This is a genomic window from Mameliella sp. LZ-28, assembly GCF_012274245.1.
In the GTDB taxonomy this organism is placed as follows: domain Bacteria; phylum Pseudomonadota; class Alphaproteobacteria; order Rhodobacterales; family Rhodobacteraceae; genus Antarctobacter; species Antarctobacter albus.
This window is the reverse complement of the sequence record NZ_JAANYX010000007.1, coordinates 1-56,907: the sequence shown is the minus strand read 5'-3', so window position 1 is coordinate 56,907 and position 56,907 is coordinate 1. Positions and strand designations below refer to the sequence as shown.

Here is a 56,907-nt window from a genome sequence, read left to right as displayed (position 1 = left end):
GACACAGCCCATGTGTTCCATCATGCAGCCCAGCTGGCCGGGTTTCTCTGCGCTGGCCTTGTACTCGTAGAACTCGTTTTTCGGGCAGGCGTGGTGGACGAGGTGTTCCGCGTAGAACAGCGGCCGCCCCAGCTCGTCCAGCGCCGCCTTGTTCATCTCTCCGCCCGCGATCAGCAGCAGGGTTTCCGTCACCCAGTCGGGATGCGTCGGGCAGCCCGCGACGTTGATGACCGGCATTCCCGAGCGGGCGCGGAAATCGGCGGGCAGGGCGCCGCCGGGATAGCTGCCGTCATATTGCAGGCCGATGGCGCCGGCGGGATTGCCGCCGGCCGAGGTCATGCCGCCATAGGTCGCGCAGGTGCCCACCGCGACGACCTGTTCGGCCAGCGGCGCCAGCGATCTGACCCAATCCAGCATCGACCGCCCGGTGCCGGACAGCATCTGGAACCGGCCCGTGCCCTTGGGGCCGGTCAGGATCGACCCCTCGACACAGAGGATGTCCAGCGTCTGGCTGCAGTCCTCGATCCCGGCCAGCAGGGCGCGCACCTCGGCACCGGTCTGTTCGGACAGTGCCGGATGCCAGAGGAAGGACAGCCCGGCGTCGCCCAGAAGGTCCAGTACACCGGGGGACTCCGCGCAGAGCAGCGACATGGTACAGCCGCCGCAGCCTGCGGATTGCAGCCACAAAATGTTCATGCGTGTCCCTCTGTCGGCAGGGCCAGTTCAAAGCAGCTGCCCTCGGGGCCGGTATAGGCCAGCGTCAGCGCCCCGCCATGTTCTTCGGCGATCTTGTGCGAGATGGACAGGCCCAGCCCGGTGCCTTTGCCGACCTGCTTGGTGGTGAAGAACGGATCAAAGATCGACCCGGCAATCGCCTCGGGGATGCCCGGTCCATTGTCGGTCACGCGCAACAGCACCTGTTCGTCCCGGTCCAGGACATGCAGGTGCAGTGTCGGCGTGCCGGTTTCCGACATGGCGTCGATGGCGTTTTGCACCAGGTTCATGACGATCTGCTGGACGTGGCCAGGATTGCCCCAGGCCAGGCGTGTCGCATCGTCCGCAAAGGTGATCTGGACGGCGGTCCGCGAGGTGCGCACGACCCAGTCGGCGGCGATCCGGGTGGTGGCCATCATGTCGAAGGCCGACCGTTCGCCTGTGCCATCGGCGCTGAGCCGGCGCAGGTCGTCGACAATGTCGCGGACCCGTTCGGCCCCGTCCTTGGCGCCGTCGATCGCGGTGCGCAGGTTGCGCACGGTCTTTTCAAGTTTCAGCTCGTCGCGCAGAGCAACCAGCTCCGGGCGGCTCTTGCCGGCCTGGACCGCCTCGAAATAAGTCTCGAACCGTTTGGTGTATTTCTCCAGCCCGTGGGTGTTGGCATAGACAAAGCTGATCGGGTTGTTCAGCTCATGCGCCACCCCGGCGACGAGGCGACCCAGAGAGGCCAGCTTTTCGTTGCGGACAAGCTGTGTCTGCGCCTGTTGCAGCGCCTCGTGGCTGGCTTCCAGTTCCATGTAGGCATTGCGCAACTCGCCCAGCGGCCGCCCCACCAGGACAACGCCGCGGCTGCGTCCGCGCTGGTCGAGCCGGGGGCTGACGCTGATTTCCAGAGGGGTGGGGCCGTCCCCGGTCAGGAAGCGGGCCTCGACGGTGGTGGGCTCTCGGCCCAGCATGACCTTGTCGACCGCGGCCAGCAGGTCGTCGCTGTCCCCATCCTCCAGCAAGGCGCCGAGGGGCGTTCCGCTGCGGGCCACGGTGGCGCCCAGGATCTGATCGATGGCGCCGCCGGTGCGTTCGATGATGCGGTTCTTGTCCACGACGATCAGCAGGTCCGACATCGACGACAGCACCGAAGCCATGAACTGGCGCATCTCGTCCAGCTCGCGGTTCTGCTTTTCCAGCAACTCCTGGTAGTCGACGAGTTCCGAATAGGTGCGGTCCATCGCGGCGATGACGTCCCGCCAGGTGTCTTCGCTGAGGGAATGCATCGGATCGTCTGCGGGCGAGGGTGTCATTCTGGCCTCCTTGGCGGGCAGAGTAATACGCGGACCGGAATACGCAAGGAGAGGCGGCGTACCGGGCGGTTGCAGCATGACGGCGGTCCCGTGCCGGAGGGAGAGGGGACGGGGCTGCAAGCGCTTTGGGAAACCTGCCAAAAACGGTCCCGGAGGTGGTGGTGGAGAGGCGCAAATTCCAGCCTTTCGCTGCTGTGAAATGCTGCGGCGCAGAGCGTGGTGATCGGGCGCGGCTGATCTGCCTTGTCCGGTCGAAATGCCTAATTTTCGAGCAATATTAAGGGGCTGCTTCCTGGTGTGCCGCCTGGACAATCGACGCCGCGGTGGAAAAATCGCTAGAACTGGGGTAGGTCATGGAAAACGACCGATAAGAATCAAAGCGCATTGGGAGGTGCGAAATGCCCGTCAAATCACCAAACACTTTATCCCGTCTTTTGACGACTGCGGCGCTAGGTATCGTGCTGTGCGCCGGCCCTGCAGCCGCCGATATTCGGTTCTGGACAACCGAGGAACAGCCAGAGCGACTGGCCAAGCAGAAGGAAATGGCAGAGGCTTTCGAGGCTGAAACGGGCATCGGTGTCGAGGTGATCCCCGTCTCCGAATCCGACCTGGGCACACGCGCCACGGCGGCCTTTGCCGCGGGCGACCTGCCGGATGTGATCTACCATACGTTGCAATACGCCTTGCCCTGGGTCGAGGCGGGCATCCTCGATGCCGAGGCGGCGACCGAGGTGATCGACGAATTGGGCACAGGCACATTTGCCCCCGGCGCGCTGGACATGGCCAAGACCGACGACGGATGGGCCAGCGTCCCGGTGGACGGCTGGACGCAGATGATCGTTTACCGCAAGGACCTCTTCGACGAGGCGGGATTGGCGCCGCCCACCACCTTTGCCGCCGTCACCGCCGCCATCGAGGCGCTGCACAACCCGCCCGAGATGTTCGGGTTCGTCGCCGCCACCAAGGTGGACGAGAACTTCATGAGCCAGGTTCTGGAACATGTCTTCCTCGCCAATGGCGCGACACCCGTGGGGCCGGACGGGTTCATGGGCTTCGACGAGAAGAAGACGGTCGAGGTGCTGGAATTCTACAAGGTGCTGGCGGATGCCTCGCCCGAGGGTGAGCTGTACTGGGACCAGTCGCGCAGCCTCTACTTTGCGGGGGATGCGGCGATGATCATCTGGTCGCCCTTCATCCTGGACGAACTGGCCGGCCTGCGTGACAGCGCCCCGCCGACCATCAACGAGGACCCGACCTCTGCGGCGCTGGCCTCGATGACCGGGATCGTGACCAATTTCGCCGGTCCGTCCAACCCCGACGGCGCGGCCTGGGGCGACATCCGCTATTTCGGGATCACCGCCGACGCGGATTTCGACGAGGCGCAGGAGTTCATCAAGTACTCGATGGACACGGGCTATACGCAGACGCTGTCCATCGCGCCCGAGGGCAAGTTCCCGGTGCGGCGCGGCACCCAGGACGACCCAACCGCCTTTGTCGATGCCTGGTCCAAACTGGACGTGGGCGTTGACCGCAAGGCGCCGCTGAGTGAGCTCTACGCGGCCTCGATGATCGACGAGATCGTCGGCGGGCTGGACGTGGCACAGCGCTGGGGCGTCAAGGACGGGCAACTGGCGCTGGCCTCCAAGATCATCAACAGCCAGGCAATCAACCGTGTCGTGCGGGAATACATCGACGGCGACATCTCTGGTCCCGATGCGGTCAAGAAGATGAACGAGGAACTGGCCGGCATCGAGTGATGCCGGACCTTCGGGCGACCGGCCCTGCGCCTGTCGCCCGCGCGGACGTGGCCCCTGGTCCGCGTCCGGAAGGGGGGACCGCGACATGAGCGACAGCACCGGACCGGCCTCGGGGCCGCCAAGGGGCACTGGCCCCCTGCTGAAACGCGAGGCGCGGCTGGCCTGGGGGCTGTTGTTTCCCACGCTGGCCATTGTCTCGGCGGTGGTTGTCCTGCCACTGCTGGCGATCTTCTGGATCAGCTTCAAGCCCATCGGCCTTGCGGACCTGCGCCCCCCGGCGCCGGTAGTCCGCGAAAGCCTGCGCGGATCGGGCGACGATCTCCGCCTGCAATACCGCGTCCGCAATTCCTCGCAGTCGGAACCGATCACAGGCGTTACCCTGTCGGACAGCCTGCCCGAGAGCCTGACGGTCCTGACAGCCGACCCGCGCTGTACCTTCGACGGTGCCGACTTCACCTGCGACCTGGGCGACCTCGACGGCGGCGGGCGCGACGAGGTCGAGATCTTCGTGGCCCTGCAAGGGGACGAGGACGCCGCCGAAGAGGCCGCCGAGGGCAGCGATCCGCGCATGACGGGGCGCAGCAACAACATCCTGACGAACTTCGACTTCACGCTGGAGAACTTCGACCGGATCTTCAGCGGGGACGAGTTCTGGGGCGTGCTGGGGGTGACGCTCTTTTACACCGTCTTCGGTACACTGGGCGCGCTGATCTTCGGTCTCTTCGCGGCGATGCTGCTGAACAAGGAGTTTCGCGGCCAGGGCATCCTGCGCGGGCTGTACCTGTTTCCCTATGTCGCCCCGGTGATCGCCGTGGCCTTTGCCTGGATCATCCTGTTCGATCCCTTCTCGGGCTCGGCCAACGCGCTCCTGATCCAGATGGGGGTAACCAGTTCCAGCATCAATTTCTTTGGCGAGAGGCCACTGGCGCTGATCATGGTCACCGTCTTCGAGATCTGGCGCTATTTCCCGCTGTCCTTCCTGTTCATCCTGGCCCGGATGCAGTCGATCGACACCGACATGTACGAGGCCGCCGACATGGACGGCGCGTCGCCCTTTCAGAAGTTCTGGTATCTCAGCCTGCCGCAACTTCTGGGCATTCTCAGCGTGCTGTTCCTGCTACGCTTCATCTGGACCTTCAACAAGTTCGACGACATCTTTCTGCTGACCGGCGGCAACGCGGGTACGCGGACCCTGACGGTAAATGTCTACGAACAGGCCTTTGCCATCTCGAACATCGGGGCCGGGGCGGCGGTCGCGGTGGTGGTCTTCTGCTGTCTCGTGCTCTTCTCGGTCTTCTTCTTCCGCTATGTCAGCCAGGAGGAAGGCCTATGAGCACGCTTCGTTTCGGCTATGTCACCGGCCCCGTTCTGGGCGCGCTCTGGCTGTTTGTGCTGGCAACGACGCTGGCGGTGCTGATGTCCTTTGCCACCGGCGATCCGTTCCGGCCGGCGGGCCTGTGGTCCCTGCTCTGGGGGGCGGCGCTGGGGCTGGGCCTTGTTGCGCTGCGCCCGGACAAAGGGATCGCGTCGCTGGCGACCGCGGCGGCATTCGTCCTGCTGGCGGTGATCGGCATCGGCCCCGTCGCGTCGGGAGAGACGGCCTCGACGCTGTGGAAACTGGTCGGCAGCGGGGCGCTGGGGCTGGCGACCGGCTGGTCGCTGCATGTGATCCTGGGGCATCTGCCCGGCATGGGCGCGCTGACCCGGCACGAGTTCGAAGAGGCGGTGATCCGGTTCCTGACCGGCTTTGGTTACATCTTCTTCACCGCCATCGTCGCCATTCCCTTTTACGTCATGGTGATGACAAGCCTGAAAAACCAGTCGGAACTGATCCAGAATCCGCTGGATTTCACCGTCGACCTGTCGCAGGGCTGGGGCCTGTTCCGCAGCTATGTCGAGCTTTTCGCCGACTTCAATTTCGGCAGCTACCTCTGGACCTCCTTCTATGTCTCGGTGCTGACGGTCCTGCTGACGCTGGCCTTCTCAATCCCCGGCGCCTACGCGGTGGCGCGGCTGCGGTTTCGGGGGCGGGCGGCATTTTCGCGCTCGATCCTGTTGATCTACATGGTGCCGATGATCGTTCTGGCCTTGCCGATCTACATCGCCTTTTCGATGACGGGGCTGCGCAACACGATCTTTGGCATCGTCCTGATCTACCCGGTCACAACGATCCCCGTCGCGCTCTACATGCTGCAGGGCTATTTCCGGGGCCTGCCGGCGGAGGTCGAGGAAGCGGGGCTGATGGACGGGCTGTCGCGCCTCGCGGTGATCTGGAAGATCACGCTGCCGCTGTCGCTGCCGGCACTGGCCAGCGTCTCGCTCTATGTCTTCATGATCGCATGGAATGAATTCCTGCTGGCCTTCATGCTGCTGGACGATCCGTCGAAATTCACGCTGACCCGGGGCATCGCCTCGCTCAACTCGTCCGAGATCCCGCGCCAGCACCTGATGGCCGGGGCCGTGGTGGCGACGGTGCCGATCATGGCGCTTTTCCTGGGGCTGGAACGGTTCATGACCAAGGGGCTGACAGCCGGGAGTGTCAAGGGATGACAACACGAGACGCAGAGGCCCGCGCCATCCTCAAAGGGAATGACCGGGGTGGATACACCGTGCCGACCGCGGGGCTGTATCCTTACCAGTGGAACTGGGACAGCGTCTTTGCCGCCATCGGGTTCGCGGAACATGACATGGACCGGGCCTGGACCGAGATCGAGACGCTGATGAGCGGGCAGTGGCCCAACGGCATGGTCCCGCATATCCTGTTCCACAAGGTCGACCCCAGTTACTTCCCCGGCCCGGACATCTGGCGCGGGGTCGGGCCGATCCCGTCCTCCGGCATCTCGCAGCCGCCCATTGCGGCCACCTTTGCCCGCTGGCTGCTGGAGATGGATGGCACGTTCGAGGATCGCGCCCGCGCATTGGTGCCGGGACTGATCGACTGGCACCGCTGGTTCATGACCTGGCGCAACGAGGGTGGCGCCATCGTCGTCACCCATCCCTGGGAGACGGGCCGCGACAACTGTCCCGACTGGGACGGGCCCTTTGCCGCCATCGAGCCCGAGGGGATCGAGGATTACTATCGCCGGGACACCACCCATGTGGTCGAGGAAGAGCGCCCGCGCCGCTGGGACTATGACCGCTATCTCTACCTGGTCAAGCTGGGGGCGGAATGCGGCTGGGACGAGGCGCACCTGCGCGAGATCACACCGTTTCGCGTGGCCGACCCCACGATGACCTTTACCTTGCTCCGGTCCACCCGCGACCTGAGGCTGCTGGCGGACCGGATGGATCTGCCCACGGATGACCTCGATGACTGGATCACAGAGATGGAGGGCGGGAGCGAGCGGCTCTGGAATGCCGAACTTGGCACCTATGACTGTCTCGACATCCGGTCCGGGCAACATACGGGCGTCGTTTCGAACGCCTCCTTCCTGGCATGGTACGCCGGGGTGGGCGGGGATCGGATGCAGGGGCATTTCGACCGGATTGCCGGGACTACCCGCTACTACGTCCCCTCCACCGATCCGGCGCATCCGTCCTATGAACCGAAACGCTACTGGCGCGGGCCGGTCTGGGCGATGATGAACATGCTGATCGCCACCGGCCTGCATGAGGCGGGCCATGAAGACCGGGCCGAGGCGCTGCGTGTCAACACCCGCGACATGATCGCGGAAAACGGCTTTGCCGAGTATTTCGACCCGCGCGACGGCGCAGCGGCGGGCGGGCGCAATTTCACCTGGACGGCGGCAATCTGGCTGGCCTGGGCGTCGGACAGCGCAAGGAGGGCGTGATGGGGGCGATAACTCTGGACAAGGTCGAGAAGTGGTACGGCGACCTGCAGGTGATCAAGGGCATCGACCTGACCATCGCGGACGGCGAATTCGTCGTTTTCGTCGGGCCGTCCGGCTGCGGCAAGTCCACGCTCTTGCGGATGATCGGGGGCCTTGAGGAAATCAGCCGTGGCAAGCTGCTGATCGACGGGCAGGACAAGACCGCCGATCCGCCCTCCAAGCGCGGGCTGACGATGGTCTTCCAGTCCTACGCGCTGTACCCGCATATGTCCGTGGGCGAGAACATGGGCTTTTCGCTCAAGACCGCCGGTGCGCCCAAGGCCGAGATCAAGGAAAAGGTGGACGAGGCGGCGAGGGTGCTGAAGTTGGAGCCCTACCTTGACCGGCGCCCCAAGGCGCTGTCGGGCGGTCAGCGGCAGCGCGTGGCCATCGGGCGGTCGATCGTGCGCGATCCAACGGCTTTCCTCTTCGACGAACCCCTGTCCAACCTCGATGCCGCGCTGCGGGTCGAGATGCGCTATGAAATCGCCAAGCTGCACAAGACGCTGGCCCGCACGATGATCTACGTCACCCATGACCAGGTCGAGGCGATGACGCTGGCCGACCGGATCGTGGTGCTGGAATTCGGCGTGATCGCCCAGGTCGGCAGCCCCCGAGAGCTGTATGAACGGCCCGCCAACCTCTTCGTGGCGCAATTCATCGGCTCCCCCAAGATGAACGTGCTGGACTGCACCACCGGCAGCGGCCGTTTCACGCTGGAGGGCGCGCGGGGCGGGGCCTACGACGGCGACCATCCGGCGGTGAAGGTGGGCATCCGGCCCGAACACATCCGGATCGGCGCCGAGGGCGAAGGGATGATGGACGGCACCGTCGACGTGCTGGAATACCTTGGGGCCGATACCTTCCTGATCGTGGATTGCGGGCCGCTGGGCCAGGTCACGGTGCGCACCGATGGTGACACTTCTGTCACCGAAGGCGACAGGATCGGCCTGGTCGCACCGCCGGAACGGCTGCATTTCTTTGACGCGGACGACAAGGCCGTCTGAGGGGAACGCCCTGCGTTGCGCCGGGCCGGTTTCCGTCCGATAGTGCCGGGAGCGATTGGTTCTCAAACGGATGGACCCGGTTGGATCTGCGGCACCTGGAAGTTTTCGACGCGATCATGCGCTCCGGCTCCGTCTCGGCGGCGGCGCGGGAACTGGGCATCACCCAGTCCGCGGTCAGCCGTATCCTGGGCCGGTTCGAAACCCGCCTGGGCTTTGACCTCTTCACGCGGGCCAACGGGCGATTGACGCCGACCCGACAGGCCAATGCCGTGCTGGCGCAGGCGCGCGGCATCCTCGAGGCGGTCTCACGGCTGGAGGTCATGTCGACCCGTGCCGCCGCACCCAGCCCCGAACTGGTCTTTGTCACCGTGCCCTCGCTGTCCTACGGGTTGGTGCCTTCGGTTCTGGGCGCGTTTTCCGCGCGCAAGCCGGATGTGCGCTTTGGTTTCGATGTCCGCACGACAGAGGCGGCCATCGACGTCATGGTGCGGCGTGAGGCCGAGTTTGCCGTGGTCGCCCTGCCGGTGTCGCACCCGACGCTGCAGGTGACGCCGCTGTTTCGCACGGTCAGCTGCGCCGTCATGCGGCACGATCATCCTCTGGCGAAGACATCGCTGGTTCGGCCAGCGGACCTGGCCGGTGAAAAGATGATCTTTCTGCTGCGGCGGCAGCCGACCCGCCAGTTGATCGAAGACGCCTTTTCGCGCGAACGCCTGACCCCGGACATCCGGATCGAGACCTCGAATGTCGCCACAGCCTGTCGTTGCGCGGCAGAGGGGCTGGGCGTGGCTGTCGTGAACGGGATGATGGCGGGCTACACCGCCACCTCCGAGCTGGCGATCCGCCCGTTCGAACCGCGCGTTCATCACACCGTCGCCCTGGTCGAGCAGGCCGGACGCGACCGCAGCCCGGACACCCAGACCTTTGTCGACTGTCTCCTGTCCGAGGTCCGTGCCAAGTTCGAGACGCTGGGCCTGCCGCTGGAGATACTCGCGGACAATGCCCATTCCGATCCGGAATACCCTTTTACCGTACCTTCATAAGATTGCGCGGCCGAATTGCTTGCCTTCTCCTTGGCGCATTCCAAGGGGAGTTCTCTGACAATGAAAAAAACGACTTTGACAGCCACCGCGTTGTCCTTTGGCGTCCTGGCGCTGGGCACGGTGGCCCAGCCCGCCGCCGCACAGACGCTGACCGCCGGATTCGCCTCTGAACCCAGTTCCGTCGATCCGCTGTATCACAACCTCGGGCCCAACAACGCCACGCGAAAGCACATGTTCGAGGCCCTGGTGGGCGAGGATGCCAACCTGGGTATCGTGCCCGAGCTGGCGGAAAGCTGGGAAACCTCGGACGACGGGCTGACCTGGACCTTCCACCTGCGCGAAGGGGTCAAGTTCCACGATGGCGGCGATTTCACCGCCCGCGATTTCCTCTATACCGCCTGCCGGATTCCCAACGTGCCGAACTCGCCCTCGTCGATGGCGGGGTTCATCAAGTCGGCAGAGACGATCACCGCGCCGGATGATATGACCATCGAGGTCACGACCGCCGTTCCCTATCCGCTGCTGCTGACCGACTTCGCCAGTTTCGGTGTCGTCTCGGCCTCTGCCAACGGGCATGACGGGCCGGTCGAATACACCAAGGACGGCTGCCCAGGCATCGACAGCTACCTGGATTCCAACGCCTACAACGATGGCACCGCCACCATCGGCACCGGGCCGTACAAGTTCGTCTCCTTCACGCCGGGCGAAAGCATCGTCGTGGCGCGCAACGATGACTACTGGGGGGACGCCCCCTACTGGGAACAGATCACCATCCGCCCGATCACCAACGCAGGCGCGCGTGTCGCCGCGTTGCTGGCAGGCGACGTGGACGTGATCGAGAAACCCCCGGTGCAGGATCTCGAACGCCTGCGCAACGATCCCAAGGTGAACGTGGTACAGGGCGCCTCCAGCCGGGTGATCTACCTGCACTTCGACCATGTCGGCGAGCCAAGCCCCGGTATCGAGGGCACAGACGGCAAGAACCCGATGAAGGACCTGCGCGTGCGCAAGGCGATCTCGCTGGCGATCAACCGCCCGCTGATCGTGGACCGCATCATGGGCGGCCTGGCTGTGCCCGCGCGTCAGCTGGTCCCCGATTTCATGCGCGGCACCGACCCCGAGATCGCTCTGGAAGAGCCGGACCTCGAAGAGGCCAAGCGCCTGCTGGCCGAGGCCGGCTATCCGGACGGCTTCAAGCTGGTGATTGGCACGCCGAACGACCGCTACATCAACGACAGCAAGATCGCGCAGGCCGTGGCCCAGATGCTGACCCGCGCGGGCATCCAGACCGAGGTCGACGCCATGACGGCCTCTGTCTTCTTCTCGCGCCGCAACAGCTACGAGTTCTCGCTCTACCTTGCGGGCTGGGGTGCCTCGGGCGCGGGCATGGCCTCGCCGCTGCGCGCGCTGGTCGCTTCGCAGGACAAGGACAAGGGCCTGGGTGGCACCAATCGCGGCCGCTACTCGAACCCGGACCTGGACGCGATCATCGAAGAGGCGCTGTCGACGGTGGAAACCGCCAAGCATGACGAGTTGCTGCGCCAGGCCTCGCGGATCGTGGTCGACGACATGGCCATCCTGCCGCTGCACTTCGAGGTGACGCCCTGGGCGCTGCGCGCCGGGCTGACGATGGACCCGCGTGCGGACCAGCACACGGTCCTGACCACCGTCCGTCCCGAGTGATCTGAAAACCGGGGTGGCGCCGGACAACGGCGCCACCCCCCCGATGTTCGGAAATCCACCCGCATGCTTGCCTATCTCATCCGTCGCTTGGGTCAGGCCTTTCTGGTCATGGCCGTCATGGCGACCATCGTCTTCTTCGGCCTCTTCGCCGTCGGCAACCCGGTCGATCTGCTGATCAACCCAGAGGCAGACCTGGCCGAACAGGAAGAAACGATCCGCCGTCTTGGGCTCGACAAGCCGGTGCACGTCCAATTCGGCTATTTCCTGGCCGGGCTGGCGCAGGGGGACCTGGGAACCTCGTTTGTTCACAATCGCCCGGCGCTGGAACTGATCCTGTCGCGGCTGCCCGCGACGCTGGAACTGGCCTTTCTGGGCATCCTGATCGCCGTGGTCCTGGGCATCCCGCTGGGCATGATTGCCGGACTGAAACCAGAGGCGCCCTACAGCAAGGTCATCATGGCCGGGTCGGTGGTGGGTTTCTCGACTCCGAATTTCTGGCAAGGGCTCATGCTGATCATGCTGTTTGCCGTCTTCCTGGGCTGGCTGCCCGCCGGGGGGCGTGGCGATACGGTGGATGTGCTGGGCATTCCCGTCAGCTTCCTGACCTGGGACGGCCTGAGCCACCTGATCCTGCCCGCGCTGAACGTGGCCATCTACAAGATGTCGCTGGTGATCCGCCTGACCCGCGCGGGCACCGCCGAGGTGGCGCTGCAGGACTACGTCAAATACGCCCGCGCGCGCGGCCTGTCGCCGGTGCGCGTGGTGGGGGTGCATATCCTCAAGAACATCCTCATTCCCGTCGTCACCGTGCTGGGGCTGGAAACCGGCAACGTGATCGCCTTTGCCGTGGTGACGGAAACGGTCTTTTCCTGGCCCGGCATCGGCAAGCTGCTGATCGACAGCATCGGCCTGCTGGATCGGCCCGTTGTCGTTGCCTACCTGATGCTGACGGTCTTCCTTTTCGTGATGATCAACCTGGTGGTGGACATCGGCTACTCGCTGCTGGATCCGCGCGTGCGGGTGAAAGGAGGCCGGTCATGACCGCCGATACGCCCCTGCGCCGGTTCGTGGCCGATTTCCTCGCCAGCCCCTTGGCGGTGATCGCGGGCCTTGGCCTGTTGGCCATCGCGCTGACCGCGCTCTTTGCCGGGATCATCGCGCCGCAGAACCCCTATGACCTTGCCCAGATCGACATCCTGGACGGATCGCTGACGCCGGGAACCGAGGGGTTCGGCGGGTTCACCTACTGGCTGGGCAGCGACGAACAGGGCCGCGACATGCTCTCGGCCATGATCTACGGGCTGCGCATCTCTTTGATGGTCAGTTTCATCGCCGTCACCTCGGCCGTGGCCGTGGGCATGGTGCTGGGCCTGCTGGCCGCCGCTCGCGGCGGCTGGGTCGAGACGCTGATCATGCGCATCGTGGACATCCAGCTCAGCTTTCCCGCGCTGCTGGTGGCGCTCCTGCTGCTGGCCTCGCTGGGCAAGGGGGTGGACAAGGTCATCATCGCGCTGATCCTGGTGCAATGGGCCTATTTCGCCCGGACGGTGCGGGCCGCGGCCCTGGTCGAGATCCGCAAGGACTATGTCACCGCCGCCCGCGCCGCCGCCCTGCCGCAATGGCGCATCCTGTTCGGTCATGTGCTGCCCAACGTGATGCCGCCGGTGCTGGTCATCGCGACGGTGCAGATCGCCAATGCCATCGCCATCGAGGCTTCGCTGTCCTTTCTGGGGGTCGGCGTGCCGATCACCGAACCCTCGCTGGGCCTGCTTATCGCCAACGGGTTCGACTACCTGCTGTCGGGCCGCTACTGGATCAGTTTCTACCCGGGGGTGGCGCTGCTGGTCACGCTGGTCTGCATCAATGTCGTCGGCGACCACGTCCGCGACATCCTGAACCCGAGGATGCAGCGATGAATGCGCCTGTTCTATCCGTTCGCAATCTTGTCACCCAGTTCGACACCCGCGCCGGGACGATCACCGCCGTTGACGGTGTCTCGCTGGAGGTGGGGCCGGGCGAGGTGCTGGGGATCGTCGGCGAAAGCGGATCCGGCAAGACGATCACCGGGTTTTCCATCATGGGCCTGATCGACAAGCCGGGCCGCATCGCCGGTGGCGAGGTCCTGCTGAACGGGCAGGACCTGCGCAAGCTATCCGACCGGGCGATGGCGCGGTTGCGCGGTGACCGGATCGCGATGATCTTTCAGGACCCGATGATGACCCTGAACCCGGTCCTGCGCATCGACACCCAGATGATCGAGACCATCCGTGCGCATCGCGACGTGTCCAGATCCCGCGCGCGAGACATGGCGGCCGAGGCGCTGGCGCTGGTGGGCATCCCGTCGCCTGTGGAACGGCTGCGGACCTACCCGCACGAGATGTCGGGCGGCATGCGTCAGCGCGTGGTGATCGCCATCGCGCTGATGCTGGAACCGGACCTGATCATCGCGGACGAACCGACCACAGCGCTGGATGTCACCATCCAGTCGCAGATCCTGTCCGAAATGCAGAAACTGATGGCCCAGCGAAACACCGCGCTGATCTGGATCACCCATGACCTGACGGTGGTTGCCGGGCTCGCTCACCGGGTTGCGGTCATGTACGCGGGCCGGATCGTCGAGACCGGGCCAGTGGACGCCCTGCTGGATCATCCGAAACATCCCTATACCCGCGGGTTGATCTCCTCGATCCCCTCGTCGGTGCCGCGCGGAGAGCGGCTGGTGCCGATCAAGGGCATGACGCCCAGCCTGATGAACCTTCCCGAAGGCTGTGCCTTTGCCCCGCGCTGCCCACGGGCCAGCGAGACCTGCCGCAAGGCCCGCCCGGACCGGCAGGACCTGGCTACTGGCCGCAGCCTGCGCTGTTTCCACCCGCTGGAGGAGGCATCATGACCGCGCTCCTGTCATTGCAAAACATCTCGCAGACCTATGTGTCCTCGCCGGATCTTGCGGAACGCATCGCCAACCTGGCCGGTGCCAACTACCAAGAGACCCGCGTGCGCGCGGTCAACGGTGTCAGCCTCGAGGTGGCCGAGGGCGAGGTCCTGGGCCTCGTCGGGGAGTCCGGCTGCGGCAAGTCCACGCTTGGGCGCATGGTGGTCGGGGTCGAAACGCCCTCGGGCGGCACGCTCTCCTGGCGCGGCGTCGCGCTGGAGCAGATGACCACCCAGCAGCGCCGCGCCTGGGAACTGGAAGTGCAGATGATCTTTCAGGATCCCTTCGCCTCGCTCAACCCGCGGATGCGGGTCGAACAGATCGTGGGTGAGGCGGCGGTGATCCACGGGCTGATCCGCCGGTCCGAACGGCGTGATTATGTCGCCGACCTGCTGACGCGGGTCGGGCTGAACGCCGATGTCATGTCGCGCTATCCGCACCAGTTCTCAGGCGGCCAGCGGCAGCGGGTGGGGATCGCCCGGGCGCTGGCCCTGAAACCGCGGTTGATCGTCTGCGACGAGGCGATTTCGGCGCTGGATGTTTCCATCCAGGCGCAGGTGCTCAACCTGTTCGAGGACCTTCGGCAAGAGTTCGGCTTTGCCTATCTCTTCATCAGTCACGACCTGGGCGCGGTCGAACATATCGCCGACCGGGTGGCGATCATGTACCTGGGCCGGCTGGTGGAAATCGGCACCGCCGACGAGGTTTTCGAGAACCCGCGCCACCCCTACACCCGCGCCCTGCTGGCCGAGGCGCCGCGTCTCGACCGGCGCGGTCACAGCTTTACCCCGATCAAGGGAGAGATCCCCTCGCCGCTGAACCCGCCGCCGGGCTGCGCCTTTCACCCGCGCTGCCCATTGGCTACCGCCGCTTGCAAGGCCAGGGTGCCGGACCTGCGCAAGGGCAGGGACGGTCGCCGAACCGCCTGTATCCTGGAACAGGAGGAAGTCGCGTGACGATGCCCGAGTTGTTGGCGGATGCGGTCGCTGGACCGGGCGGGCGGGAAAATTGGTTGTCCGAAGGCGCGCCCGGGATCGAACGGGCGGCCCTGATGCAGGGCCGTTCCGCCGAGGCTGTCGGCGCGCTGGGCGCCGTGGCCAGCGGGTCGCCCCATGCGACCCGGGTCGGCATGGGAATCCTGCGGCAGGGCGGAACGGCGGCGGATGCCGCCGTCGCGGCGGCGCTGGCGACGATGGTTGCCGATCCCCCCAATGCCTCGCCCGCGGGGCGCGGGCATATCCTCTGGGCTCCGGCCGGAGAGACGCCACGCGCCATCGACGGGGCGACGCGTGCACCAGCTCACTTGTCCGAGGGTGTCCGGCGGTTGCCGGATCGGCAGGCCTTGCCCTTGCCCGGGATCGTGCGCGCATTGCTGCGGCTGCATGCCGAGGGCGGCAGCCTGCCGCTGGCGCGGGTTGTGGCGCCCGCGCGAGACCTTGCCCGCGACGGATTCACCGTGCCGCGCGAACTGGCCGCCGTCTGGGCCTGGCGGGCGCCGGATCTTGTCGATCCGGATGCACGCGCGCACTACCTGCCCGATGGGCGGCCCGTGCCCGAAGGCGCGGTGTTCCGCAATCCCGGACTGGCGGGTTTCCTGGATCGCCTGATCTCGACGGGGCAGGACCCTTTCGCGGACCCGGTCTTTGCCGGGCCCTTCTGCGAACGGCTGGCGGCCAAGGGCGGGTTCTGGACGGTCGGGGATCTGCGCGCCGCGGTGCCGCTGGTCGGGGAAACGGTCGAGCTGCGGGAAAAGGGCTGGCGCCTGACCAGCATCGGGCGACAGGGCTGGGGGCACACGCTGTTGCGGATCGTCGCGCTGGTGAACTCGGCGGTGCCGGGGCCGATCCTGGACATCGAGATCGCGCATCTTCTTGCGATCCTGCGCGCCTTCGAGGAACGCCCCGAGGAGCTGCGCTCGCTCAAACCCAAGAGTGACCCGTTGCCCTGGGACGCATTGAGCGCGCGCCTGGCCGAGGGCCTGCCAGAGGGGTGGGCCGATAGCGCGGTGCTGGCCGCCGCGCTGGACCGGGCCCGCACGCCCGCGCCGTCGGATGACCGGGACACGACGCATCTGTCGGTGGTCGATGCGGACGGGATGCGCGTCGCCCTGACACAGTCCATCGGCCCGCATTTCGGCGCCCGTGTCGCCGATCCGGTGACCGGAATCCTGCTGGCCCATTCCTATCGGATGGCGGAGGATCCGGTGCCCGGCGCGCGGGACGTGACCGAACAATGCCCCTGCCTGCTGGACATCGGCGGCGCCTGCTACGCGCTGGGCGGTGCGGGCAGCGAACGGATCCCCGGCGCGGTGGCGGGCGTGATCCGGCACCTGCTGAACGGCTCGTCTCTGGCCAATGCACTGGCCGCGCCGCGCGCCAACTGGGTCGGGGCCACCGCCCGCCTGCACCTGGATGTGCCGGAGGGGTTGGAAACACGGCTGGCCGAGGCAGGGGCCGAGGTCAGCTTTACCGGGCGCGGCCCGGTCGATCATCTGGGAATCGTACAGGCCGTCGGACGGCGGGCGGACGGGACGGTCATGGCCGCCGCCGACCCGGCCTATGCCGGCAGCGCCGACGCAGCTTGAGAAAGGGAAGACAGAATGCAGAACACAGACCCGATCTGGGATCACGTCGACCAGCACAAAGAGGCCTTCGTCGGACTGTCCGACCGCGTCTTCGACACGCCCGAAACGCTCTATGCCGAATTCCGCTCTGTCGCGGAACACAAGAAGATGCTGGAAGAACAAGGCTTTCGCGTGACCGAGAACGCCGCGGGCATTCCCACCGCCGTGATTGGCGAGGCGGGGGACGAGGGTCCGGTGATCGCGATCCTGGGCGAGTTCGACGCGCTGCCCGCGCTCAGCCAGGCCCCCGGCGTGGCAGAACATCTGCCGCTGGAACAGGGCGGCAACGGGCATGGCTGCGGTCACAACCTGCTGGGGGCGGCGGCGCTGCTGGCGGCGACGGCGGTCAAGGACTGGCTGGCGGCGCAGGGCATCAAGGCGCGCGTGCGCTACTATGGCTGCCCCGCAGAAGAGGGCGGCGCGGCCAAGACCTACATGGTGCGCGAAGGGCTGTTCGACGACGTGGACGCGGCAATCTCCTGGCATCCGGCGACCTTTACGGCGGTCAACGAGGCGGTTTCGCTGGCCAATACGCGGATCGATTTCACCTTTCACGGCAAGGCGGCCCATGCGGCCGGGGCGCCGGAACTGGGCCGCTCGGCGCTGGACGCGGTCGAACTGATGAACATCGGCGTCAACTATATGCGCGAGCACATGCCCGACAGTGCGCGCGTGCACTATGCCTATCTCGATGCCGGCGGTGTGGCACCCAACGTCGTGCAGGCCCGTGCCACGGTACGCCAGCTGATCCGCGCCAGCAGCCTGCCGGACCTGCGCGACCTTGTAGCCCGTGTGCGCAAGATTGCCGACGGGGCGGCGCTGATGACGGAAACGCGGGTCGAGACCAAGGTGTTTTCCGGCGTGTCGAACCTGCTGGGCAACCGCCCGCTGGAAGAGGCCATGCAGGCGGAACTGGACCGGCTGGGGCCGGTGCCCTTCGATGCCGAGGACGAGGTTTTCGCGCGCGAGATCCAGAAGACCCTGACAGAGGCGGACATTGCCGCGACCTTCCGCCGGATCGGGCGCACACCGGACCCCGACTTGGCGCTGTGCGACTTCGTGGCGCCGCTGGACCGTCAGCGCGAAGGCGGAGAGGGGTCGACCGACGTGGGCGATGTCAGCTGGGCGGTGCCGACGGTCCAGGCGCGGGTTGCGACCTGCGCCATCGGCACGCCGTTCCACACCTGGCAGACCGTGGCCCAGGGCAAGACCCCGGCGGCGCACAAGGGCATGATCCATGCCGCCAAGATCATGGCGGCGACCGCCTGCCGGCTGGTGGAAAATCCCGACCTGGTGGAGCAGGCCAAGGCGCGGCACCGCGAGCAGCTGGCGCGCACGCCCTATGTCTGCCCGATCCCGGACGACGTGGTGCCGCCGCTGGTACGCCAATGATGAAAGGCGGACCGGGCTACCCCGGTCCGCCGCTTCGTCAGCTCAGGTGGTGGACGTCCTGCAACCCGTAGACGGGTGTCGGGATGCCTTCCATCCGGGCCTTGATCTGCAGCGCAAGGTACTGCGAGTAGTGGCGCGACTGGTGCAGGTTGCCGCCGTGCATCCACAGCCCCTCGACCTGCGTCGGCTTCCACATGTTGCGCTGTTCGCCTTCCCAGGGGCCCGGGTCCTTGGTCGTGTCCGACCCGAGGCCCCAGCACTTGCCCAGCTGATCGGCCTTGTCCTGGCCCATCAGGTCGGCCACCCAGCCGTTCATCGAGTTGTAGCCCGTGGCGTAGACGACCAGGTCGGCGTCCAGGTGCGTGCCGTCATCCAGGACCACGCCGGTCTCGTCCAGTTCGACGACCTGACCGCGCTTCAGCTTGATTTCTCCGTCGATGATCAGCTGGCTGGCGCCGATGTCGATGTAATAGCCCGAGCCGCGCCGAAGGTACTTCATGAACAGGCCCGATCCGTCATCGCCCCAGTCCAGCCAGAAACCCGCCTTTTCAAGACCTTCGTAAAAGTCGGCGTCGCGTTTCTTCATCTCTTCGTAGGCCGGGATCTGGAATTCATGCATGATCCGGTAGGGCAGCGAGGCAAAGATCAGGTCCGCCTTTTCGGTGGTCATGCCATTGGCCACGGCCTCTTCCGAGTAGAGCGCGCCAAGACCCACGTCCATCAGCGTGTCGGACTTCACGATATGGGTCGAGGATCGCTGCACCATCGTCACGTCGGCGTCATGCTCCCAGAGCGCGGCGCAGATGTCATGGGCCGAGTTGTTCGATCCCACCACGACGACCTTTTTGCCGGTCCACTGGTCCGGGCCCTCATGTTCCGAGGAATGCTGCTGCACGCCCTTGAACCTGTCCATGCCGGGAAACTCGGGCATCCGCTTCTTGCCCGACATGCCGGTGGCCATGATCAGCTGTTTCGGCTTCAGCACCACTTCCTCGCCATCGCGGTCCACGGTGACGGTCCATTCCTTGGCCTCGTCGTCCCAGGTGGCCGATTTGGCGGTGGTGCGGGTCCAGTAGTTCAGCTCCATCACCTTGGTGTAGAACTCCAGCCAGTCACCGATCTTGTCCTTGGGGCTGAAGACGGGCCAATTGTCCGGGAACTTGATGTAGGGCAGGTGATCGTACCAGACCGGGTCATGCAGGCAGAGCGACTTGTACCGCTTGCGCCAGCTGTCGCCGGGCCGGTCGTTGCGTTCCACGATGATTGTCGGAACGCCCAGCTGGCGCAGGCGTGCGCCCATCGCGATGCCACCCTGTCCGCCGCCGATGATCAGGCAATAGGGTTGGGTTGTATATCCCAGTTCCGCCTCTTCCTTCTCGCGTTCTTCCTTCCAGGTGGTGCGGTTCTTGCCGGCGCCGTGCTTGGCGCCCATCGGACGCTGAAAGCCTTTCGGTTCCTCGTGCCCCTTCAGCTCGGCCATCGTTGTCAGCAGGGTCCAGATCTTGCCGTCCTTGAGCCGCAGCAGGCCATAGCCCCGCGCCACCTCGGTCTCGAACTCGATCCAGGCCGTTGTGATGCCACCCTCTTCGGTCGGCAGCTCCCCCTCTGCCAGTTTCCAGCCCGAAGGCTTGGTCGTCGCCAGTTGGTGACGCAGCATGTCGGCCACGCCGTCTTTGCCTTCAACGGTCTTGAGGTTCCAGGTAAAGCTGACCAGGTCGCGCCAGTAGCAGTCATCCTGGAACAGCGCCGTCGCGGCCTCGATATCGCCATTTGCCAGCGCGGCGCCGAACGTGTCCAGGAACGCCTGCGTCTGGTCCGTCAGTGTCGTGTCGAGCATGATTTCCTCCCATTGCCCAAACTTGGATGGCGGCAGTCTGGGCGAGAGAGGCCGTTCCGATCCAGCGCCGGGACGGTGTTTCGGGCGCCACGGGTGATATTTCGGCCCGGCTCGTTGCGCGCGCAACGCCGCGCAACGGCGCCGTTGCAACGGGCCGTCATGCCGGCGGGGTCAATCCCGACTTTCGCACACGACGCAGGACGGTCGAGCGGTTCACGCCCAAGCGCCGCGCCGCCCGCGCCATGTTCCAGCCGCAGGCATCCAGAATCGCCTCCAGGTCATCCTCGGGCGTGGGGGACGTGATCCGGGCGGGCAGATCCGGCAGGTCCACGACCCGCCCGTCACAAAGCGAGACAGCCGTATCCAGCGTCGATTGCAGCTCGCGGATGTTGCCGGGCCAGTCGCGCCCGGCCAGTTCGGCGCGGGCCGCCGGGGACAGCTGCAGCTCTCCTGCCGTGCGCCGCCGCAAGAGCCGCTCGATCAGCCAGTCCACGTCGCTGCGCAGCCGCAGGGGGGGCAGATCCAGCACCGCGCCAACGGCACGGAAATGCAGATCTTCGCGTAGCCCGGTCGCGCCGGGGACAGTCACCTGACGCTCGCGGGCCGAGGCGATCACCCGCAGGTCTTCGCGCCGATCCAGCAGCTTCAGCAGCGCCCCCTGCGCGGCCTCGTCCAGGTCCTCGACGCCTTTCAGGAACAGGGTCCCCGCCTTGGCCTCTTCCAGCGCGGCAACGGTTTCCGGACGCAGCCCGGCGCAGCGCAGGGCGTGGAACCCGCGCGGCGGCCCGCCGGCGACATGGATGGCGCGCGCCAGCGTTTCCTTGCCCGTGCCGGTTTCGCCCAAGAGCAGCACCGGCATCTTGCCCGCTGCCAGCCGGGCGGCCTTTTGCAGAAGCCCCTGCATCGCCGGGTCCTGTCCGGCCAGACCGGCAAAACATTCCGGCGTCTGCGGAGGCGCGCTGCGCATCGGGCGGCGCACCGTCTGCGGGGCGATGGCGTGACCGAACAGCCCGCGCCCGTCGCGCAGGTGCAGCACGCGGTCTTCGGTCGGGCGCCCGCGCATCAGGTCGGGCAGGTCGTCGACGCCCAGGTGCAGCAGGCTGTCGATGCGCTGGCCGATCAGGCTGTCCGAACTCTCGGGCGACAGGCAGGCCTGCGCGCCATGCGTCAAACCGACGATGCGCCCCGATCCGTCCAGCGCCACGGCGGCCTCGGGGTCGACCTCGAGGAATTCCGGCGAGGTGGAAAACCGCAGTACCCAGTCGCTGCGCGTCATGGCCATCAGGTTCGCCATCTCGATCCGCCGGGCAGAGGCCCGGACCAGGTTCATGGCAAGGTTCTGGCTGGATTTCGGGCTGGGCGAACGTAGCAGGGAAATGTCCAGCACCGCGGTCAGTTGCCCGCAGGTGTCGTAGATCGGCGCCGAGGTGCAGGACAGCGGCGTATGGGCCAGGCCAAAGTGATCGCCCTGGTGGATGGTCACCGCCTCGCCGGTCACGATGCACGACCCAACGCCACAGGTGCCGGCCAGATCCTCGGACCAGTCCGACCCCAGCGTCAGCCCGGCCTGCCGCAGGTCGTCTTCGAACCGGGGGTCACCGAAGAAATCGACGCAGACGCCCTTGGCGTCGGCGAGCAGCAGAACGTAGTTCTGCCCGGCCACCTGCCGGAACAGGGCCCGCAGACCTGACCGCGCCGTGGCCACCAGCCGTTCGGCCTGTTCGCGGTGTTCGCGCAGTTGCGAGGCGGGCACGATATGGGCCGGGTCGGGCCGGGTCGGGTCCATGCCGTAGGTTTCGATGCAGCGGCGCCAGCTGTCGGCCACCAGCGTGTCGCGGCCCGTTTCCTGGCCGCGCAAGACACGGTCGATTTCCGTCACATGCTCCAGATCGCTCATGGTTCTCCTCCCCAGGATTGCCGGGTAGTCTAGCAATGCGGGGCCTTGGGATCACCCGTTTTCCCGGCCTTACGGACTGCCGGGCCTCCGACCAAAGTCGCAGGGCATTGACATCCGGGGCCGGTTCTAGAGGTGTGTGAACCTAGACGGGTGTGGCCTCGGCAGGGGCGTGGGCGCCGCGAAAGAGGGATGGACGATGACACGACATGGCGGACAATTGCTGGTGGACAGCCTGGTGGCGCTGGGCGCGACACGGGCTTTTGGCGTGCCGGGCGAAAGCTACCTTGCGGTGCTGGACGGGCTGCATGACACGGCGGGCAGGCTGGACTTCGTCAATTGCCGAAACGAGGGCGGCGCCGCCTTCATGGCCGCCGCCTGGGGCAAGCTGACGGGGCAGCCGGGGATCTGCATGGTCACACGCGGACCGGGGGCCACCAATGCATCGATCGGGGTGCACACCGCGATGCAGGACAGTTCGCCGATGATCATGTTCGTGGGCCAGATCGGCACCGACATGCGCGGGCGCGAGGCCTTCCAGGAGGTCGATTACCGCGCGGTCTATGGCACGATGGTCAAATGGGCGGTCGAAATCGACAATGTCGACCGCATTCCGGAAATCCTCGCCCGTGCCTGGAAAACCGCCACCACAGGGCGGCCCGGCCCCGTGGTCATCGCGCTGCCCGAGGACATGCTGAGCAGCCGGACAGAGACCGCGCCGCTGGCCGGTCCCGCCGAGTATCCCGAACCGATGCCCGCGCCGCAGACGGTGCAAAAGGCGCGGGCGATCCTGGCCGAGGCAAAGCGGCCGCTGATCCTCTATGGAGGCTGCAACTGGACGCGCTCGGGCTCGGAGGCACTGCAGCGTTTTGCGGAAAACTCGGACATTCCAGTGGTCTCGGTCTTCCGCTACCAGGACATGTTCGACAATTTCTCGCCCTGTTTCTGCGGTGAGGCCGGGGTGGGCATGACGCCGGGCGTGCGCAAGCTGATCACCGAGGCGGACGTGATCCTGGCGGTGAACAACAGGTTCGGCGAGAACTCCACCGATGCCTGGACCCTGCTGGAGGTGCCGGTGCCGCATCAGCGGCTGATCCATGTGCACGGGTCCGACCTGGAATTGGGCAAGGTCTATCAACCCGAACTGGGCATCCATTCCGGCCCCAACGCTTTTGTCGAGGCGCTGGCAGAGGTGCCGGTCAGCGGCGATTGGGCCGACTGGCGGAGCGATGCGCGTGCCACGTGGGAGGCCGGTTTCGAGCTGGGCGACCTGCCCAGCCCGGTGGACATGGGCAAGGTCAGCGCGCATCTGCGCGACCTGCTGCCCGGGGACGTGATCCTGACCAACGGTGCGGGCAATTTCGCGGTCTGGCCCAACAAGTTCTACAAGTTCGGCCCCGATGCGCGCCTCCTGGCGCCGCAATCGGGCGCGATGGGCTATGGCGTTCCGGCGGCCATCGCCGCCAAGTTGAACGATCCCGCGCGCACCGTCGTCTGTTTCGCGGGCGACGGCGATTTCCAGATGACCTGCCAGGAACTGGCCACCGCGTCGCAGTACAATGCGCAGCCGATCATCCTGATCCTGAACAACGGCATCTACGGCACCATCCGCGCCCACCAGGAACGTCACTATCCCACCCGCGTGTCGGGGACGGACATGGTGGTGAACCCGGATTTCAGCGCACTTGCGCGGGCCTATGGCTTTCACGGCGAACGGGTGGAGCGGACAGAGGATTTCGCCGCCGCCTTCGACCGGGCGCTGGCCTCTCAGACGGGCGCGGTTCTGGACCTGAACATCTCGCCAGAGGCGCTGACCCCGCGGGTCAGCCTGAGCCAGATGCGCGAGGCGGCGCTGAAGGCGGGCAAGGGCTGATCCCCTGCACAGAGCTGGTGCGCCGGTGGAGGGTTTGAAACCGGCGTCTCTTGCCCCATTCTTGGAACGAGCGGGGCCGCAACGGCGGCCCCGATGGTCCACGGCGGGGAGGGAACATGAGCCAGCCAGACGAGATCCGCAAGATCCAGACGCAGGGCGTCCATCACATCACCCTGACGGGCGCCGACCGGCAGACCTCGATCGATTTCTGGGAGGGGGTGCTGGGCATGCCCTTCATCTTTGATCAGCCGAATTTGGACAACCCGGACGAAGGGCATCTGTATTTCGATCCGGGCGACGGGCGGTTGATCACCATCTTCACCAATGAGACCCGTACCCCCGATCCGGCCCGCACGCCGACCGATCCGGGCTGCGTGCATCACCTGGCCTTCAACGTCAGCCAGGCGAGCTTTTGGCAGGCGGCCAAGCGGCTGGAAGCGCGGGGGATCAAGCATTCCGGTCCCAAGGATCGCGGGTTCATGGACTCGATCTATTTCACCGACCCGATGGGCCTGCTGATCGAACTGGCCAGCTACCGGTTCGAGCCGCCCGAAGGCTGCCGCCATGCGGACGTGATGATCGAGGCGCATCGCATCCGCGTCGCACGAGGCGACCATCACATCGACCGCGAGCACCTTGCGGATGCCATCGAACTACTGGTCGAACGGCGTCACCAATCCCTGTCCGGGGATCGCGGGGCGAAGAACCCTTACTGAGGCGCGCGCTGCCGGGCCAAGGGGAGGGCGTCAGCCCTTCTTGTCCTCCGGTAGCACGCTGTCGAGATTGACACCGATCCGGTCGCCGATCTTCTGCATGGCGGGCAGCGCCACGGCCATGTCGAGGATCGACTCGATGGTCTGACCCACGGGCGACGCGGGCCCTTTGCCGGACCGATCCAGCCCCGAGATGTGGTTGATGCTGATGCCGCTGATCTTCTCGGCGGGCTTCACCAGTTCGCCCAGGATCGCGGGCAGGCGGTCCAGCCGGATCCGCTCGGCCTCCAGCGCCATCGCCGCCTCGGACCGCCCGTTCTCGGCCTCGATCCGTGCCGCCTGCGCCTCGGCCTCGGCCAGTTGGTAGACCTTCATCGAAGCGGCTTCCTCGCGCCGGATCACGCCCTTGACCTTCGCGACCTCCTGGTCGGCCTCGGCGGTGATGCGGGCGCGGGTGGCATGGGCCTCGGCGTCCTGCTGCGCCGCAAGCAGGGCCAGTTGCTTGCGCCGCTCTGCCTCGGCCAGCTGGCGCAGGGTTTCTATGTCTTCCTCGGCGCGGACAAAGGCGCCGCGCGCGGCGGTGGCCTCGGCCCGGGCCCGGCTTTCCTCCTTGCTCTTGGCGGACACCTGGATGGTCTTGTCCTGCTCGGCCATCTCGATCGCCCGCAACTGGGCGATTTCAGCCTCTCGCACGGACAATTCGCGCTGGATCGAGGCGGACTGGATGTCCTGTTCCATGCGGATGCGGGCCTGCGCGGCCTCGCGCTCGGCCTCGGCCTTGCGGCGGGCGACCTCGGTCAGTTGTGCGGCCAGCAGGGTCTCGATCTCCTGGCCCTGGGCGATCTCGGCGCGGCGCTCCTCCAGTTCGATCTCCATCCGGCGACGGCTGGCCTCGACCTCGGCCCGGCGTACGGCGACGGCGGTTTCGCCCTCGATCTCGGCCCGCTCGCGCTTGGACGTGGCGATGACCTCGGCCAGCTTGCGCATCCCCACCGCGTTGAAGGCGTTGTTTTCATCCAGCGATGAAAACGGCGTCTGGTCCAGCGCCGTCAGGGACACGCTGTCCAGTTGCAGCCCGTAGCGCGCCAGCGTGTCGGTCAGCGCCTCGCGCACCTCGCGGACGAATTCGCTGCGGTTCTCGTGCAACTCGTCCATCGTCATCTGCGCTGCGACCGCGCGCAGGGCGTCCACCATCATGCCATCGATCAGCGATTTCAGCTGGTCGGGCTGAAAGGTCCGCTTGCCCAGCGTCTGAGAGGCGCGCACCACCGCCGCCTCTTCGGGCATGACAGAGGCGTAGAATTCGGCGCCCACGTCGATGCGCATCCGGTCCTTGGTGATCAACGCGGACTCGGCGCCGCGGGCGACATGCATCCGTATGGTCTGCATGTTGACGCGGCTGATCTCGTGGAAAAAGGGCAGGGCAAGCGTGCCGCCGTCGATCACCACCTTGCGCCCGCCGATGCCGGTGCGCACAAGCGCGACCTCGTTGGTGGCGCGTTCGTAGAACCAGGCCGCCAGCGCGATCAGCACCGCGGCAAGAACGGCGATCAGGATGATCCAGCCAAGCAATGTCATGTCAAATCCTCCCCAGGGCGCCGCTCAGAAGACCGGCGGATAGTGGCGCCCGCCGCGTTCCAGCGTGATCCAGCGCAATTCGGTAAAGGCATCCAGCGACCAGCGCCCGCCGTAGCGGCCCACGCCGCTGGCCTTGACGCCGCCGAAGGGCACCTGCGGCTCGTCGTTGATGTTCTGGTCGTTGATGTGGACCATGCCGGTTTCCAGCCTCTCGGCCATGCGCAGGGCGCGCGCCTCGTCGGCGGTCCAGATCGCGGCGGTCAGCCCGTATTCCGTGTCGTTGTTCAGCGCGACGGCCTCCTCCTCGGTGCGGAAGGGGCAGACCATGACCACGGGGCCAAAGGTCTCGTCGTGCCAGATGTCCATCTCGGTCGAGATGTTGGACAGCACCGTGGGTTCGACGAAGTTGTCCCAGGCCTTGCCGCCCAGATCGACCCGCGCGCCGCGCGCCACCGCGTCGTCGATCAGCGCCTTGACCCGCAGCGCCTGCCGGGTGTTGACCATCGGGCCGATGGTGTTGGCCTTGTCGTTGACGTGCCCGGTGCGCAGCTTGCCCGCGCGGGCAAGGAATTTCTGCATGAAGGTGTCGTAGACGCTTTCGTGGACCAGCAGTTTCTCGGTCGACATGCAGACCTGGCCCTGGTGCATGAAGCAGCCGAAGTTCGCGGCCTCGGCGGCGCGGTCCAGATCTGCGTCCTCGAGCACGATCATGGAGTCCTTTCCACCCAGTTCGACGCAGCACTTCTTGAGATGGGCGCCGCATTTGGCGGCGATGTGGCGGCCCACGGCGGTCGAGCCGGTGAATGAGACGCCCTTGACCAAGGGGTGTTCGATCAGCGTGTCGCCTACCTCGGCCACGCTGTCGCGCGAACAGGTCACGACGTTGAAGACGCCCGGCGGGATGCCCGCCTCTTCGAGGATCTCGGCGTGGTAGAACCCGCCGGAATAAGGCGTGTCCTCAGAGGGTTTGAGCACCACGCAATTCCCGGCGGCCAGCGCGGCGGCATAGCCGCGCGAGGTCAGGATGCCGGGCATGTTCCAGGGGCTGATGACGCCGACCACGCCCAGCGGCCATCGCGTCGCCATGCTGACCTTGCCATGTTCCGAGGGCAGCACCTCGCCTACGGATTGATAGCAAAGCGAGGCAGAGGTGCGAAAGATCTCGGCCACGAAGCCCGCCTCGAAGACGCCCTTGCCGTACCATCCACCGCCCTCGTACATCACCGCGTTGATGAAGTCGTCCTTGCGGCGTTCCCAGACCTCGGCGACCTTGAGAAGCGCCTTGGCGCGGTCCTTGAAGGACCTGTTCGACCACTCTGGAAAGGCGGTCTGCGCGGCCTCGATGGCGCGTTCCATGTCCTGTGCGGACCCGTCCGGAACGCGGGCGTACAGCGAATTGTCCGACGGGTTGAGGTCGTCGAAGGTGCGGGCCGCCGGGGCCCATTGGCCGCCGATGTACATGCCCCGGATGGTGGGGGAGACGTTGGGTGCGTCGAGCATTCATTCTCTCCTTGTCGGGCCGGGCCGATAGGTTTCGGCGCGGCGCGCGGCGGTTTCGATTTCGTCCAGCATGGCGCGCAGTCGGTCGGTCGAAGGGCCGAGATCGGGCATGGGGGGCCGTGGCGTGGCTGGTGCAGGTGCCGGCTGGGCGGGATTTGTCGCGGGCCGGGTCGGCAGATGGCCGTTGGTCCGGCGCGAGGCCATCGCGCTGGCCCGGGCGACCAGCGCGCCCACGTCCGGCGCCCCGGTTGGGGCCTGTTTCGGAGGCGCCTGCGGGATCGGCTGCGAGGCCGGGGGCGCGGGCTGTGCAGGGGCCGTGGCGGGTTCGGGCCGGGAAGGTCGCGGTGGAGCGCTGACGCGTCCGATCGCGGCGGCGGCGATCTCGCTGGGCGAGGGACCGGACCTGGACCTTGGCGCCGAGGGTTTGGACGGGCTGGTGGGGGCCGGGTGCGGTGCGGCCTGTCCGCCCCCACCGCCAAGGTAGGCCTTTTGCACCGCCGGGTCACGTGCCAGCGCCGGGGCGCTGTCCTCGTGCACGATGCTACCGTTTTCCAGCAGGTATCCCCGGTCGGCGATCCGCAGGCTCTGCCGCGCGTTCTGTTCGACCAGCAGCACACCCACGCCCGTTTCGCGCACCGCCTTGAGGCTGTTGAACAACTCCTTGCATAAGAGCGGTGACAGCCCCAGCGAGGGTTCGTCCAGCGCCAGCACTTGTGGGCTGGACATCATTGCCCGCCCGATGGCGACCATCTGCTGTTCGCCCCCCGACATCGTGCGCACCACCTGCCGGCGGCGTTCCCCCAGCTTGGGGAACAGGCCAAGCACCCGGTCGAGGTTGGCCGCCTCGTCGTCGCGGGCGCGTCTGGCATAGGCGCCCAAAAGCAGGTTTTCCTGCACCGTCAGGTCGCCAAAGACGCCGCGCCCCTCGGGGACCAGCGCAAGGCCCGCCTCGACGATGCGGTCGGGGCGCTGACCGATCAGCTCTTCGCCGTCCAGCGTCACCGATCCCGTCGCTCGGCCCTCGCAGATGCCCGAGAGCGCCTTGAGAAGGGTGGACTTGCCCGCGCCATTGGCGCCCAGGATCACCACGATCTCGCCCTTGCCCACGCGCAGGCTGGCGTCCTCCAGCGCGCGGTGCTGGCCATAGCTGGCCGACAGGTTGCGGACCTCAAGCATCCTCGTCATCCCCCAGGTAGGCGCGAATGACCTCTGGATCGGACAGGACCTCCTCCGGCGTGCCCTCGGCGATCCGGGCGCCCGAGGACATGACCACGCATCGGTCGCAGAGCGAGCGGATGGCGTCCATCACATGTTCGACGAGGATGATCGTGCGCCCCTCGTCGCGCAACCGGCGGATCAGGGCGATCCCTTCTTCCAGCTCGGTTGGGTTCAGCCCTGCCAGCCATTCGTCCAGCAGCAGCACCTTGGGGTCCGAGGCCAGCACGCGGGCCAGTTCCACGCGCTTGGTGTCGATATAGGTCAGCTCGCCCACATGGGCCTGCGCGCGCCGCTGCAACCCCACGGTTTCCAGCATCCGCATTGCGTGCGCCTCTGCCTCGTGCCCCCAGCGGCGGCGATGGCCGAAGACGGCGCCTGCGCGCACGTTGTCGAGGACGGTCATCGAGGGCAGCAGGCGCACCAGCTGAAAGGTCCGCGCCACGCCGCGCCGGGCGATGGCCTGGGCCGACAGCGCCGTGATCGGCGTGCCGCGCAGCGTGATCGTCCCCGAGGTGACGGGCAGGGCGCCCGAGATCAGGTTCAGCGTCGTCGATTTGCCCGAACCGTTGGGGCCGATCAGCCCCATGACCTCGTGTTCGGTCACGTCGAAATCGAGATCGTTGACCGCGACAAGGCCGCCGAACCGCTTGGTTGCGCCGCGCAGGGAGAGGACGGTGGGCGCGCTCATGCATAGGCCTCCCTTTGCAGGACGCGCCGCCGCAGTCCTTCCAGCAGGCCGACGAACCCGCGCGGCAGCAGGTAGACGATCACGAGGAAACTGAAGCCCAGCAAAAGCGTCGTCTGGTTGGGGAAACTGGCCGAGATCGCCTCCCACAGCAGGGTGAAGGGGATCACGCCCACGATCGGCCCCCAGAGCCGCCCGACCCCGCCCAGCAGCGCCATGATGACCACGAGAAAGGACAGCATCGGCGTGAAGGCGGTCGAGGGTTCGATGTAGATGTAGCGCGGGGCCAGCATCCCCCCGACAACCGATGCCGTCGCGCCCGAGATCATGAACAGCAGTACCTTGGCGCGGGCGGTGTTGATGCCGGAGTGCCGGGCAACTTCCTCGTCGTCGCCGATGATGCGCAGGGCAAAGCCCAGCCGCGACCGGCCGATGGCCCAGCCCGCAAGGTAGACCAGCGCGCCCAGGCCCAGAAGCTGCCAGTAGATATGCGCCTCGGTGATGTCGGTCAGCACATAAAGCCCCTTCTGGCCGGAGACATTCTGTGCCCATGTCACGATCTGGCGGACCAGTTCCGACAGGCCCAGCGTGAAGATCACGAAATAGACCCCCGACAGGCGCAACGTCGCGATCCCGACCAGCCCGGCCACAAGAGCCCCGAGAACCGCCGCGATGGGCAGCGTCATCCAGTAGGCCAGCCCGTTCTCGATCCCCAGCGCCGTGCAATAGGTGCCCAGGCCGAAAAAGGCCGCCGTGGCGAGCGAGATGTAATGCGTCGGCCCGGAAAACAGCGCCCAGCTGGTGGCCAGCACCGTATACATGGCGATGGTCACGCCGATGGTCAGGTAATAGTCGTCCCCCAGGAGCGGCAGGCAGGCGGCGAGCGCCAGCAGAACGGCAGAGAGGGACAGGGTTTGCCAGTCACGCGCTCTCATGCGGTCTTTCTCCCGAACAGGCCCTGCGGGCGGAACAGCAGGATCAGCACGAACAGCAGGTAGGCGGCGGCCAGCGTCAGGCCGGGGTCGATCACCGTGGCCACGAAGGTTTCCAGCAGGCCCAGCATCAGCGCCGCGACGATGGTGCCGCGCACGTCGCCGACGCCGCCCATGATGACGATGACCAGCGCCTTGAGCGTGAAGAGAACGCCGGTCGAGGCATCCAGCGTCAGGAAGGTCGAGATGAGCGCGCCGCCCACCGCCGTCACCGCGCCGCCAAGCGCAAAGGCCAGCGCCGAGAGGCGCGGCACGTCGATCCCCACCAGCCGCGCGCTGTCGGGCGCGACGGCAATGGCCCGGATCGACATGCCCGCGCGCGACCGGTTGAGCCAGAGCCACAGCCCGCCGCAGATCAGCACGGCGGCGATGGCCGCGCTGAGCCGGTTCAGCGCAAAGGTATCGCCAAGGATCTGCACCGGGCGGGCGAGGTAGGAATAGCTGAAATAGTCGCCGCCAAAGACTGCCAGCATGAGCCCGACCGCGACAAAGGACAGCCCGAAGGTGGTCAGGATCGCGTCCACCTCCAGCTGGCCGCGCGATTTGGCGCGCCGCACCAGCGGGCGCAGCATGACCACGTAGATCAGCCAGTTGAGCGCAAAGGCCAGCGGCGCCACGATGAAGATCGTCAGCAGCGGGCTGACCTGCCCCGCGGTGTAGAACCAGAAGGCCGCAAAGCCGCCCGCGACCAGGAACTCGCCGTTGGCGAGGTTCATGATCCGCGCGATGCCGTATTGCAGGTTCAGTCCCATGGCGATCAGCGCATAGGTGCCGCCCAGAAGAAGCCCGGTAATCAGGATGTCCATGTCGTGTCCGTGCCGCTCCGGCCCCGGGGTGTGCCCGGGGCCGGGACTGGCTTACTCCCAGCCTGTCTTGGGCATGGCCGCCACGGCGCCGTCACGGCCCGTCGAGGCGACGCCCTTGAACACGCCGCCCTGCCACTGGCCCACGGTCCAGTATTTCGCATTGGCGTTGTTCTCGTCCCACTCGATGGGGCCGATGATCGTGTCAAAGCTGTTGGACGCGATGTATTCGGCCACCTTCTCGCGGTCCGTGGTGCCGGCGCCCTCGATCGCCATCTGCAGGATCTGGAACGAGGCATAGGTGGGGGCCGAGGCCCAGAAGTCCGGCGCCTGGCCGGTCACTTCCATGTGGCGCGCGGCATATTCCTTGAAGGCGTCGCCATCCGCATGGATGCCGCCCGCGCCCAGCACGCCCTCTGCCGATGCGCCAAAGCGCCCCGCGTAGGCCGGAAAGGCGGTGGCGACGGCGGTGTAGAAGGCCTTGGGCGCAAGGCCCGCGATCTTGGCCTGTTCGGTCAGGCCGAAGGTGTCGGGCGGATAGGAAAAGGCGACAAAGGCATCCGGTTCGGCCGCCTTGGCGCCCTTGATGACCGGCGACAGGTCCTGCGTGCCCAGCGGGTAGGAATTGTCATAGACGATCTCGAACCCGGCTTCGGCCATCCTGGGCCGCGCCGCCTCGGCCAGTTCGATCCCAAAGGCGTCGGCGACGTTGACCATGGCCACGGTGCTGCCGATCTCGCCCGCCTCGCGCATGTCGCTCAGCACCTCGACCACGCCGCTCGCGAGGCCCGTGGCGCCGCCCAGCAGGAAGTACATGTCGGGAAACTTGTTCGACAGATCCTCGATCTGGTCCGAGATCGCGGTATGCGTGATCATCGGGTAGCCGTAGCGCTGAAAGATCGGCGCCGAAGCGATGTTGAGACCTGTGGAATAGGGGGCAAGGACGAAATCCGCCTTGTCCTGGGTGGCCAGGCGCTGCACCGCCTTGATGGTCTCGCCCGGGTTGGTCTGGTCGTCGTACTCGATGATTTCGACCATGTACTTGGTGCCGCCCACGTCGATCCCGCCGGCGGCGTTCACGTCATGCGCCCAAAGCTGGACGTTCGGCCAGAAGCTGACCTCTGCGCCGCCGGCCAGCGGCCCGGTCTTGGGACCGACCGCGCCGATTTTCAGCGTGTCCTGCGCCAGCGCGGTGCCGGCCAACCCGGTGGCCAGCGTCAGCGCCGCCACGGTTCCCAGTATCGTTCTGCGATTCATCTTGGTCTCCTCCCGGTTATGTTTTTCCGCCGCCGTTCACGGCGATCCATTGGCATTCCGTGAATTCGCGCAGCGCCTCGGTGCCGCCGAACCGGCCATAGCCCGAGGCCTTGACCCCGCCAAAGGGCATGGTCGGATCGTCGTGTACGGTCGACCCGTTGACCTGGCCGATGCCGACCTCGATCCGCGCCAGCATGTCCAGTGCGGCGCCGGTGTCGGCGGTAAAGACCGAGGCGACGAGGCCGAAGTCCGTGTCGTTGGCCAGCGCCAGCGCCTCGTCCCGGTCGCCGACGCGGACCACGCCCGCCACTGGGCCAAAGGCCTCTTCGGAATAGAGGCGCATCCCCGGCGCCACGTGATCCAGGATCGTCGGCTGGATGCTGCCCGCCGAAAGTTCGCCGCCCGTGACCAGAGTGGCGCCCTTTGCCTGGGCATCCTCGACCAGCGCACCGATGCGCACTGCGGCGGCGGGATTGATGAGCGTGCCCAGTGGCGTTTTGCCGGGGTGAAAGCGCAGGGTCTCGGCCTCGGTCCGGAAGCGTTCGACAAAGGCATCGGCCACGCTGTCCTCGACCAGGATCCGTTCGGTCGACATGCAGATCTGGCCCTGGTTGAAGAAACTGCCATGCGCTGCGGCGCGTGCGGCGGCCTTCAGGTCGGCATCGGCCAACACGATCATCGTCCCCTTGCCCGACAGTTCCAGCAGGCAGGGTTTGAGATGGCGCGCGGCGGCCACGGCGATCTCGCGTCCGACACGGGTGGAGCCGGTAAAGTTGATGCGCCGCACGGCGGGATGGGCGATCAGCGTCTCGACGACCTCCTCGGCATGGTCGGGCGCATTGGTGATGTAATTCAGGACACCGTCGGGCAGCCCGGCCAGGTTGATGACCTCGGCCACCCATTCATGCGTTTTTGGGCACAGTTCCGACCCCTTGAGAACCACGGTATTGCCACAGGCCAGCGGCGCGGCCAGCGCGCGGACGGCCAGCGCCACCGCCGCGTTCCAGGGCGCGATCCCCAGCACGACACCGGCAGGACGGCGGCGCAGGATGTTGTCGCCCTCGCGTTGCGGGCCGCTGTCCAGCGCCTTGGCCAGGTCGCGCGTCTGGCGCAGCATCGAGGCCGCGATCCCGGCGTTGAACCGCACCCAGTCGGGCGATGAACCGACCTCGTTGCAGGCAATTGCCACGACCTCGTCGGCGCGGGCCTCCAGCAGGTCGGCGGCACGGGTCAGGATTGCGACGCGGTCTGCGGCGGGGGTGGCGGCCCATCCGGCAAAGGCGCCGGCGGCGGCGGCCGCCGCCTCGCGGGCCTCTGCCGCGCGTCCGGCCGCGGCGCGGGTGATCACCGCGTCCGAGACGGGGCCGCGCCGTTCAAAGGCCGCTCCGGCGCCCGGTGCCACGGATCGCCCGTTGATTATGAACTGCGCTTCGTACAGCTGCACCTCCCCTTGCAAGCCGGACGTTTCGGGCCAGTAACTGCCCGCTTGCTCAGGAAATCGCCTTTCGATGCTTGGAGTAAATGACGGTTTGCGGCAAACTGCTATCGTTTCGTGGGAAAAGATATGCGTTCTGACCCTCATTCCACCGCCGGATCGGTGCGCGCTGGGACGTTCAGCGGATCGTTGCAGCCGCGCGTGGTGGGCCTGGCCGAGAGCCTGACAGGGCCGTCCTGGCTGGCCTTCCTGCTGGAGGCGGGCAGCGCGCGCCTGTCCGGCGAAGAGCCGGCCATCTCCGCCCCGGCGCTGGTCTGGCGGCCCTGGACGCGCGAGGCGCGGGCGGTCTTTCAGGCGGGCGCGGCCGGCACCTACGTTTTGTTGGGGCCGACGGCGCTGGCCAATGCGGTCGGACACATGCCGGAAACCCGGGAGTTGCGCGAGATGGCGGATCGTCCGGTCACGGCCCCGCTGCCGCGCGAGGGCGCTTCGTTCGAGGCCATGCGCGCCGCCTTTCGCGGTCTCAGCCGGGATCTTGGGTCGGGGGCGGCGGCGGCCCATGCGGTTGTCGGCGCCTACCTTCGGGTGATCCTGATCGAGGTCTACCGGGCGGGCCGATCCCAGCAGCCGGGCCGGGGCGGTGGCTCGCCCGGGCACCGGGTCTTTGCCGACTACGGCGCCTTGGTCGAGGCGCATTTCCGCGACCGCTGGACGGTCGAGGACTATGCCGCCGCCCTGGGCGTATCGCGGGACAGGCTGGGCGACATCTGCCGCCGGGTGCGGGGCATCGGCCCGAAGGCGCTGATCGACCGGCGCGTGGCGCTGGAGGCGCGGTTGCAGCTGGAAAACTCGTCGAATTCGATCCAGCAGGTTGCGGGCCTGTTGGGCTTTGCCTCGGCGGCGCAGTTCAACCGCTTTTTCTGCCGGATGGTGGGGCGCCCGCCGGGCGCCTACCGCGCGGCCTATCGGGCCGGGGCGCAGGCTGGCGTCTCGCAGGGCGGGCGGCCTTTCGAATGGCCATGACGGGCACCCATCAGGACGAAGGCAGGAGCCGGTCCGCCATCGCCTCTGTCAGGGCCGCAAGCCCGCGTTCCAGCGCGGCGCGGTCCTCTGTGGACATGGCGCGCAGGATCTCGTCCGAGCGTGCCTCGACCTGGGGCAGCACCTCGTCGAACAGGGCGCGGCCCTTGTCGGTGCAGGCATAAAGACGCAGCCGCCGGTCGTCCGGCGCGATGGCGCGGGTGATCAGCCCCTTGTCTTCCAGCCGTTGCGAGGCGCGGCTGACCTGGACCTTGTCCAGCGTCGACCGGCGGCCAAGCTCCAGCGATGTCACCTCGTCCTCGCCGACGAGCAGGTACAAGAGCCGCCATTCCTCGCGGCTGAGACCGAACCGGCGCCCGTAGACCTCGACCAGGTTGCGAGAGAACCCTTCGGCGGCGACCGCGAGGCGATAGGGGAAAAAGCCCTCCAACTCGGTTCCCGGGACGGGCGCGGCGTTGGCCGCCGCGCTCTGCCGGTCTGCCGCCGCGCCTGTCACGCCGCGGCCCCCTCCGGGGCCTTTGCTGCGGCTTGCAGGGCAGCTGTCAGGGTCTCGGTATTCCCGACCTGGTTGGCCAGGATCAGGATCAGGCGCGCGTTCAGCGCCGCACTTTCGTCATCCGACAACCCGTCATGCGCGGCGATCAGCGCGGCATAGAAATCGTCGGGACGGTCGAGGTTGGGGGTCAGGATCAGGTCGGCCATGTCTCACTCCAGTCCGATGGCGCGGCGCAGGGCGGCGCGGGTGGCGGTTTCGTCAAAGCTGTCCCAGCGCGCGGCGACATGCTGGTCGGGGCGGATCAGGTAGACGCCGGACCCGGCCTCTCCCAGGTAACGCTCTGCCAGCGCGCCGCTGGCGTCGTCGCCAGCCGAAAGGGCGAGGCGCGTGATGGGCACGCCAGCCTCTTCCAGCGTCTCGGGCGCTTCGGCGTCGATGGTCAGCAGGGTGAACACCCCGCCGAGGCGGTCCAGCAGGAAGCCGTCCTTAAGCGGTGCATCGGGGCAGGGGCTGCCCACCCGCGTGCGTGCGGGGCCACCGGGCAGGGCATCGGGGCCGTTCAGCGGCCCACCATCGTAGACGCAGGGCACCGAGAGCCGGCCCGAGTTCACCAGAGGACGGGCGAATTCATATTGCTCGGCCAGGTCCAGAACCGCGTTGCGGAACATGTGGCTGACCTTGGACTTGGGCGTGATGAAATCGGTGGAGCGGGTGGAGTTCAGGATGTTCTCGTCCGCGCCGTGCACGCGTTCCACGTCATAGCTGTCCAGCAGGCTTTCGGGCGCCTTGCCCCCGATGACCATTCCCAGTTTCCAGCCCAGGTTGTCGACGTCCTGCATGCCGCTGTTCGCCCCGCGCGCGCCGAAGGGAGAAACCTGGTGCGCTGCGTCGCCGGCAAACAGAACCCGGCCGTGGCGGAATTTCTTCATCCGGCGGCACTGGAAGGTATAGATCGAGGTCCAGACGATCTCGTATTCGACATCGCCCAACATGGCGTCTAGTCGGGCGCGCACGTTTTCCTCTTGCAGCTCTTTCTTGCGATCCACGTCCCAGCCGATCTGAAAGTCGACCCGCCAGACCCCGTCGGGCTGCTTGTGCAAGAGGGTCGAGGCGCCGGACTTGAAGTAGGGTTCGAACCAGAACCATCGCTCGGTCGGGAAATCGTCGTTCACCATCTTGATGTCGGCGATCAGGAAACTGTCCTCGAACACGCGGCCTTCGAAATCCAGACCCATCATGCCGCGCAGCGGAGAGGAGGCGCCGTCGCAGCCGATCAGCCAGTCGGCCTCGATGGTATAGGGGCCGTCGGGGGTCGTGATCTCCAACGTGACGTGATCGTCATGCACGGTGACGTTGTCGACCCGGTTCTTGCCGCGCAACTCGATCGGGGCACCCGCCGCCTGCGCCTCGCGGACGCGTTCGACGATGAAGCGTTCGAAATAGGGCTGTTGCAGGTTGATGAAGGCCGGAAACTTGTGGCCTTCCTCGGGCAGGAGGTTGAACTCGAACACCTTGCGGTCGTCGTGGAACACCTTGCCCAGATTCCAGACCACGCCCTTGTCCAGCATCGGCTGGCCGCATCCATAGCGGTCGGCGATTTCCAGGCAGCGCTTGGCGAAACAGATCGCGCGGCTTCCCATGCCGATGCCCTCGTGATCGTCCAGAACGACGACCGGGATGCCCTGCAGGCCAAGGTCCAGCGCCGTGGCGACCCCGATGGGACCGCCGCCCATGACGACCACCGGATGACGGACGGGCGTTTCGGCATCTTGGTCGGCGGAGCGTTCGTAGGGGTAGAGCTTGAAGGCGAGTTGATAGCGGTCATGGATCATGTCGGTTCCTCCTTGTCCGACGGCGATGGGTCAATGACCCATCCTACGCATGTGGGGCGAGAGGGCGCGCGAGGCGCGCCCGTTGCCGTTCAGCCTTGCAGGCTTGCCCACATTTCCTTGTCCCGCTGCGCCGTCCAGACGCGGGGCGTGTCGATGCCGCGGGCCTCGTCATAGGCGCGGGCGACGTTGAACGGCAGGCAGTGTTCGTAGATCGCGTAGTCCTTGAACTTGGGGTCGCATTCGGCGCGCACCGCGTCCCATGCCTCTTTCAACGTGCCGCCACGGCCCACGACCTTTTCCACCGGCTTGTAGGTCGAACGGACGAAATCCTCGGTCGCGGCGATGGCCTTGGCGACCATCTCCGGCCCGACCAGCGCGTCGCCCCGGCCCGGGGCAATCGCCTGCGGCTCAAACGCGGCGATATTGGCCAGGGTCTCGCCCCAGTCGTTGAAATGGCCATCGCCGCAGTAGCAGGCCGAGTGGTATTCGACGATGTCGCCGGTGAACATGACCTCTTGATCCGGCACCCAGATCACCGCGTCACCGGCGGTATGGGCGCGGCCCAGGTGCATGATGTCGACGCGGCGGTTGCCCAGGTAGACGGTCATCGAGTCCGAGAAAGTGGTGGTGGGCCAGGTCAGGCCGGGGATTTCCTCATGTCCCTGGAAGAGGCGCGGGAAGCGGTCGAACTCGCTGTCCCAGTCTTCCTGCCCACGTTCGGCCACCATCGCGCGGGCCACGTCGGACATGATGATTTCCCGCGCGCCATAGGCCGAGGCGCCCAGCACGCGGACCGCGTGGTAGTGGGTCAGCACGAGGTGGGAAATCGGCTTGTCGGTGACTTCGCGGACGTGGTCGATCACCTTGCGGGCCAGGCGCGGGGTGGCCTGCGCCTCGACGATCATCACGCTGTCGTCGCCGATGATGACGCCGGTGTTGGGATCGCCCTCGGCGGTGAAGGCATAGAGCCCGTCGCCGACCTGCGTGAACGAGGTCTTTTTCTCTTCCATGTCTCCGGCGGATGCAAAGGCCTTGGTCATTGGTTCCCTCTCATGTCTCTGGACGCCCTCGCGTCTTTGTGATTCCATCGCGGGTCATGAGCAACGCCCAGCGACCCGTCCTGATTTTCCTGATCGTGACCGCCCTTATGGCGGTCACGCTGTTCCTGATGGGGCGCGATCCGATCTGCCCCTGCGGCTACGTCTCTTTCTGGACCGGGCCGGGTGCCCCGCCGCGCGAGGGCAGCCAGCACCTCTTCGATCTCTATTCGCCCAGCCACCTGATCCACGGTCTGGTCTTCTACGGTGTCCTGGCGCTGGTCGCCCGGCGCCTCAGCGTGAACCTGCGGCTGGGGATCGCGCTGGTGGTCGAGGCAGGCTGGGAGATCCTCGAGAACACGCCGATGGTGATCGAACGCTATCGCGCGGTAACGGTGTCCTTCGACTACAACGGCGACAGCATCATCAACTCCGTCTTCGACGTGATCGCGATGGTCGTGGGGTTCTACCTTGCGCGCTGGATCCCGATCTGGGCCAGCGTTGCCGTGGCCCTGGGGTTCGAGGCGCTGACCATCGCGCTGATCCGCGATGGCCTGGCCCTGAACATCCTCATGCTGTTCTGGCCCACCGAGGCGGTGCTCCAGTGGCAGCAGGGCGGGTGACATCAGCCCCGGCCCCCGTAAGGATCGTCGAGCGCCGGCAGCACCTTGCCGGTGCACTCCCCGAACCCGATGCGATAACCGTCCCCCTGGGCGGCGCCGCGCAGGGTCAGCGTATCGCCATCTTCCAGGAAGCTGCGGGTTTCGCCGGTATCCAGTGTGACCGGCTCCTTGCCGCCCCAGGCCAGTTCCAGCAGTGCGCCGCGCGCGCCCTTGTCCGGGCCGGAAATCGTGCCGGAGCCCAGCAGGTCCCCCACGGACATGGGGCAGCCCGACGTCGTGTGATGGGCCAGTTGCTGTGCCGACGAATAGTACATCTCGCGATAGTTGGTCCGGGCGATGACCGTTTCGGGTTTGCCCTCGGGGGCAAGGCCCACCTCCAGCTGGATGTCATAAAGCATCGGGCCGGGTTCGCGCAGGTAGGGCAGCAATTCGCGCTCGCGTTCCGGCGTCGTGGTGCGGAAGGGTTCCAGCGCCGCCTTGGGCACGATCCAGGGGCTGATGGTGGTGGCCGTGGCCTTGGCCTGGAAGGGGCCAAGCGGCTGGTATTCCCAGGCCTGGATGTCGCGCGCCGACCAGTCATTGAGCAGCACGTAGCCAAAGATCATCTCGTCGGCTTCGCCCACCGTCACCGGTCCTTCGGAATCCTGGCCCACGATGGCGCCCATTTCCAGTTCCAGGTCGAACCGTTTGCAGGGGGCAAAGACCGGCAGCTCGGCGTCCGGCGCCTTGAGCTGGCCCCAGGGACGGCGCACGTCGGTGCCCGACACCACGACCGAAGAGGCGCGACCGTTGTAGCCGATGGGGATCGACAGCCAGTTCGGCGGCAGCGCGTTTTCCGCGCCCCGAAACATGGTGCCCACGTTGGTGGCATGGTTCTTCGAGGCATAGAAATCGGTATATTCGCTGACCGCGAAGGGCATTAGCATTTTCGCGTCCGCCTGTGGGACAAGGTAGGCGGCCAGCCCCTCGGCATCCGGGGCGCCTTCGGCCAGCATCTCGGTCACGGTTTCGCGGAACGCGGCCCAGGCGGCGGGGCCAAGGGCCATGAATTCCGTCCAGTCACCGAAGAAAAAGACCTCCTCTTCGGCATCGAGCGAGAGCAGGCCCTCGGCCTCGAGCGCGGTGATGTCGAGGATCATCTCGCCGATGGCGATTCCGCAATGGGCCTCGCCGTCCGCGGCGCGGAAGCTGCCGCAGGGCAGGTTGTTGAGAGGGAAATCCGTGTCGGGGGAGTTGGCTGACTCCACCCAGGAGCGTTTCAGGGGCATGTGTCGTCCTGTCTTTCAGTGCGTCTTTCAGCGATGTTTCTTGTGTCCAGAAGAAGACGTGGGGCGCATCGTGTGGAATTGTCCGCCGGGACTATCCGCAGTCCACGCCACCACAGTCAGCCCCGGTGTCATGTCTTGTGGCGATGGCCGGGGCAGCGACGTTTGCACCGCTGATCGTGGTGTCCTTGCTCCGACCTCGGCGGCGGTCTTCTCGATGCCCGGCCCACCCGACCAGCAGCAGCAGGCAGAAAAAGGGACCGAAGACCAAAAAGAACACGATTTCGCCGGTCGTCATGGGGACTCCAGTTCGAGCTCGAAACGCAGGTGAGCGCGCGTAAAGCAAGCTTACTTCTTACCCGGCGTGCCGTCGAATTTCTTTTCCAGGCTGTCCCAGCAGTCGATGTAATCGTCCTGCAGCGGCGCCTCTTTCCCGGCGAACTGGGTGAGGTGCTGCGGGAAGCGGGTCTCGAACATGAAGGACATGGTGTTGTCCAGCTTCTCGGGCCCGAGGTTGGAATTCGACGCGCCCTCAAAGGCGTTCCGGTCCGGTCCGTGCGGCAGCATCATGTTGTGCAGGCTCATGCCGCCGGGGACAAAGCCCTGCGGCTTGGCGTCGTACTGGCCGTAGATGTTGCCCATCAGCTCGGACATGATGTTCTTGTGGTACCAGGGCGGGCGGAAGGTGTTTTCCGCTACCATCCAGCGTTCGCGGAACAGCACGAAGTCGATGTTGGCCGTCCCCGGCACGCCCGAGGGCGCGGTCAGCACGGTAAAGATTGACGGGTCCGGGTGGTCGAAGAGGATCGCGCCCACCGGGCAATAGGTCCGCAGGTCGTACTTGTAGGGGGCGTAGTTGCCATGCCAGGCGACCACGTCCAGCGGGCTTTGCGGGATCTTGGTTTCGTGGAACTGGCCACACCATTTCACGGTCAGGGTCGAGGGCACCTCGCGGTCTTCAAAGGCGGCCACGGGCGCCTTGAAATCGCGCGGGTTGGCCATGCAGTTCGCGCCGATCGGTCCACGGCCGGGCAGCTCGAACTTCTGGCCGTAGTTCTCGCAGACGAAGCCGCGACAGGGCCCTTCGAGCACCTCGACGCGATAGACCAGCCCGCGCGGGATGATGGCGATTTCCTTTGGCTCGATGTCAATGATGCCCAGCTCGGTGGCAAAGCGCAGCTTGCCTTCCTGCGGGACAACCAGCAACTCGCTGTCGGCGGAGAAGAAATAGGCGTCCTGCATCGACTCTGTGACCAGGTAGATGTGGCTGGCCATGCCGACCTGCGTGTTCACGTCGCCGGCGGTGGTCATGGTGCGCATGCCGGTCAGCCAGGTCAGGCCGTCCTGCGTCGGCACCGGGTCCCAACGGTACTGGCCCAGGCTGATGACGTCCGGATCGACGTTCGGCGCGCTCTTCCAGTAGGGCAGATCGATCTTGGTGTAGCGGGCCGAATGCTTGACCGAGGGGCGGATACGATAAGTCCATGTCCGCTCGGGCGGGTTGGCGGTAAAGGCGGTGCCGGAGAGCTGTTCGCCGTAAAGGCCGTAGTTGCATTTCTGCGGGCTGTTCATGCCCTGCGGCAGCGCGTCGGGCAGCGCCTCTGTCTCGAAGTCGTTGGCCCAGCCGGGCATGTAGCCTTCGTGCGTGCCGGTCGTGCCGGTGGCGCGGATCATGCCTTGCGGCAGTTCGTGACGGGTCATGTCGTACCTCCCTGGTGCGGTGAGAGCCGGATTCGGTCTTGCCGCCAATATTTGTTGCAACTGCAATGATGTCAAGTTAATCGTTGCGAATGATACCAATCTGGCGGAGCCTTGTCGCGGTTCCTGATCCCTTGAGGGAGATTTTCCATGATCCGACTGTTCGATTACTGGCGTTCGACGGCCAGCTACCGGGTGCGTATCGCGCTGGGCCTTGCCGGGCTGGAGTGGGAGAGCGTGCCGGTCAACCTTGTCGACGGGGCGCAGCGCGGGGATGAGCACCTTGAGCGGAACCCGCAGGGCCTGGTGCCTGTGCTGGAAATCGACGGGCTGCGGTTGACGCAATCGCTTGCCATCGTGGAATACTTGGACGAGACGCGGGGATTGGGTCTCTTGCCCGAAGACGCGGCAGGTCGTGCCCGTGTGCGGGGGCTGGCACAGGCGATCGCGATGGAGATCCACGCAGTCTGCAACTTGCGCGTTGCGAAACATGCGGTGGCCCATTCCGATGGCGGGATCACGATGGAAAGCTGGATGCAGGCTTTCATCGGGCCGGGTCTGGCAGCGGTGGAAGAGATGCTGGACGGAGGCGATACCTGTTTTGGCAAGGAAGTCACGCTGGCCGACGTCTGCCTGATCCCGCAACTTTACAATGCCCACCGCTGGGGCGTGGCCCTGGATGGCTTGTCAAAGATACGGCGGGTGGAGGCGGCGCTGGCTGACCACCCCGCCTTTGCCGCCGCTCATCCGGACCGCGTGGCGCAATAGGGGGCGCAGGGGCGCCCCCGTCGCAAGTCACCCCTGCGCTGACAGGCCCGCATCCAGGGCCGAGAGGATCGTGTTCACATGCGCCTCGGTCAGGACCAGCGGGGGCGACAGGATGATGTTCGGCCCCGAGACGCGCAGCATGGCACCGTTTTCATAGGCGACGCGGTGCACTGCGCCGATGGTCTTCTTGTCGATGGGGGCCTTGGTGGACCGGTTTGAGACCAGTTCCACCGCGCACATCAACCCGTGTCCGCCGCGTACGTCACCCACCAGCGCGTGTTTCTCCTGCAGCGCCTTGAGGCCCTCCCAGAGCTGCGCACCGCGGGCGGCGGCGTTGTCCTTGACTTGCAGCCGCTCGGTTTCCTTCAGGCAGGCGATGGCCGCCGCCGCGCCGACCGGATGCCCGGAGTAGGTATAGCCAGATCCGATGGCCGCCTTGCCGCTAGTGTCGTTTTCAAAGACCTCGGCCACGGCGCCGGAGATCATGACGGCGCCGAAGGGGAAATAGCCGTTGGTGATCGCCTTGGCGGTGCACATCATGTCCGGCTGCACGCCCCAATGGCGCGAGCCTGACCAGCTTCCGGTTCGGCCAAAGGCGGTGATGACCTCGTCCGCGATCAGCAGGATGCCGTGTTTCGAACAGATCTCGCGCACGCCGGGCATGAAGCTTTCATGTGGCGGAATCACCCCGCCGGCGCCAAGGATCGGCTCCATGATCATGGCGGCGATGGTTTCGGCGCCCTGGAAGGCGATTTCGTCCTCCAGCGCCGACAGGCAGAGCTGCGCCAGCTTTTCCGGATCGGTCTCGCCGAACGGATTGCGATAGGGGTAGGGCGCCGGGATGTGATAACAGCCGGGCATCAGCGGTTCGTACTGGGTGCGGAAGTTGGCGTTGCCATTGACGCTGGCGCCCAGGGTATGTGTGCCGTGATAGCCCTTTTTCAACGAGAGGTATTTCACCCGCCCGCCCTCGCCACGCACCTTGTGGTATTGCCGCGCCAGACGCAGGGCGATTTCCACGCTGTCCGACCCGCCCGAGGTGAAAAAGGCGCGTGTCAGCCCGTCCGGCTCGAAGAAATCGCGCAACATCAGGCTCAGTTCGATCACCGCGTCGTTCGTGGTGCCGCGAAAGATCGAGTAATAGGGCAGGCGGTCCAGCTGCTCGGCGATGGCCTTTTTGACCGGTTCGCAGGAATAGCCCAGGTTGACGTTCCAGAGGCCGCCGACGGCATCCACCATGCGGTGTCCGTCCACATCCGTGATCTCGACCCCGTCGCCGCCGGTGATGATGTCCGGCGGATTGGCCAGGCTGTCGGCAGGATGCGCCATCGGGTGCCAGAGGTGGCGGGCGTTGTTCTCGGTCAGGAAGTTCGAATCCTTCATGTCAGTCCTCGTTGGTCTGTGAGTGTCGGGGCGGGGGCATTGGCCCAGAGCGCCGCGGTCTCGCGCGGCAGGGTGCCCCCGGTGGAAACGGTTGCCTGTCGGATCGCGCCGCGCAGGGCGGTGCGGATCTCGTCGATCTTGGCCCGCTTGGCGCGGACGGCGGGCACCGCGACGGACATGGCGCCGATGGGGATGCCCTCGGGGCCGAACAGTGGACCTCCGACCGAACAGACCTCGCTGTCGAAGGCCTGGTCGAGGTTGCACAGCCCGTCCTGCCGCACGTCCGCCAGGACAGAGCGCAGGAAGGACGGGTCCGTCAGGGTCAGATCCGTATAGGCCGGCAGCGGACGGCCCAGCACATGTTCTGCCAGTGCGGGCGGCGAGAAGGCCAGCAGGGCCAGCCCGGATGAGGTCGCGTGCAGCGGCAGCATCTCGGCCTCGTCGAAATGCACCTGCGTGCCGTGGATCATCGGGTCGGCGTGGTAGACCGGGGACAGCATGTCGCCCTGCAAGAGCGAACAGTGGCAGAGCTCGCCGACCTCCTGCGCCAACGTGTCGACAATGGGGCGCAGGATGCGGCGCACCGGGTGCGTCGCTTCGCGTACGGCGGTCAGGCGCAGGATCGCGGGGCCAAGCCGGTAGGCGCGAGACTGTGGATGCTGTTCGACGAATCCGTTTTCCTCCAGTTCGGTCAGGTGCCGATGCACTGTCGCCTTGTCGCGTCCCGACAGGCGCGCGAATTCCATCAGCCCGATCTCGGGCTTCGTGCGCGAGAAAAGGTTCAGAAGTTCAAGGGCTTTGGTGATCGTTCCCATCGCTTTTCGGCGGCCTTTCGAAACGGGGTCACGGTGTCGATGAAAGAAATGTTGACAGAGTTTCATTGCAATGGCAACAATAAATGCACCAGTGGTTCGAATAATGAACCAACCCACAGGAGGATGGTATGAAAACGTTTCTCAAGGCAGGTGTCGCCGCGCTGGCGCTTGCCCTCCCGCTGGCCGCGCAGGCCGAGTATCCCGAAAAGCCCGTCGAATTCGTTGTGCCCTGGCCGCCGGGCGATCTTGAGGATGTGCTGACCCGGATGATCGCTGAGCAGTTCCAGGAGACCTACGGCGTGCCCGCGGCGGTGGTGAACAAGCCCGGCGGCGGCGGCGGTCCCTTCCCCGGCGCGGCAGAGGTGGCCGGCGCCGATCCGGACGGCTACACCGTCGGCTCCTTCGTCATCGGCGTGCCGCTGGTGGGACCGGAAACCGGCATCCCGGCGCTGAACCCCAACCCGTTCGAGCCGGTGGGCATCTTCCTGACCTATCCCTTCGTCATCGCGGCCTCGGGCGACGCGCCTTATTCCACGATGGAGGAACTGGCCGACTACGCGCAGGACAATGACGTGGCGCTGGGCCACTTCGGGTCTTTCCTGATCCCGACGCAGGTGACCTTTGCCCTGTCGCAGGAAATGGGGTTCGACTACGCCGCCGAAGCGGCCTTCGACGCGCTGGACTGCAACACCCTGGCCTCGGGCGACGTGGACGTGATCAACACCACGCTGCAACTGATCAAGCCCTGCCTCGACGACCTGAACGTGCTGGCCTCGATCGGGGCCGAACGCACCGCGCTGACGCCAGACTCGCGTACGGTCGGAGAGATTGCGCCTTCGCTGGACATCTCTTTGTGGAACGGGCTTTTCGTCCACAAGGACACGCCCGCCGATGTGCGCGAGAAGATCGCAGCAGTCGCGGCAGAGGTCGTGATGTCCGACGCCGCGCAAAAGCTGGCCTCCGAGACCGGCGCGCTGATCTACTGGCAGGACGCCGAAGCGGCGACGGCGCAGATCGAAAAGGATGCCGTGACGCTGGGCACCGTGGCCGAGCTGATCGGCGACTGATCCTGACGGGCGTCCCCACGGTGGGGGCGCCCTTTTCACATGGAGGGGCAGGATGCGCCGGTTCCAGACATTCCAGGACCTGTTCAAACGCTACCGGCGGCCCGGGGACTTGGTCTTTGCCAGCCTGTTCTGCCTGTTCGCGGTCTTTCTGCTGGTGATGCTGCCCTACGAGACGCAGTGGGTGAAGCGGACCAAGCTGTTTGCCCAGCCAGCCTTCTGGCCGGCGGTGTCGGTGGGTGCAATGGCGCTGTTTGGCGTTCTGCACCTGCTGGGCGCCCTGGCGTCCGAGCGTATCCCGGGCCGCGGAGCCGAGGTTCTGGCCTGGCTGAAATCGGTCGAATACGCGCTGTGGTTCATGGCCTATGTCGCCGTGGTGCCGATTGTCGGCTACCTCGCCGGCTCGATCCTCTTTGCCTGTGTGTTGGCCTGGCGGCTGGGCTATCGGTCGGCGCGTTGGCTGCTCACGGCCGCGGGATTTGCCGTTGTGGTCGTCGTGGTCTTCAAAGGCCTCCTGCAGGTCAAGATCCCGGCGGGACTGGTCTATGAACTGCTGCCTTCGGGTGCCCTGCGCACCTTCCTCATGACCTATCTCTGAAAGGGGCCAAGAATGGACGCTTTGCTGTCCGGACTCGACATGCTGGCGCGTTTCGACGTGGCGCTGGCGCTGCTCATCGGCTCTATCGGCGGGGTCATCATCGGGGCCATTCCCGGCGTTGGCCCGCCGGTGGCCATCGCAATCCTGCTGCCGGCCACCTTCTCGCTGGACCCGTTGGTTGGGCTGGTCATGCTGCTGGGTATCTACGGCTCGTCGATGTTCGGTGGTGCGCTGCCCGCGATCCTGATCAACACGCCCGGCACGGCGGTCAACGCGCTGACAACCTATGACGGACACCCGATGACCGAACGGGGCGAGGCGCTGCGGGCGCTTGGCCTCGCCTATGGTGCCTCTTTCGTCTCCGGCATCCTGTCGATCGTCGCGCTGATCCTCTTTGCGCCTTTCCTGGCCAAGATCGCGCCGATGTTCGGATCACGCGAGATCTTCCTTGCCGCGCTTCTGGGCATCGTTCTGGTGATCCTGGCCCACCGAGGGCAGACCTTTGCCGCCGGGATGCTGGCTGCCTTCGGGATCTTTCTCGGCACCGTGGGGCTGGAGCCGGTGAAATACACCCAACGCTACACCTTCGGGCAGGACTGGCTGGTGGGCGGTTTCGACCTGATCGTGGTCGTGCTGGGACTGTTTGCCCTGTCACAGGCGTTTCAACTGCTCAGCGGAGAGGACAGCGCGCCGGATGCGCAGCCGATCAAGGGTTCGATGTTCCGCGCCATCGGCGAGGTATTCCGGTTCAAGCGGCTTGCGGCGGTCGGGTCCGGGTTCGGTGTGCTGATGGGCATGATCCCCGGCGTGGGCGAGTTCACCGCACAATTCCTCAGCTATACCTACGCGCAGAAGACATCGAAGAAACCAGAGGATTTCGGCAAGGGCTCACCCGAGGGGCTGGTGGCCTCGGAGGCGGCGAACAACGCCGTCCCTGCTGCCGCGATGATCCCGCTCTTGGCGCTGGGCATCCCGGGCGAGGCGCTGACCGCGATGATGCTCTCGGTCTTTTACGTCCACAACGTGACACCGGGGCCGGGGCTGTTCCAGAACCAGCTGGATTTCGTCTACGCGCTGTATATCGCGATGATCCTGCTGAACGTGATCGTCGTCGTCTTCATGTGTTTCTCGTCCAACCTGCTGCTGCGGATCATCCGCATTCCGACACGGTTCCTGGGCCTGACGATCCTGATCCTCAGCTTTGTCGGGGTCTATTCTCTGCGCAACTCCATGACCGATTGCGCGATTGCTGCGGGCTTCGGCCTGTTCGGTCTGATCCTGAAGCGGCAGAACCTGCCCGTGGTGCCGATCATCCTCGGCATGGTTCTGGGCGGCATCATGGAGGTCAAGCTGCGCAGCGCGATGGCGCGGGTCAAGACGCCGCTGGATTTTGTCGACCGGCCCATCGCCGCCTTCATCGCCTTCGCCATCGTCGCGCTGATCGTCCTGCACATCTGGGGCGTGGTGCGCGAACGGCGGGCGGGACTGAAGGAATTCGAACACGATCACGACATGCACGACACGCAAGGAAACTGAGAATGCTGGATCTTTCGCGGATCGAAGAGCTGCGCCACGCCGATGTGCCGCCCGCCCGCCACCTGATTGACGGCAGCTTTGTGCCTGCTTCCGACGGGGGCGAGATGGAGGTGATCTCTCCGTTGGACGGCACACGGCTGACGCTCATGGCACGGGGTACGGTCGCGGACGCCGAGGCCGCCGTGGCGGCGGCCCGGCGCGCCTTTGACGACGGGCGTTGGGCGGACATGGCGCCGGCGGCGCGCAAGGCGGTGTTGCTGAAGTGGGCCGCGTTGATCGAGGATAATGCACTGGACCTGGCAGTGCTGGGCGTGCGCGACAACGGCACCGAGATCGGCATGGCATTGAAGGCGGAACCGCTCTCGGCCGCCCAGACCATCCGCTATTACGCCGAGGCCATCGACAAGCTTTACGGAGAGATCGCGCCGACCGCGCCAGGTTCGCTTGGACTTGTCCACCGCGAACCTGCGGGTGTCGTGGGCGCGATTGTTCCCTGGAACTTTCCGCTGATGATCGGCGCCTGGAAGCTGGGCCCGGCCCTGGCGGCGGGCTGTTCGGTGGTGCTGAAACCGGCGGAAACCGCCTCGTTGACCCTTCTCCGGATGGCCGAATTGGCGATGGAGGCGGGTCTGCCCGCAGGTGTCCTGAACGTGGTGACGGGCGAAGGGGCCGTTGTCGGCGCGTCCATTGCCGAGTCGATGGATGTGGACGTCCTGGTCTTTACCGGCTCGGGCGCGACCGGGCGCCGCCTGCTGGAGGCTTCGGCCCGGTCGAACCTGAAACGCGTCTACCTGGAGCTTGGAGGCAAATCCCCCAACATCGTCTTCGCCGATGCGCCGGACATGGACGAGGCGGTCAAGGTCTCCGCCAACGGCATCTTCCGCAACGCGGGGCAAGTCTGTGTCGCGGGCTCGCGCCTGTTGGTCGAACGGTCGATCCACGACGCGTTCGTGGCTCGTCTGACCGAGTTCGTTCAAGGCATGAAGGTCGGCGACCCGCTGGACCCTTCGACAGCGGCGGGCGCGGTCAACAGCCTGCGGCAGCTGGAGCAGAACCTCGGCTTTGTCGCCGAGGCCCGCGCGGCCGGGCGCGACATCCGCACCGGCGGGGCGCGCATCCTTGAGGAAACCGGCGGCTATTTCATGGAGCCGACCATCGTGACCGGCGTTGATCCCTCGGACCGGCTGGCGCGCGAGGAGGTGTTCGGCCCGGTGCTGGCAGTGATCCCCTTCGACACCGAGGATGAGGCGGTGGCGATCGCCAATGGCACCGACTTTGGACTGGCGGCAGCGGTCTGGACCGCGAACCTGAGCCGGGCGCACCGGATGATCCGACGGGTCAAGGCCGGGGTGGTCCATGTCAACACTTACGGTGGGTCCGACCTGACCGTGCCGCTGGGCGGCGTGAAACAGTCCGGCAACGGGCACGACAAGTCCCTGCACGCCTTCGACAAGTACCTCGACCTCAAGACCGCGTGGATCAAGCTATGAGCGACCGGACCATCCTGATCGTCGGCACCTATGACACCAAGGACGACGAGCTGAATTACCTCGCCGAAGTGATCCGGGGGCAGGGCGGCGGCGTCATGACGATGGATGTCAGCGTGCTGGGCGATCCCTCGGCGCCTTGCGACATTTCCAAACATGCGGTCGCCGAGGCAGGCGGGCATTCCATCCAGGAAGCCATCGATGGCGGGGACGAGAACCTTGCCATGCAGATCATGGCCAAGGGATCGGCCCTGCTGGCGGCGCGACTGCAGGCCGAGGGCCGCATCGACGGGGTGATCGTGCTGGGCGGGACGATGGGCACGGACCTGGCGCTGGATCTCTGTTCGGCGCTGCCGCTGGGGGTGCCGAAATACATCGTATCGACGGTCTCCTTCTCGCCGCTGATCCCGCCCGAACGCTTGCCGGCGGACGTGCAGATGATCCTCTGGGCCGGTGGGCTCTACGGGTTGAACTCGGTCTGCAAGGCCTCGCTTAGCCAGGCGGCGGGCGCGGTTCTGGGCGCCGCGCGGGCGGTGGAGCGGCCCGACCGGACGCGCCCGCTGATCGGCATGACCAGTTTCGGCAAGACGGTGCTGCGCTACATGGTGGCGCTGAAACCGGCACTGGAGGAGCGCGGCTTCGAGGTGGCGGTGTTCCACGCGACCGGCATGGGCGGGCGCGCGTTCGAGAGCCTTGCTGCCGAGGGTGCCTTTGCCGCCGTGATGGATTTTGCACCGCAGGAGGTGGGCAATCACCTGATGGGCTCGACCATCAGCGCAGGCGCCGACCGGATGACCAACGCGGGCCGCAGTGGCACGCCTCAGATCGTGTCCATCGGCTGCTACGACCTCGTGGATTTCGTCGGTTGGCAGGACGCTCCGGTCAAGCTGGCGGGACAGGAACAGCATGCCCACAACCGCCTGCTGTCATCGGTCATGATGACCGCTGACCAGCGGCGCGAGATGGCGCAAACGATCTGCGGCAAGCTGGCAGGGGCCGACGGCCCGGTGGTGCTGATCCTGCCGTTGCAGGGGGGAAACGAATGGGACCGGCCCGGCGGACCGTTGAGCGATCCCGAGGGGCTAGAGGCCTTTATCGCCGAAATCCGCGCGCAGTGTCCCGCCAATGTGCAGCTGGTCGAGCTGGACGCGCACATCAATGACCCCGCCTTTGCGGAAACGGCGCTGGAGGTGTTCGACGGTTGGCAGGCGGGGGGAGCCTTGCGCAGAGCCTGACGCGCCGGGTCGACCGGGGTCACGCTTTCCTCTACCGTCCTGTTCCAGAGGTTGGTTCAGGGCATTGAGAGGAGCAGGCGCATGTCGCAACTCCGGCGGCTTTGGGATGCGGGTCTGGTTTTTGCGGCGGCGGTTGCCCTTGGTGGCGCCGCAGTGGCGCAGGGGCTGCCGCTGTTCGACGGAGCGGATTTCGATCGCCTTGTGATGCAGGTGCCCGAGCGGGACCGCGACCGGATCGAGGCCACAGGCGCCAAGCCGATCATCCGCTACACCGCGCCCACCGCAATCCGACGCGCCGGGCAGGCCGTGGGTCAGCTCCGGGTCATGGTAGAGACCGAGGGCGGTCCGGCGGTCGTTGCCTGCACGGGTGTCCTGATTGCGGAAAACCTCGTGCTGACGGCCTTTCGCTGTGTGACGGGCGTGCTGGCCGAGCCAGACCTGGCCGCGCGCGGGCCAAAGCGGATCACGCGCGTCGAATTCGTCGCAGGCTTTGACGCGCCGCGGGTCGAGGAGCAGGGACGGAGGGTCGCACTCGATCCCGAGCCATTTGAGGCGCATGCGGACCTTGGGTTTGTCGTGTTGCGGGCGGATGGTCCCTTGGGGGCAGAGGACGCGGTTCTGACGCTCGATCCGCCGGTTCCGTCAGCGGGGATGCCGCTGGCGATTGTCGGTCACCCATTCGGAACGTCGAAACAGGTGGTTCGTGAGGACTGTTCCCTGCGCGGGGCCGTCACCGATGGCGGTCGGTTGACACATGGGTGCGCGGCCTTGCCAGGAAGCGCGGGGGCACCGGTGCTGGACGGCGCAGGCCGGATGATCGGTCTGCACCTGCAGGAAGAGCCTCGGGCGACCGGTGGGCGTGGTGTCACGATCGCGGCCATGCTGGACGCCTCCGCTCTCCTGCGGGCGGTCGCCGCGGGCGAGGATTGTGCGGGAGAGGCGGCCCTGCGCTGCGGACGCAGCACCACTGCCGACCCCAGGCCAGTTGCCCCCGAAGCGGCAAAGCCCGCATCGGTTGCCACGCCTGTTCCGGAACCTGCCGCGCCGCCCGATGCCGAGATCGTGGAACCTGACGAAGAAGCCGAAGACCCGGTCGATGTCTTTCCGGTGGGCGTCGGCGCGGATGGTCCGGCGGTCTACGGTGTTGCACTGCCTTACCTGCCGCCAGGCACGGGGATCGAACTGTTGACCGGCCCGCTGGGCGATCTGGACGGCTCCGGTGGATTGTTGGCGGCAGGTCAGGGAATTGCAGCGACACTCACCGACATTGGCAGAGGGCAATCGGCGCTGTCGCTTTGGCGGCTGGACGACGGCGCCTTGCAAGCCCGGAGGTTCCTGCCGCAGGGCGTCCGCGCGCTCGCACTCAGCCGGGATGGCGGGAAGCTCGCTTTGGCGCGGGAGGGCGAGGTCGAGGTCATGGACCTGCCGCTGATGGAGGTCACGGGGCGCATCGCCACCGAGGGTGCCGATGGGGTCACACACATGGCGCTGTTCACGGATGGCTCACGGGTGGCAACGGTGCAGGGCGATGCGGTCTCGCTCTGGCAGGCGTCGGACGGGGCGCGCCTGTGGGCCACGACGGCAGAGGACGGACCTGTTGGGGCGGTGGCCTTCAACGCAGAGGGAGACATCCTGGCGCTGGCGGGCGTCGAGGGCGTCAGCCTGCACCGGGTGGCGGATGGATCGATCTTGCAGCGCTTGCCGACCGGGACGCCTGTCGACGGGCTGGCTTTCCTTCCCGAAGGTGATCTGGCGTCCGGTCACGCCGAAGGGCGCGGGTATCGCTGGAACGTCTCCACCGGGCAGGTGAGTGGTCGGATCGGCGGTGAAGGAAGAGAGACCCTGTTGGGGCCGGTCGGGCCGGACAGGTTGGCCATGCAGGATCGCGAGAATGGCAAGGTTCGGATCTATGGACCGGACGGCTCTGTCCGGACAATCCTTTCCGGTCGACGGTTCAGCCGCGCGGTGCTGGAGCCGGGCGGTGCAAGGCTGTTTGGCCATGTGGCCGAACCGCAGGCCGCTGCCGTGTTGGCAGACCTGGCAACCGGGCAGGTCCTGCGCGAAGCGCCTCGGCAGGCCGACGCGATTACGACGCTGGCCTTCAGCCCCGACAGTACCCGCCTGGCACTGGGCGGATCGGCCGGCGTCCCCTTGCAGGTCTGGGCCTGGGAGGACGGGCAGGTGACCTATCGTGTGGACGAGGCGCAGGGGCTTGCCGCGCTGGCGTGGCAACCGCATGGCGCAGGACTGGCTGTGCAGGGCGCGGAAGACCAGCCCCTGCGGCTGCTGGATTTCGGGGAGGAGACCCGGTCTGCCCTCCTGCCCGGAGATGTGCGCGTTTTGAGGTTCGACCCGACGGGGGCCTACCTTGCACGGAGCGATTCCCGAGGCCAGGTGACACTGTTGGACGCGGCGACCGGCGAGGTGCTGCGCGATATCGAAGGGGACGGCGCCGCTTTTTCGCGCGATGGCCGGGTCCTGGCCGTGGCCCGAAACAGGCCGAAACCGGAGATTGCCCTGATCGACCCGGAGATCGGTGAACACGGTCAGATCCTTCAGATGCCGTTTTCCCGGGTCGGTCCGCTGGGTTTTCGGGGCGCATCGCAAGAGGTGGTGGCGGTGGTACAGGGCCGGGGCGTTACGGCGCGCTGGATGCTTGCCTTGTGGAACGCCGAGGATGGCACCTTGATCCGCCGCTTTGGCCAGTTGGACAACCCGCCGCACGCGATGGCCGTCAGCCCTGACGGACGCTTTGTCGCCGTTGCTGAAGAAGGCAGCCCCGAGGTCCTGCTTTGGGACATGTCGGTGGGGCGTTTCCTGTGGCGGCTGCAGACCGGCGGCGCCGAGGTTCGGGCGCTGGATTTCGCCCCGGACGGCCTGCGGATTGCGGCCGCGCTGGCGCCGGGGGGCGTGGTGCTGTGGGACATGATCAATGGCCAGGTCAAGGGGCGGTTGGCGGTTTACCCGGATGGGACGGCGGCGCAGGTGGGCGCGACACTGTTCCTGTCCAGCCCCGTCATGCTGGACCGCGTCGCGGTGCGCCTGCCCGACGGAACCTTCCTGCCCGCGCGTCAGGTGCTGCTGGAGGGGTTGCCCGATTTCGTGCCTGCCGATCTGCCGCTGGCAGAACAGGTGCAGGTCTTGCTTGGTCGACTGCGCGAAGGCGACGAGGATGCGCACCTATTGCTGGTCGACGGTCGAGCGCTGGCCTTTGATCTGGAATTCCGCAAGGAGATGCAGCGCCAGCTCAAGGCCGGAGAGTTCTACACCGGCCCCATCGATGGTGACATCGGCCGTGGCAGTCGCCGGGCGCTGCAACTGTTCGCGGCGGGGGCCGAGGACTAGGAAAGGGGTGAAACGTCTGCCCCTCGCGTCAGGCCCCCGCATCCGGTCCCTCTCGGGAAAGGTTTCGTCTGGCTGGAAAGAGAAGGCGCCCTGTCAGTTCCGACCGGGCCACCCGGCGCACCTGTTCGGCCCTGCGCAGGATCGCGGCATCCTGTTGCCAATCGGCAAAGGCACCGGTGTCATGCAGCAGGGCCATGACTTCATCATAGAGATCGTCCATCTGTGGCCCCCGGGGTGATGCCCTTCAAGGCTGGCCGGTCCAGGTGAAGACCGGGTTAAAACGGACGGATGGGGGCGGGGGCCTGCGCCTCGGCAAAGCCGTGCGCCGCTGCCAGTGGCATGGCCGAGCCGCGCAGTTCCTGCGCCAGGGCGCGCAGGGATTTCGCTGTCTCGAAAAAGCCTTGCGCCTCGCAATCGGTGGCCGACTGGATTGCGCGTTCGATGAGATCTTCGGGGTACATGTTTTTGCTTCCTTACCGCTCGATTTTTTTCATCAAAATGACATCTTCCTCTTAATGAGGCGTTAATCTGGATGACATTGCGGTTAAGCGGGTGCGAAAAACCGCCGGTTTCCGGCTGCGCGGCGGGTCAGTCCCCCGGCGTGGCCTTGCGGGCCAGCTCCAGGAAGACACGGTGTTCCGCCTCGGTGAGGCCCGGCAGGATCTCGGCCTGCAAGGCGGTGATCACGGGCAGCGCGCGCCGGAACATCTCTGCCCCCTCCGGCGTCAATGTCACCTCCCGGGCGCGGCGGTCGCGCCGCGACACCTGCCGTCTGACCCAGCCTTTCTGTTCCAGCCGGTCGATGACGCCGCCGATGGTGGCGCGGTCATAGGCGATGCGCGCGCCGATGGTGGCCTGGTCGATGCCGGGTTCGTCATGCACCGCTTTCATTGCCGCGAACTGCACCGGCGTCAGCTCCAGCCCGGCGGCGCGGGTGCGGGTGTGAAAGACATTGGTCGAGGCCTGGTGCAAGCGGCGGATCAGGTGCCCGGCCAGGGATTCCAGCGGCATGTCTTCCGCCTCCTCTCGATCCGGTGTGCCTGCATCCATCATTCCGGTCCCCTTCGGTGCCTTTCGCTGGTTTTGTAAGTGTACGGATCTTTTTCTTGACGCGCAATGATCCGTATGCAAATCATATGTCCACATATCAGTTGTCCGAGTCAGGGGAATGATAGGGGCAGGATCCGGCCTTGGGCCGACCTGCGGAGGAGAGAGGACCAGAGCCATGAGTGATCTTCCCATCATCATCGCCGGCGGCGGCATCGGCGGCCTGGCGGCTGCCTGTGGGCTGGCCCGCAAGGGACAGCGCAGCATCGTCGTCGAGCAGGCGCCGCAACTGGGCGAGATCGGCGCCGGCATCCAGATCGGCCCCAACGCCTTTCACTGTTTCGATTACCTCGGTGTCGGGGACGAGGCGCGCAGCAAGGCCGTCTACATCGACGCGCTGCGCCTGATGGACGCCCAGACCGCCGAGGATATCACCCGCATCCCGTTGGATGAGCCGTTCCGCAAGTTCTACGGCAACCCCTACGCCGTGGTGCACCGGGCCGACCTGCATGGCGTCCTGCTGAAATACTGCGAGGACAGCCCGCTGATCGACCTGCGCACGGATCACAAGGTGCTGGGCTATGAACAGGACGGCGCCAGCGTCACCCTGCTGCTGGACGGGCGCGACCCCATAAAGGGGCGTTTCCTGATCGGCGCCGAGGGGCTGCGCTCTCCGATCCGGTCGCAGATGATCGGCGATGGCGAGCCGCGCATTTCCGGCCACACCACCTATCGCAGCGTCATCCCGACCGAGCAGATGCCCGAGGACCTGCGCTGGAACGCGGCGACGCTCTGGGCCGGGCCCAAGTGCCATATCGTGCACTACCCGCTGAAAGGCTGGAAGGTTTTCAACCTTGTCGTGACCTATCACCGCGACGTGCGGGAGGCGATCGCCGGCAAGCCCGTCAGCAAGGAAGAGGTCGCGCAGGGGTTCGAACACATTCACCCCAAGGCGCGGCAGGTGATCGAGCATGGCGACAACTGGAAACTCTGGGTCCTCTGCGATCGTGACCCGATTTCCAACTGGGTGGACGGACGCGTGGCGCTTCTGGGCGATGCGGCGCACCCGATGCTGCAATATTTTGCCCAGGGCGCCTGCATGGCGATGGAGGACGCGGTGGCGCTCTCCCATTGCATCGAGCATTTCGGTGAGGACACCGAGGACGCGCTGCAACGCTACCAGGAGATGCGCAAGGTCCGCACCGCGCGCGTCCAGATGAACTCGCGCCTGATCGGCGAATACATCTACCACCCCGGCGACGCACAGGCCGCGGTCCGCAATTCCGTCATGCGCTCGATGAGCGCGGACGACTGGTACAACCAGCTGAACTGGCTTTACGGCTCGAACGGGCTGGACACGGGCGCGGCGACATCCGCCGCCGCCGAATGACTTGAGGAAGGATCACTTCATGGGCTTTGTCTTTGAACCCGCCGTCACCCCCAGCGTCGCCGTTGCAGGCAGCGGGGACCGTATTCCGGTGCGGCGCATCTTCTGCATCGGGCGCAACTATGCCGCCCACGCGCGCGAGATGGGCAAGGACCCGGACCGCGATCCGCCGTTTTTCTTTCTCAA

48 protein-coding genes and 1 pseudogene (1 of these 49 only partly in view) are annotated in these 56,907 nt (G+C 66.3%); 26 read left to right on the top strand and 23 right to left on the bottom strand.

Annotated elements, in window-relative coordinates; all coding sequences use genetic code 11:
- Together G9Q80_RS04770 and G9Q80_RS04765 are read right to left on the bottom strand one after the other, a co-directional pair.
- A protein-coding gene (locus tag G9Q80_RS04770; RefSeq protein ID WP_088716641.1) for an NADH-quinone oxidoreductase subunit B family protein crosses the window boundary here: on the bottom strand, window positions 1-696 show its 5' portion. Its footprint begins 297 nt before the window's first position; the window shows 696 of its 993 coding nt (coding positions 1-696); it begins with the start codon at window positions 694-696; its stop codon lies off the left edge, out of view.
- Window positions 693-2,012, bottom strand: a complete 1,320-nt coding sequence (locus G9Q80_RS04765) for a sensor histidine kinase (RefSeq protein ID WP_088716640.1) — start codon at window positions 2,010-2,012, stop codon at window positions 693-695. Before G9Q80_RS04765 ends, G9Q80_RS04770 begins: the two co-directional genes overlap by 4 nt.
- Window positions 2,013-2,410: 398 nt before the next feature.
- Here G9Q80_RS04765 and G9Q80_RS04760 point away from each other — a divergent pair, with 398 nt between their 5' ends.
- From G9Q80_RS04760 to G9Q80_RS04700, 13 genes are all read left to right on the top strand, one after another.
- Window positions 2,411-3,769 carry an ABC transporter substrate-binding protein gene (locus G9Q80_RS04760; protein ID WP_088716639.1) on the top strand — a complete coding sequence of 453 codons (1,359 nt, stop codon included), beginning with the start codon at window positions 2,411-2,413 and terminating at the stop codon, window positions 3,767-3,769.
- Window positions 3,770-3,854: 85 nt separating this feature from the next.
- Window positions 3,855-5,102 (top strand): carbohydrate ABC transporter permease, encoded by a 1,248-nt coding sequence (locus G9Q80_RS04755; protein WP_088716638.1) that lies wholly within the window; start codon window positions 3,855-3,857, stop codon window positions 5,100-5,102.
- Window positions 5,099-6,319 carry a carbohydrate ABC transporter permease gene (locus tag G9Q80_RS04750; protein WP_088716637.1) on the top strand — a complete coding sequence of 407 codons (1,221 nt, stop codon included), beginning with the start codon at window positions 5,099-5,101 and terminating at the stop codon, window positions 6,317-6,319. The genes G9Q80_RS04755 and G9Q80_RS04750 overlap by 4 nt, the downstream gene beginning before the upstream one ends.
- Window positions 6,316-7,560, top strand: coding sequence for an MGH1-like glycoside hydrolase domain-containing protein (locus G9Q80_RS04745; protein ID WP_088716636.1), 1,245 nt, complete (start codon window positions 6,316-6,318; stop codon window positions 7,558-7,560). Before G9Q80_RS04750 ends, G9Q80_RS04745 begins: the two co-directional genes overlap by 4 nt.
- Entirely contained in the window at window positions 7,560-8,606 is a 1,047-nt protein-coding gene (locus G9Q80_RS04740; RefSeq protein WP_088716635.1) for an ABC transporter ATP-binding protein, read from the top strand. The genes G9Q80_RS04745 and G9Q80_RS04740 overlap by 1 nt, the downstream gene beginning before the upstream one ends.
- Before the next feature lie 80 nt (window positions 8,607-8,686).
- Window positions 8,687-9,649, top strand: coding sequence for a LysR family transcriptional regulator (locus G9Q80_RS04735; protein WP_088716634.1), 963 nt, complete (start codon window positions 8,687-8,689; stop codon window positions 9,647-9,649).
- Between the two features lie 60 nt (window positions 9,650-9,709).
- Window positions 9,710-11,332: an ABC transporter substrate-binding protein gene (locus G9Q80_RS04730; RefSeq protein WP_088716633.1), complete on the top strand. Its 1,623-nt coding sequence runs from the start codon at window positions 9,710-9,712 to the stop codon at window positions 11,330-11,332.
- Window positions 11,333-11,395: 63 nt separating this feature from the next.
- Entirely contained in the window at window positions 11,396-12,373 is a 978-nt protein-coding gene (locus G9Q80_RS04725) for an ABC transporter permease (RefSeq protein ID WP_043145643.1), read from the top strand.
- Window positions 12,370-13,248, top strand: coding sequence for an ABC transporter permease (locus G9Q80_RS04720; protein ID WP_052244796.1), 879 nt, complete (start codon window positions 12,370-12,372; stop codon window positions 13,246-13,248). Before G9Q80_RS04725 ends, G9Q80_RS04720 begins: the two co-directional genes overlap by 4 nt.
- Entirely contained in the window at window positions 13,245-14,222 is a 978-nt protein-coding gene (locus G9Q80_RS04715) for an ABC transporter ATP-binding protein (RefSeq protein WP_088716632.1), read from the top strand. The genes G9Q80_RS04720 and G9Q80_RS04715 overlap by 4 nt, the downstream gene beginning before the upstream one ends.
- The gene (locus G9Q80_RS04710; protein ID WP_168246424.1) at window positions 14,219-15,220 is read left to right on the top strand and encodes an ABC transporter ATP-binding protein; all 1,002 of its coding nucleotides are present in this window, start codon (window positions 14,219-14,221) and stop codon (window positions 15,218-15,220) included. Before G9Q80_RS04715 ends, G9Q80_RS04710 begins: the two co-directional genes overlap by 4 nt.
- A gap of 2 nt (window positions 15,221-15,222) precedes the next feature.
- A complete protein-coding gene (locus G9Q80_RS04705) occupies window positions 15,223-16,848 on the top strand; it encodes a gamma-glutamyltransferase (protein WP_088716630.1) in 1,626 nt (541 codons plus the stop codon).
- Between the two features lie 15 nt (window positions 16,849-16,863).
- A complete protein-coding gene (locus G9Q80_RS04700; RefSeq protein WP_088716629.1) occupies window positions 16,864-18,279 on the top strand; it encodes an amidohydrolase in 1,416 nt (471 codons plus the stop codon).
- Between the two features lie 37 nt (window positions 18,280-18,316).
- On the opposite strand, the gene G9Q80_RS04695 is transcribed toward G9Q80_RS04700, so the two are convergent.
- Complete coding sequence (locus G9Q80_RS04695) at window positions 18,317-20,116, bottom strand: NAD(P)/FAD-dependent oxidoreductase (RefSeq protein ID WP_088716628.1); 1,800 nt, start codon at window positions 20,114-20,116, stop codon at window positions 18,317-18,319.
- Window positions 20,117-20,273: 157 nt separating this feature from the next.
- A complete protein-coding gene (locus tag G9Q80_RS04690; RefSeq protein ID WP_088716627.1) occupies window positions 20,274-22,013 on the bottom strand; it encodes a sigma-54-dependent Fis family transcriptional regulator in 1,740 nt (579 codons plus the stop codon).
- Between the two features lie 196 nt (window positions 22,014-22,209).
- Here G9Q80_RS04690 and G9Q80_RS04685 point away from each other — a divergent pair, with 196 nt between their 5' ends.
- Window positions 22,210-23,883: a thiamine pyrophosphate-binding protein gene (locus tag G9Q80_RS04685; protein ID WP_088716626.1), complete on the top strand. Its 1,674-nt coding sequence runs from the start codon at window positions 22,210-22,212 to the stop codon at window positions 23,881-23,883.
- 134 nt (window positions 23,884-24,017) lie between these two features.
- Window positions 24,018-24,599, top strand: a complete 582-nt coding sequence (locus G9Q80_RS04680) for a VOC family protein (protein ID WP_074622869.1) — start codon at window positions 24,018-24,020, stop codon at window positions 24,597-24,599.
- A gap of 30 nt (window positions 24,600-24,629) precedes the next feature.
- Here the strand turns inward: G9Q80_RS04680 and G9Q80_RS04675 are convergent, their stop codons facing one another.
- The 8 genes from G9Q80_RS04675 to G9Q80_RS04640 are packed head-to-tail and all read right to left on the bottom strand — an operon-like array spanning window position 24,630 to window position 34,031.
- Complete coding sequence (locus G9Q80_RS04675) at window positions 24,630-26,174, bottom strand: flotillin family protein (RefSeq protein ID WP_088716625.1); 1,545 nt, start codon at window positions 26,172-26,174, stop codon at window positions 24,630-24,632.
- Window positions 26,175-26,198: 24 nt separating this feature from the next.
- The gene (locus G9Q80_RS04670; protein WP_088716624.1) at window positions 26,199-27,674 is read right to left on the bottom strand and encodes an aldehyde dehydrogenase family protein; all 1,476 of its coding nucleotides are present in this window, start codon (window positions 27,672-27,674) and stop codon (window positions 26,199-26,201) included.
- Window positions 27,675-28,859 carry an ABC transporter ATP-binding protein gene (locus tag G9Q80_RS28710; protein WP_246870482.1) on the bottom strand — a complete coding sequence of 395 codons (1,185 nt, stop codon included), beginning with the start codon at window positions 28,857-28,859 and terminating at the stop codon, window positions 27,675-27,677.
- The gene (locus G9Q80_RS04660; RefSeq protein ID WP_088716622.1) at window positions 28,843-29,580 is read right to left on the bottom strand and encodes an ABC transporter ATP-binding protein; all 738 of its coding nucleotides are present in this window, start codon (window positions 29,578-29,580) and stop codon (window positions 28,843-28,845) included. The genes G9Q80_RS28710 and G9Q80_RS04660 overlap by 17 nt, the downstream gene beginning before the upstream one ends.
- Window positions 29,577-30,512: a branched-chain amino acid ABC transporter permease gene (locus tag G9Q80_RS04655; protein WP_088716621.1), complete on the bottom strand. Its 936-nt coding sequence runs from the start codon at window positions 30,510-30,512 to the stop codon at window positions 29,577-29,579. The genes G9Q80_RS04660 and G9Q80_RS04655 overlap by 4 nt, the downstream gene beginning before the upstream one ends.
- Window positions 30,509-31,375 (bottom strand): branched-chain amino acid ABC transporter permease, encoded by an 867-nt coding sequence (locus G9Q80_RS04650; RefSeq protein ID WP_088716620.1) that lies wholly within the window; start codon window positions 31,373-31,375, stop codon window positions 30,509-30,511. Before G9Q80_RS04650 ends, G9Q80_RS04655 begins: the two co-directional genes overlap by 4 nt.
- 51 nt (window positions 31,376-31,426) lie before the next feature.
- Complete coding sequence (locus tag G9Q80_RS04645) at window positions 31,427-32,629, bottom strand: amino acid ABC transporter substrate-binding protein (protein ID WP_088716619.1); 1,203 nt, start codon at window positions 32,627-32,629, stop codon at window positions 31,427-31,429.
- Between the two features lie 16 nt (window positions 32,630-32,645).
- Window positions 32,646-34,031 (bottom strand): aldehyde dehydrogenase family protein, encoded by a 1,386-nt coding sequence (locus G9Q80_RS04640; RefSeq protein ID WP_349237765.1) that lies wholly within the window; start codon window positions 34,029-34,031, stop codon window positions 32,646-32,648.
- 162 nt (window positions 34,032-34,193) lie between these two features.
- Here G9Q80_RS04640 and G9Q80_RS04635 point away from each other — a divergent pair, with 162 nt between their 5' ends.
- Window positions 34,194-35,087, top strand: a complete 894-nt coding sequence (locus G9Q80_RS04635; protein WP_088716618.1) for a helix-turn-helix transcriptional regulator — start codon at window positions 34,194-34,196, stop codon at window positions 35,085-35,087.
- A gap of 10 nt (window positions 35,088-35,097) precedes the next feature.
- Here the strand turns inward: G9Q80_RS04635 and G9Q80_RS04630 are convergent, their stop codons facing one another.
- The 4 genes from G9Q80_RS04630 to G9Q80_RS04615 form a co-directional block, all read right to left on the bottom strand.
- Window positions 35,098-35,601 (bottom strand): MarR family winged helix-turn-helix transcriptional regulator, encoded by a 504-nt coding sequence (locus tag G9Q80_RS04630; protein WP_232788309.1) that lies wholly within the window; start codon window positions 35,599-35,601, stop codon window positions 35,098-35,100.
- A complete protein-coding gene (locus G9Q80_RS04625; protein ID WP_069210759.1) occupies window positions 35,598-35,807 on the bottom strand; it encodes a DUF2783 domain-containing protein in 210 nt (69 codons plus the stop codon). Before G9Q80_RS04625 ends, G9Q80_RS04630 begins: the two co-directional genes overlap by 4 nt.
- 3 nt (window positions 35,808-35,810) lie before the next feature.
- Window positions 35,811-37,433: an FAD-dependent oxidoreductase gene (locus tag G9Q80_RS04620; RefSeq protein WP_088716617.1), complete on the bottom strand. Its 1,623-nt coding sequence runs from the start codon at window positions 37,431-37,433 to the stop codon at window positions 35,811-35,813.
- 89 nt (window positions 37,434-37,522) lie between these two features.
- Window positions 37,523-38,473 (bottom strand): MBL fold metallo-hydrolase, encoded by a 951-nt coding sequence (locus G9Q80_RS04615; RefSeq protein WP_088716616.1) that lies wholly within the window; start codon window positions 38,471-38,473, stop codon window positions 37,523-37,525.
- Window positions 38,474-38,529: 56 nt separating this feature from the next.
- Between G9Q80_RS04615 and G9Q80_RS04610 the strand changes: the two genes are divergently transcribed.
- Window positions 38,530-39,093 carry a DUF2585 family protein gene (locus G9Q80_RS04610; protein WP_074622748.1) on the top strand — a complete coding sequence of 188 codons (564 nt, stop codon included), beginning with the start codon at window positions 38,530-38,532 and terminating at the stop codon, window positions 39,091-39,093.
- 2 nt (window positions 39,094-39,095) lie between these two features.
- On the opposite strand, the gene fahA is transcribed toward G9Q80_RS04610, so the two are convergent.
- On the bottom strand, window positions 39,096-40,361 hold the full coding sequence (gene fahA, locus G9Q80_RS04605; protein WP_088716615.1) for a fumarylacetoacetase: 1,266 nt from the start codon (window positions 40,359-40,361) through the stop codon (window positions 39,096-39,098).
- Between the two features lie 345 nt (window positions 40,362-40,706).
- The gene (gene hmgA, locus G9Q80_RS04600) at window positions 40,707-42,059 is read right to left on the bottom strand and encodes a homogentisate 1,2-dioxygenase (RefSeq protein WP_088716614.1); all 1,353 of its coding nucleotides are present in this window, start codon (window positions 42,057-42,059) and stop codon (window positions 40,707-40,709) included.
- 147 nt (window positions 42,060-42,206) lie between these two features.
- Here hmgA and maiA point away from each other — a divergent pair, with 147 nt between their 5' ends.
- Complete coding sequence (gene maiA / locus G9Q80_RS04595; protein ID WP_043146903.1) at window positions 42,207-42,824, top strand: maleylacetoacetate isomerase; 618 nt, start codon at window positions 42,207-42,209, stop codon at window positions 42,822-42,824.
- Window positions 42,825-42,851: 27 nt separating this feature from the next.
- Here the strand turns inward: maiA and G9Q80_RS04590 are convergent, their stop codons facing one another.
- Together G9Q80_RS04590 and G9Q80_RS04585 are read right to left on the bottom strand one after the other, a co-directional pair.
- Window positions 42,852-44,207: an aspartate aminotransferase family protein gene (locus G9Q80_RS04590; protein WP_088716613.1), complete on the bottom strand. Its 1,356-nt coding sequence runs from the start codon at window positions 44,205-44,207 to the stop codon at window positions 42,852-42,854.
- Complete coding sequence (locus G9Q80_RS04585; protein WP_088716612.1) at window positions 44,204-45,022, bottom strand: IclR family transcriptional regulator; 819 nt, start codon at window positions 45,020-45,022, stop codon at window positions 44,204-44,206. Before G9Q80_RS04585 ends, G9Q80_RS04590 begins: the two co-directional genes overlap by 4 nt.
- 128 nt (window positions 45,023-45,150) lie before the next feature.
- Between G9Q80_RS04585 and G9Q80_RS04580 the strand changes: the two genes are divergently transcribed.
- From G9Q80_RS04580 to G9Q80_RS04555, 6 genes are all read left to right on the top strand, one after another.
- Complete coding sequence (locus G9Q80_RS04580; RefSeq protein WP_043146896.1) at window positions 45,151-46,089, top strand: tripartite tricarboxylate transporter substrate-binding protein; 939 nt, start codon at window positions 45,151-45,153, stop codon at window positions 46,087-46,089.
- Window positions 46,090-46,141: 52 nt separating this feature from the next.
- Entirely contained in the window at window positions 46,142-46,684 is a 543-nt protein-coding gene (locus G9Q80_RS04575; protein WP_069210767.1) for a tripartite tricarboxylate transporter TctB family protein, read from the top strand.
- 12 nt (window positions 46,685-46,696) lie between these two features.
- Entirely contained in the window at window positions 46,697-48,220 is a 1,524-nt protein-coding gene (locus G9Q80_RS04570) for a tripartite tricarboxylate transporter permease (protein ID WP_088716611.1), read from the top strand.
- Window positions 48,221-48,222: 2 nt separating this feature from the next.
- Complete coding sequence (locus tag G9Q80_RS04565) at window positions 48,223-49,710, top strand: aldehyde dehydrogenase (protein ID WP_088716610.1); 1,488 nt, start codon at window positions 48,223-48,225, stop codon at window positions 49,708-49,710.
- The gene (locus G9Q80_RS04560; RefSeq protein WP_074622739.1) at window positions 49,707-50,942 is read left to right on the top strand and encodes a Tm-1-like ATP-binding domain-containing protein; all 1,236 of its coding nucleotides are present in this window, start codon (window positions 49,707-49,709) and stop codon (window positions 50,940-50,942) included. Before G9Q80_RS04565 ends, G9Q80_RS04560 begins: the two co-directional genes overlap by 4 nt.
- A gap of 81 nt (window positions 50,943-51,023) precedes the next feature.
- Window positions 51,024-54,287 (top strand): trypsin-like peptidase domain-containing protein, encoded by a 3,264-nt coding sequence (locus tag G9Q80_RS04555; RefSeq protein WP_088716609.1) that lies wholly within the window; start codon window positions 51,024-51,026, stop codon window positions 54,285-54,287.
- Window positions 54,288-54,315: 28 nt separating this feature from the next.
- Here G9Q80_RS04555 and G9Q80_RS04550 read toward each other — a convergent pair whose 3' ends face one another.
- The 3 genes from G9Q80_RS04550 to G9Q80_RS04540 all read right to left on the bottom strand — a co-directional run bounded on the left by G9Q80_RS04550 (window position 54,316) and on the right by G9Q80_RS04540 (window position 55,340).
- A complete protein-coding gene (locus tag G9Q80_RS04550; RefSeq protein WP_043146888.1) occupies window positions 54,316-54,507 on the bottom strand; it encodes a hypothetical protein in 192 nt (63 codons plus the stop codon).
- Between the two features lie 55 nt (window positions 54,508-54,562).
- The gene (locus tag G9Q80_RS04545) at window positions 54,563-54,748 is read right to left on the bottom strand and encodes a hypothetical protein (protein ID WP_069210770.1); all 186 of its coding nucleotides are present in this window, start codon (window positions 54,746-54,748) and stop codon (window positions 54,563-54,565) included.
- 127 nt (window positions 54,749-54,875) lie between these two features.
- Window positions 54,876-55,340 carry a MarR family winged helix-turn-helix transcriptional regulator gene (locus G9Q80_RS04540; RefSeq protein WP_308421255.1) on the bottom strand — a complete coding sequence of 155 codons (465 nt, stop codon included), beginning with the start codon at window positions 55,338-55,340 and terminating at the stop codon, window positions 54,876-54,878.
- 172 nt (window positions 55,341-55,512) lie between these two features.
- Here G9Q80_RS04540 and G9Q80_RS04535 point away from each other — a divergent pair, with 172 nt between their 5' ends.
- Window positions 55,513-56,724 carry a 3-hydroxybenzoate 6-monooxygenase gene (locus G9Q80_RS04535; protein WP_088716608.1) on the top strand — a complete coding sequence of 404 codons (1,212 nt, stop codon included), beginning with the start codon at window positions 55,513-55,515 and terminating at the stop codon, window positions 56,722-56,724.
- Window positions 56,725-56,743: 19 nt separating this feature from the next.
- A pseudogene (locus tag G9Q80_RS28075) lies at window positions 56,744-56,907 on the top strand (fumarylacetoacetate hydrolase family protein); the annotation flags it as partial.

What these genes read in the sequence shown, in the direction of transcription:
- G9Q80_RS04535 (WP_088716608.1), top strand. Translation starts at nt 55,513, where the DNA reads ATGAGTGATCTTCCCATCATCATCGCCGGCGGCGGCATCGGCGGCCTG.
- G9Q80_RS04725 (WP_043145643.1), top strand. Translation starts at nt 11,396, where the DNA reads ATGCTTGCCTATCTCATCCGTCGCTTGGGTCAGGCCTTTCTGGTCATG.
- G9Q80_RS04625 (WP_069210759.1), bottom strand. Translation starts at nt 35,807, where the DNA reads ATGGCCGACCTGATCCTGACCCCCAACCTCGACCGTCCCGACGATTTC.
- G9Q80_RS04580 (WP_043146896.1), top strand. Translation starts at nt 45,151, where the DNA reads ATGAAAACGTTTCTCAAGGCAGGTGTCGCCGCGCTGGCGCTTGCCCTC.
- G9Q80_RS28710 (WP_246870482.1), bottom strand. Translation starts at nt 28,859, where the DNA reads ATGACGAGGATGCTTGAGGTCCGCAACCTGTCGGCCAGCTATGGCCAG.
- G9Q80_RS04550 (WP_043146888.1), bottom strand. Translation starts at nt 54,507, where the DNA reads ATGGACGATCTCTATGATGAAGTCATGGCCCTGCTGCATGACACCGGT.
- G9Q80_RS04760 (WP_088716639.1), top strand. Translation starts at nt 2,411, where the DNA reads ATGCCCGTCAAATCACCAAACACTTTATCCCGTCTTTTGACGACTGCG.
- G9Q80_RS04560 (WP_074622739.1), top strand. Translation starts at nt 49,707, where the DNA reads ATGAGCGACCGGACCATCCTGATCGTCGGCACCTATGACACCAAGGAC.
- G9Q80_RS04670 (WP_088716624.1), bottom strand. Translation starts at nt 27,674, where the DNA reads ATGCTCGACGCACCCAACGTCTCCCCCACCATCCGGGGCATGTACATC.
- G9Q80_RS04750 (WP_088716637.1), top strand. Translation starts at nt 5,099, where the DNA reads ATGAGCACGCTTCGTTTCGGCTATGTCACCGGCCCCGTTCTGGGCGCG.
- G9Q80_RS04765 (WP_088716640.1), bottom strand. Translation starts at nt 2,012, where the DNA reads ATGACACCCTCGCCCGCAGACGATCCGATGCATTCCCTCAGCGAAGAC.
- G9Q80_RS04720 (WP_052244796.1), top strand. Translation starts at nt 12,370, where the DNA reads ATGACCGCCGATACGCCCCTGCGCCGGTTCGTGGCCGATTTCCTCGCC.
- G9Q80_RS04705 (WP_088716630.1), top strand. Translation starts at nt 15,223, where the DNA reads ATGCCCGAGTTGTTGGCGGATGCGGTCGCTGGACCGGGCGGGCGGGAA.
- G9Q80_RS04555 (WP_088716609.1), top strand. Translation starts at nt 51,024, where the DNA reads ATGTCGCAACTCCGGCGGCTTTGGGATGCGGGTCTGGTTTTTGCGGCG.
- G9Q80_RS04710 (WP_168246424.1), top strand. Translation starts at nt 14,219, where the DNA reads ATGACCGCGCTCCTGTCATTGCAAAACATCTCGCAGACCTATGTGTCC.
- G9Q80_RS04570 (WP_088716611.1), top strand. Translation starts at nt 46,697, where the DNA reads ATGGACGCTTTGCTGTCCGGACTCGACATGCTGGCGCGTTTCGACGTG.
- G9Q80_RS04620 (WP_088716617.1), bottom strand. Translation starts at nt 37,433, where the DNA reads ATGATCCATGACCGCTATCAACTCGCCTTCAAGCTCTACCCCTACGAA.
- G9Q80_RS04565 (WP_088716610.1), top strand. Translation starts at nt 48,223, where the DNA reads ATGCTGGATCTTTCGCGGATCGAAGAGCTGCGCCACGCCGATGTGCCG.
- G9Q80_RS04740 (WP_088716635.1), top strand. Translation starts at nt 7,560, where the DNA reads ATGGGGGCGATAACTCTGGACAAGGTCGAGAAGTGGTACGGCGACCTG.
- G9Q80_RS04695 (WP_088716628.1), bottom strand. Translation starts at nt 20,116, where the DNA reads ATGCTCGACACGACACTGACGGACCAGACGCAGGCGTTCCTGGACACG.
- hmgA (WP_088716614.1), bottom strand. Translation starts at nt 42,059, where the DNA reads ATGACCCGTCACGAACTGCCGCAAGGCATGATCCGCGCCACCGGCACG.
- G9Q80_RS04590 (WP_088716613.1), bottom strand. Translation starts at nt 44,207, where the DNA reads ATGAAGGATTCGAACTTCCTGACCGAGAACAACGCCCGCCACCTCTGG.
- G9Q80_RS04675 (WP_088716625.1), bottom strand. Translation starts at nt 26,174, where the DNA reads ATGACATTGCTTGGCTGGATCATCCTGATCGCCGTTCTTGCCGCGGTG.
- G9Q80_RS04655 (WP_088716621.1), bottom strand. Translation starts at nt 30,512, where the DNA reads ATGAGAGCGCGTGACTGGCAAACCCTGTCCCTCTCTGCCGTTCTGCTG.
- G9Q80_RS04715 (WP_088716632.1), top strand. Translation starts at nt 13,245, where the DNA reads ATGAATGCGCCTGTTCTATCCGTTCGCAATCTTGTCACCCAGTTCGAC.
- G9Q80_RS04610 (WP_074622748.1), top strand. Translation starts at nt 38,530, where the DNA reads ATGAGCAACGCCCAGCGACCCGTCCTGATTTTCCTGATCGTGACCGCC.
- G9Q80_RS04615 (WP_088716616.1), bottom strand. Translation starts at nt 38,473, where the DNA reads ATGACCAAGGCCTTTGCATCCGCCGGAGACATGGAAGAGAAAAAGACC.
- G9Q80_RS04540 (WP_308421255.1), bottom strand. Translation starts at nt 55,340, where the DNA reads ATGATGGATGCAGGCACACCGGATCGAGAGGAGGCGGAAGACATGCCG.
- G9Q80_RS04645 (WP_088716619.1), bottom strand. Translation starts at nt 32,629, where the DNA reads ATGAATCGCAGAACGATACTGGGAACCGTGGCGGCGCTGACGCTGGCC.
- G9Q80_RS04650 (WP_088716620.1), bottom strand. Translation starts at nt 31,375, where the DNA reads ATGGACATCCTGATTACCGGGCTTCTTCTGGGCGGCACCTATGCGCTG.
- G9Q80_RS04635 (WP_088716618.1), top strand. Translation starts at nt 34,194, where the DNA reads ATGCGTTCTGACCCTCATTCCACCGCCGGATCGGTGCGCGCTGGGACG.
- G9Q80_RS04585 (WP_088716612.1), bottom strand. Translation starts at nt 45,022, where the DNA reads ATGGGAACGATCACCAAAGCCCTTGAACTTCTGAACCTTTTCTCGCGC.
- G9Q80_RS04745 (WP_088716636.1), top strand. Translation starts at nt 6,316, where the DNA reads ATGACAACACGAGACGCAGAGGCCCGCGCCATCCTCAAAGGGAATGAC.
- G9Q80_RS04690 (WP_088716627.1), bottom strand. Translation starts at nt 22,013, where the DNA reads ATGAGCGATCTGGAGCATGTGACGGAAATCGACCGTGTCTTGCGCGGC.
- G9Q80_RS04575 (WP_069210767.1), top strand. Translation starts at nt 46,142, where the DNA reads ATGCGCCGGTTCCAGACATTCCAGGACCTGTTCAAACGCTACCGGCGG.
- G9Q80_RS04685 (WP_088716626.1), top strand. Translation starts at nt 22,210, where the DNA reads ATGACACGACATGGCGGACAATTGCTGGTGGACAGCCTGGTGGCGCTG.
- G9Q80_RS04755 (WP_088716638.1), top strand. Translation starts at nt 3,855, where the DNA reads ATGAGCGACAGCACCGGACCGGCCTCGGGGCCGCCAAGGGGCACTGGC.
- G9Q80_RS04660 (WP_088716622.1), bottom strand. Translation starts at nt 29,580, where the DNA reads ATGAGCGCGCCCACCGTCCTCTCCCTGCGCGGCGCAACCAAGCGGTTC.
- G9Q80_RS04545 (WP_069210770.1), bottom strand. Translation starts at nt 54,748, where the DNA reads ATGTACCCCGAAGATCTCATCGAACGCGCAATCCAGTCGGCCACCGAT.
- fahA (WP_088716615.1), bottom strand. Translation starts at nt 40,361, where the DNA reads ATGCCCCTGAAACGCTCCTGGGTGGAGTCAGCCAACTCCCCCGACACG.
- G9Q80_RS04730 (WP_088716633.1), top strand. Translation starts at nt 9,710, where the DNA reads ATGAAAAAAACGACTTTGACAGCCACCGCGTTGTCCTTTGGCGTCCTG.
- maiA (WP_043146903.1), top strand. Translation starts at nt 42,207, where the DNA reads ATGATCCGACTGTTCGATTACTGGCGTTCGACGGCCAGCTACCGGGTG.
- G9Q80_RS04700 (WP_088716629.1), top strand. Translation starts at nt 16,864, where the DNA reads ATGCAGAACACAGACCCGATCTGGGATCACGTCGACCAGCACAAAGAG.